The organism is Mycetohabitans sp. B3, from assembly GCF_021498065.1.
In the GTDB taxonomy this organism is placed as follows: domain Bacteria; phylum Pseudomonadota; class Gammaproteobacteria; order Burkholderiales; family Burkholderiaceae; genus Mycetohabitans.
This window is the reverse complement of sequence record NZ_JAHLKN010000026.1, coordinates 57,672-115,342: the sequence shown is the minus strand read 5'-3', so window position 1 is coordinate 115,342 and position 57,671 is coordinate 57,672. Positions and strand designations below refer to the sequence as shown.

Sequence of the window (57,671 nt, the reverse complement as noted above, 5' to 3'; positions counted from 1 at the left end):
GAGAATAGCTAAACTGCTTCAGATATTCGCTAAACTCCTCCATCGCGCCTTGCATATAACGGGAATGAAACGGAGCGCTGACTGACAACGGAATAACTGTAATTTTCAACGCCTGGAAGATCTCTTTGGCTTGGCTAAGGGCTTCAACGGGGCCGGCAAGGACAACTTGGGTCGGCGAGTTGTAGTTGGCCACATCCAGAGCATTCAAACCATGCTGAGATAGTAGCGAATTGATTTCTGTTGGAGAGGGACCGATGACCGCGGCCATGCTCCCGCCGGTGGCGCGCGCCATCAATTCGCCACGTTTCTTGACCAGTTTCAGGCCAGTTTCGAACGAGAAGGCCCCAGCGGCAAATAATGCGCAGTACTCGCCTAAGCTATGGCCGGCAAGGTAATCTGGTTGACGAGGATGTTGTTGCTGCTTGCTTAGGAACGCTAGGGCGCTGACAGTGTAAAGCGCTGGCTGCGTATATTGAGTATGGGACAGCTGGCGATCTGGGTCTTCCAAACAAAGTGTTCTTAGCGAATAGCCAAGGATTTCATCGGCCTGGGCAACGTGATCGGGAAACTGCTCGAACAGTTCCGCTCCCATGCCGACGCGTTGCGATCCCTGGCCAGGAAAGACGTAGACGCGCTTCGGGCTAGTCGCTGACCGCGTCGACGGCTGCTGTGCCACGTGGGCTGGTTGCTGAACTTGCTGCGACGCAGGCCGCGCAAATGGCTGCATTTGTTGGGGCGTTTGTGGTGCTGGTGCAGTCGCACTTGCTGGTAGCGGTTGTAGCGTGCGCCCGAGCGCCAGCGTTTCATCAAACTTTTCAAGGTCACGGCCGAACGGGCTGAGCACAGCAAAAGTCTGTGGCGCCTGACGGTCACGGATATTTTGTTTGATTAGGTTGGCTAGCGTGCCACTGGGGCCGAGATCCAAGTAGATCATTGACTCACCGCGCTCGGCGGCTTCTCGCTCGATCCGCGCCAGTGTTTGAGAAAAGTGAATCGGTTCTCGGATGGTCCGCCAAAAGTGATCGGTCGTGAGTTGATCCAAGGTCTCGGTGTTGTGGCAGGAGATCACCGGGATCTGCGTGCGCCGTAAGCGCAGTTCACTGGCTAGCGCATCGACCTCCGGTTTAAGGAAATCGATATGGCGGGAATGGAAAGCCTGTTTGACTGGCAGGCGTTGGAACACGATATCTTGACTGCTGAGGTAGCGTTCAGCGTCTGCAATCCGCGCGGATTGACCGGCGATGACGATCAGCGATTTAGCGTTATAGGCTGCAATATCGCAATGATCATGAAGTAGCGGCGTTTGATGGTAGAGCGACTCATCGCAGAGAATCGCCAGCATCGCACCTTCAGTGGCCGAAGTTTGACGACGGTGAAATAGCTGGCCCTGGCGGGTCACGAAACGAATCGCGTCGGACAATGGCAGTGCATCGGCGAGGGCGGCGGCGGCCAGTTCTCCGAGACTGGTGCCCAGTAGGTAGTCAGGCTTGATCTGCTGCTCGATCAGCGTTTTGCCAAGTGCGTACTCCACCATGAAGATGGCTGGATGGCTAATGCGAAGATCATCGAACGTCTTAGAACGTGCGTTATTAGCATCGTAAATTTCGGCAATTAGTGAATGCCCGAGCTCGACGCGAATGAGCGCATCAAGTTCGTTCATCCAGCGGTGGAACACCAAATTGTTTTGATAGAGCTCCCGTCCCATCTGGTAGAACTGGCAACCTTGGCCTGGAAACATAAAAACAACGGAAGTTTTCTGTCCTTCGCAGAGGTACGGCATATATTTGTCCTAGGATGTGGAGGGTGCAGAGAACGATATTCTAGCCAAAACTCATTTTGCGGTCCTGCACAATTTGCATGCCGTGTGTACATTCGTCGCTGCAAACCATTGCTGGCCTACACGTTGAGCTTTGTGTCTCGCCAGCTCGTGCTCGGCACTCACTTGACGCAACGCGCGATGTTTCCAAGAAAACGGCGGCCTTCTGCGATGCGCACGATTGTTGGCAACGCGTGTCACAGTGTCGCGCTATTGGCGTGTAAACCGTATTGGGGTATCTAAGAAGTATACCGATGTGGTTGTCGTGGCGATACGATCGTTCATACCGCGCGACCGTAAACGATGTTATGTAAAGCGTTAGTGTGAGCGTTGCCGAATACGATGGTGCTACATACGGGAAATCGTAGTCGGCGATGAGGAGCGAGTTCACGCACTGCTGGGAACAGGTGCTATCGCTTGACTTTGCCGACATAGTCAGTGCCGCGCATACGCAGCGCTTACGACTCGAAGTCAGGTGTGATGCGGTCGGGCTTATACACTATTTACCGTAAATGAGCAAAACTTCTATCGAAGTTCGATCAACCTTTTTCTAAACGACAATTTATTTAAGTATTGAATTATCTGGGCGTGTCAACGGCGTATCGTTGTTCTTTCAAAAAACCATTGAACCAATATGGCTTTTCGGCTATGTTTTCGCTAACAAATAAACCCTTGCTATGGAAATTTTGATGATGGTCACTTTTACCGATCATCTGTTTTTTCTTTCTATCGTTCTTAGTCTCGAAAGTCGTCGGCTGGTCTCCCGTCGTGGGATCGGCCAACCGTTTGAATTTGAACAATTTGTTCCGACGACGTCCGTCAATGTTGGCCCATTACGGGTTGCGTTTGATGGCCTCAAGGCGTTTGGCTGGCTGAGCCAGTCAAACGACGACGAGTATTTTTTTCTCAATCGGGCGTATGCTGCCCAAGCCCTGCCGGACCGGATCGATGAACTTTTTGCGTGGCTAGCGCCTGAGCGTGAACCCGTCAAAGAAGATTTATCGCAGCTGTCGTGCTGGCTGTCGCTGTCGGCGTTGGACTGGAATTTGCAGTGCCCTGCACTGATTCGCAGCCTCGACGATTTGTTGGCGTTGGCGCTATTGCGTCGGATGGCATTGAGCGACGCGATTGATCACAGCACCGGACGGGTGGCACCACAGCATATTGACAGCGGCCGAATCAGCCCAAAGTTGGTGCATCAGCTGACTGATTTCATGCTCGCCCGACAATGGATGCAAAGCGGCGGTGAGCAGGGGCTGACGCTCAACCCAACGCGGCGGCAGCGACTGTCTGAGTGGTTGAGTGAGCCGTTTCTTGCTTACTGCGCCAGCTTACCTTCGACTCTCGATGATGTCTTGTTTGGCAAGGGGGAGCGATGGGCGGCAGCATCGCGGTGGCTAAAGGAGGCGGGCGAGCGGCAAATTTGGCGCGGCGACCTGCCAGCGCTTGAACAGCTGTTGAGCACGATCTTCGATGAGCAGCCGTTGGCTACGCAACCAGACTGGATCGTTGAATTCGGCCGCCGTTCCAATCGTTCACTGGATGACGTGTGGCAATGGATTCGCCAGCATACTGCCCGAGGCAAGGTGCTGGATAGCTTGCCACTACGGTTGCTAATGCTGGATGACGCCGTGTGGGGCGATCTGGCTGCGCTTAGACGACGCCTTGAAGACGCTGGAGTCGGGGCGAGTGAGCGAGTGCTGTGGCTAGGTGTTGGCCAGCAAAATCTCGAAGAACCGGGGACTACGCCGGTGCCGCCGTCGCAACGGGTGCCACAACGCTTTTACATTCGCTCCAACGGCTTGGCGGCGGATGGCGCTAGTGTGATGGGCGGCCTGCAAGCCCAATTTGACTGTTTGGCTGCTTTAGCGAGCAGCCATTTGGTAGTCCTTAGCGAAAGCCACTGGCGCCCTGGTGGCGCCCTGGCCGATCGCTTTGCTTACCATTACGGTGTTGAAGCGGCCCACTACTTGATGGCGTTGGCTGGTGCCGGGTTGTTTGCGAATCCAGGAATGTTGCACAAGTTGCCTCGGGATCGGGCCGACTGCGATGCGACCCTGGGTTGCTACCAGACCAGAGAATATCGTATTCGTTATGCGACCGTCGATGACCTGCCTGCACTGTTGAGGCTGGAAAAGGCTTGTTGGCCGGAAGGCGCAAGGGTTGACGAGCCGATCCTGCGTCGCCGGCTGAATCAATGGTCAGCTGGACAGTTAGCGCTGGAGCTCGATGGCGAGGTCGTTGGCGTAATCTATTCACAGCGGATCACGAAAATCGATGGTCTTTTCGGCGTCAATTTCGCGACCGTTGATCAGCTTTATCATACCGAAGGCAGCATAGTCCAGATCCAAAGCCTAAACATCTTGCCAGCTCATCAGTACAGCGGGTACGGCGATCAGTTGCTGGAGTTCATGCTGCAATACTGCACTGTGCTCAACGGTGTGGATACCGTGGTGGGTGTGACCCGCTGCAAGGACTATCCGAAGCATCGGCCCATTCCTTTGGGTGACTATATTCACAGTCGTGATGAGCGAGGCGTCCTGCTCGATCCGGTACTGCGTTTTCACGAGCTTCACGGCGCACGGATCGAGCGGCTGGTGGCAGGTTATCGTCCGGCTGATCACGACAACTCGGGTTACGGCGTGCTGGTGCATTACGATCTGGCTAGCCGCCAGCGTCAAGCGCTACAGCTGACCACAGCGCCGGTGGCGTTGCCGACGGTATCCATCGATGACGCCGTGCGTCACGGCGTCAACCGGTGCTTGGGTCAACCGGAAGACAGTCGGCTGTCGCCGCGCCACAGCTTGATGGAGCTGGGACTCGACTCAGCTGATCTTCTCGCGCTGGGTGAACAACTGGGACCGATGTTTGGGCTCACGCTGGAGCCGACATTTTTCTTCCGCCATAACAGCATCGACAAGATAGTTGCGGCACTAAAAGAGCGTTTGGAAGGGCCGGCGCCGTCATCGAGTGGCAGCAACGTACTCCACCCCAAACCCACCAACACGTCACCGCAAAAAACGCCATCCACGTCAATCGAAGACCACGATGACTTTGCGATCATCGGCATCAGCGGTTGTTTCCCCGGCGGGGAACTGGAGGATTTTTGGGCGGCGGTACGCAGCGGCGTCAGTCAGATACGTGAGGCGCCGGCCGGGCGCGCCAATGCAGGCTCTCTAGGCGGCTATATCGACGATATTGATTGCTTTGATCACTCATTTTTTGGCGTGTCGGCGGCGGAAGCGGCGCTAATGGACCCCCAGCAGCGGCTGCTATTGCAACATGCTTGGCTGGCGCTTGAAGATGCCGGCATTCCAGCGGCGCAGCTAGCCCGTAGCGCCACCGGTGTATTTATTGCTGCCGCACCGAGTGAATATCGCGGCGTCGTTGAAATCCCCAAAGATAGCCCGTTCCTGCTGACGTCTTCGTCTGCGTGCATGTATGCGAACCGGGTTTCTTACCTCCTAGATCTATGCGGACCGAGCGAATATTGCAACACGGCCTGTTCATCGGCATTGGTGGCGTTACATCGAGCGATGCAGGCGATCAGGGCCGGCGAGTGTCGGCAAGCGCTGATTGGCGCAGTCAACCTATTGTTGTCGCCTGACGAAACGGTAGGGTATCGGTTGATGGATTTCCTCAGCGCGCATGGTCAAACGCGCTCATTCCAAGCGGGAGCCGATGGCTATGTGCGTTCTGAAGGCGTTGGCGTACTGTTGCTCAAGCCATTGGCAGACGCTGAGCGGGATGGCGATCACATCTATTTAAAGCTCAAGGGTAGCGGCGTTTGCCACGGCGGGAGAGGGGCTTCGCTGACCGCGCCCAATCAAGACAGCATGAAAGCGGCAATCGTTGCCGCCTATCGCAGAGCCAACGTGGAGCCGAACAGCGTCAGTTACGTGGAAGCGCACGGCGTCGGCTCGTTGCTCGGCGATGCAATAGAGATCGCCGCTATCCAGGCAGCCCGGGCGGAGTTGAGCGACGACGACCACGATGTTCCTTGGACAGTGAGTACTTTGAAGCCGGTGATCGGTCATTGTGAACTGGCTTTTGGCATGGCGGCGTTGTTCAAAGTGATCGATGCTGTGGCGCAGCGGCAGTTACCAGGGATTCCGGGATATACACAACTGAATCCCGCGATCACGCTGGATCCGCGCCAATTGCGGCTGCAGGCCGACAGCCACCCATGGCCAGCGCTAAAGGACGCGAACGGCGTGGCGTTGCCGCGGCGAGCGAGTATCAATAGTTACGGCTTCGGCGGCGTCAATGCCCACTTAGTCGTGGAGGAGTACATTGCACCGCAGCGTACGATACAGGATGACGTCGGGCCTCAGTTAATCCTGTTGTCGTCACGTGATGCGGCGCAGTTGGCCGAGCAGGCGGCGCGGCTAAGCCGCTATATTGTCCAACGGCCCAATCTGTGCTTGGCTGACATCGCTTATACATTGCAAGTGGGTCGCACCGCGATGGCATGCCGCTGGACGTGCGTGGTTGACAGCATTGCGTCGCTACAACAGCAGCTCGACGCACTCAATCGTGCGCCGATGAATGCAATCACGATGCTCGATGCGGACACGGTGGCGATCGATCCGTTGCAAGCTGGAATCGGCGACGAGGTGGACCGAGCCTTGGCCCGTTGCGATTTGCAAGTGCTGGCCGGTTACTGGCGGCAAGGCGTTGAGCTAGACTGGCTCAAGTTGTCGCGTCCCGGTGAGGTGCGGCGCATCCGTCTGCCCGGCTATGTCTTTGCCAAGGTGCGTCATTGGCTGCCGCCGCGGCAGGCTGTTGCAGCTTGTCAGAAAAGCGAAGGTGTGGCGCAACCGCAAGGCTTTCGGCAAATACTGGCTGAGCTACTCGGATGCGAGCCAGCCGCGCTTGAAGGCGGTGAATCGCGTAGCCTGGCCAGCCTTGGCCTCAACTCGCTGGCCGCAGTCGGTCTTAAAGCCAAACTGGAGCAGCAATTGCAGCTATCGGTATCGTTAGCGCAATTGAGCCCCTATCTAAGCCTTGGTGAGGTGGAAACCCATCTGGCAGCACTAGCGGGACAGGGTGACAATCATCCGGTGCCTCAGTTGCAAACGGCACCCACCGATCAGTGGCAGCCTTTTGCACTCAACGATATCCAACAATCTTTTCTGTCAGGGCGCAAGCTACTGGCCGAGACTGAGCGGGTAGGCTGCCATATCTATTTGGAATTCGACTGGCCGGATCTCGAAGTCTACAGGCTTAACCAGGCTTGGAATCGCTTGATGAGCCGACATGAAATGTTGCGAGTCAAGCTGCTCGATGATGGTCGCCAGCAAATCCGCGAATCGGCTTCTTATCGCATCAAAGCACGGGATTTGCGACGAATCGACACGGCCGGCCGCGAGTTGGCGTTGGCAGCCATTCGTGCGTCGATGTCTCACAACGTCTACCTACCGGGGCAGGAGCCGCTTTTTGAGATCCGCGTTTCGCTGCTGGATCAACAGCGCAGCCGGGTACACTTGAGTATCGACGAGTTAGTGGTGGACGCCACTTCTTTGGACTTACTGTTGCAACAGTGGTTGATGCTTTATCGGGACCCCGCTGCGCAGCTGCCAGATCACGGCTTGTCGTTCCGGGACTACCAGTTGTCGCTGGAAGCTTTCAAACAGTCTCCACGCTACCAGCGTGATTTGCAATACTGGGTTGACAAGCTGGCGCAGATGCCGCCAGGCTTGTGCTTGCCCAAGGCACAGCGGCCAGCTGGCCGTCAGCGAAGACGACTGGCCTCGACGCTGGAGCCAAGCCGCTGGCTGCGATTGAAACAGCAGAGCGATGCTTTGCAAATCTCAGGTACAGCATTGCTGCTGACCTTGTTCGGCTTAACGCTTAGGCAGGCCAATGCGGGCAAAGCATTTTCGTTGATCTCCACATTCTATAACCGGTTCCCTATACATCCAGCGGTGGATTATTTGGTTGGACCGTTCATCTCGACCCATTTTTTTGCCTTTGCCGGCGCGGCGGAAGAAACCCTGGCTGAATTGGCGCAGCGGGTTCAGCGCCAATTGCTCGAGGACATTGACCATATCAGCGTTAGCGGTGTTGCCGCGTTGCGGGAAGCCCGGCGCCGCAGTGGCAAACAGCTGCATTTTAGCGGCGGTGAAGTGGTATTTACGTCGATGCTCAACAACCCAGTGATTGGAAGCGCGGACAGTTTTGGTGACGCACAGCACTACTGTGTCACACAAACGCCGCAGATCAACCTCGATCATCAACTGCGAGAGCGTGGTGGTGCACTGAGTTTTAGCTGGGATGTCGCCATCGACTGCTATCCGGACGGCATGATTGACCAGCTGTTTTCTGACTACTGCCATTTGCTGCACAAGTTGGCAGACGACGATGTCGACTGGCAAGCTGTAAAAACGGGTGAGTTGGTGGGGCAACTAGCGGTCGCTGAGCACCTTTTACCTGTTCCTACCACCGGGCATACGGGGCCCTTTATTTTGGCGCCGGGCGAGCCGCCGAAAACGCCGTTTGCGTTGACTGATCAACAGCAGGCGTATGCGTTTAGCCGCTCGCTTTATCCCAAGCAAAGCAGCTCGCACCTCTATATGGCAGTGGCTATAGAGGATATTGAAATCAGTCGGTTGGAGCAGGCTTGGCGGCAATTGGTAGTTCACCATCCGATGCTGCGCGCCCGGATTCTGCCCAGCGGAACCCAGCAGCTCATGGAAGCGGCGCCACCACTGCAACTCGAACTGAGCGAGCAAGGCGTCGATGTGGCTCAGATCGCCGATGAGATGCTCGGTCGGGTAACAGCGCTGGGGGATTGGCCCTACGCCGAATTGCGAGTCAGCCCGCTGGACGGGCGGCGCAGCCTGGTGCATTTAGCGGTGGACCTGCTGATTGCCGACCTTCCCAGTCGGGATCTGTTGATTCGCCAGTTGCTGGACCTCTACTACGGTCGTCCGCCGGCACCGTTGTCAATTAATTTTGGTGGTTATATTAAAGCGCTTGGACAATACAGGCGTTCGCCAGCAGCGCAAAACGCCGCTGCGTATTGGCAAGAAAAATTCCGTCTGCTGCCGCAGGGGCCGGTGGTGAACGACAAGCATGCCCAGGGTCGGTATCTAGGCTACGAGCACCGCCTTGATTGCTGGCCGGCGCTACGTCACCGCATCGCGCAGGCTGGCATTTCAGCGGACGCGCTACTGATTTCTGCCTATGCATGGAGTATTGCCGAGCATAGCAGCAAGCAGGCTTTTACTTTGGTGGCGCCAGGCTGGCACAGGCCTGCGGTACACGCTGAGATCAACGCGCTGGTCGGTGACTTCACGACTTTGAGTTGGATCGACTTTAACGACGAACCGATGACTTTCATTGAGCGGGTTCGGCGTTGTGAACGGATCTTCACTGAAGATCAACGCCACGGCGCAATCAGCGGCTTGCAGGCGCTGCGTAAGGTGGCAACGGATAAGCACCGACCGCGGAAGCTGAATTTTCCGGTAGTTTTTACCCGGCTCAGTCCGCAAGGGCCATTGGAGCTACCAGCCGGAACGAGGTTGGCCAAGAGCGCGAGTCGCACGCATGGGGTGGCGTTGGACAATCTCAGCATTGAGCATCAAGACGTGTTGTTGATCCACTGGGATCTCGCGGCCGACTGCTTAGCGCCAGCAAAGGTCGAGGCGATGTTTGCTGACTACTGCCGGTTGCTCGCGGCGTTGGCCGATGACGATAGCCTGTGGACGGTACAGGAGCCTCAACTGGCGACAACGCTAGCTGCAGGTGAACAGCCAGTCATGATTTGAATCGCACCGCCACTCTACATTTAGATACGGACTCAAGTCGCAGCTGAAGTTGCCCTAGTTTGGCTGCAAGGGCGTGAAGTGACAGACACGGCTTGACGAATGACAGCTAGCAGAGCAACCAGCGGCATCGCCCGGACATGATTGCTGTGCACAATGACCAGGATAGTAATTCGTGAACAAACAAGACAGTAAGGCCCTTTCCGGTCGGAACGATACTCACAACGCATACCCACTGGACAAGTGCTTGCAGCAGTTGATCGAAGCGCAGGTCGAACGCAGTCCGGACGCGGTGGCGGTTCGTTTCGAAGGTCAGACCTTAAGCTATCGCGAGTTAAACCGGCAAGCTAATCGGCTAGCTCACTACCTGCGGGAGCTGGGAATCGGGCCAGATAGTCTGGTGGGCGTTCAGATGGAGCGCTCAGTAGAGCTGATCATTGCGCTGTTGGCGATTATGAAGGCCGGTGGCGCTTATTTGCCGCTGGACCCTGGCTATCCCGATGAGCGATTGGCGTTGATCATTGAAGACGCTGCGGTGACAGTGCTGCTGACGCAGCAGCGTTTTCGTGAACGGCTGGCGGGATATGATGGCGAAGTGCTTTGCTTGGACGAGGCTAATCAACAAGCGCTGTCTGGCAACGAGGCCAATCCTGTGCCAATCAATGGCCCCGATGATCTTGCCTATATTATCTACACGTCGGGCTCTACCGGCCGGCCTAAAGGCTGCATGCTGCCGCATAAGGCGATTTGTAATCGTTTGCTGTGGATGCAGCGCCATTATGATGTTGGTTCAGCCGATCGGATCTTACAAAAAACACCCTTTACTTTTGATGTCTCAGTCTGGGAACTGTTTTTGCCGTTGCTCAGCGGTGCTTGCTTAGTCATAGCCAAGCCGGAAGGCCACAAGGACGCGCATTACCTGGTGGAGGTCATTCAAGCGGAGCAGATTACGATCTGCCATTTTGTGCCTTCGATGCTGCGCTTTTTCCTCAAGCATCCAGCGGTCTCCGAATGCGTATCGCTGCAGAAAGTATTCGTTAGCGGCGAGGCGCTGACTCACGACTTGCTACTCCAGTTTCGCCAACTGCTGAGCGCCGAATTACATAACTTATATGGTCCGACCGAAGCGGCGGTGGACGTGACCTATTGGCGTGGTGAGCCGCGAGAAGACCAGATCGTGCCAATCGGTCGGGCTATCGATAATATCCAGATATATATTCTGGATAGCGAAGCAAAGCCAGTAGCGGCCGGTGAAACTGGCGAGCTGTGTATCGGTGGTGTCGGCCTGGCTCGAGGCTATCTCAATCGGCCTGAGTTGACGGCTGAAAAGTTTATCCGCGATCCGTTCTCTAGTGAGGCCGGCGCCAGGCTATACCGCACAGGTGACAAAGCCCGTTTCCTCAGTAATGGTGAGATCGAGCTGCTTGGCCGTTTCGATTCGCAGGTCAAGTTGCGAGGCTTTCGCATTGAGCTGGGCGAGATCGAAAGCGCACTGAAAAGCCATCCAGCGATCGATGATGCGGCGGTGCTGGTCAAGGACCCGAGTTCAGCAGATCCCAAACTAGCGGCTTTTGTGGTAGCGCAGGGGTTAGACAAGAAAGCGGTACGGGACTTCGTTAAAACTCGCTTGCCGGAGTATATGGTGCCCAATTTGGTCAGCTTTATTGACCAGATTCCCGTGACCGCCCATGGCAAAGCGGATCGCAAGGCGCTGCTCACGGGTGACGTGGAGGCGAAGGCCCAACCGCCCAGGCAAGCGATTAATCCGCAGGCGCTGACCGCCTGGCTGCAGCAGTATTTTATCGAGGCGCTCGGCGTCGACGAACTGGCGGTCGATGACGATCTTTTTGATCAAGGCGCAACCTCCTTTACGTTGGTGCAAGCAGTCCATAGCATCCAGCAGCAGCATCAGGTGACGCTGCCAGTCGATGTGTTTCTGGAGCATCCGACCATCGCTGCGGTGAGCGCTTATATTCTTGATGCTAAAGGCATAACGGCTGACGAGGTGGAGCCAGAGCCGCTGAGCGCTGCACCGGCTTGCCAATCAACGGTCAATGGTTCCATCTCGTTAGAAAAAGTCAGCTTTGATCCTCAGGCATACTGGCGACCGACTAGGGGGGCATCTGCGAATCTTGAACGGCTTGGACGCCTGCTGTCGCTGCTACGAGAGGTGCCGCTAGACGGCCACGGCAAGTACCTCTATTCGTCAGCGGGTGGCTTGAATGCGGTCCAGTGCTATCTGTATGTGGCCGAGGAGCGGATCGATGGCTTGGCTGGCGGCGTCTACTATTACCAACCGCAGCTTAATCGTCTGCTGCCTGTTAGCGTACCGGCCAAGCTGGATCCACAGGCGTTGCCAATAGGGCAACGCGCGCAGCTGGCCGAGGCTGGCTTTGCACTATTTTTGATCGCCGAAAATGACGCGATCGCGCCAATCTACAATAAAGCATCACCCTTCTTGCTGGTGCTCGAGGCGGGTTATATTGAGCAGCTATTGTTGTCCCGCCAGCGCGACTTTAACATCGCGTTGACCCCGGCTTACGGCGTAGATTTTGCGGCGATTGCCGGGTTGTTTAAGTTACGGCCGAGCCACCGGTTCCTGCATTGCCTGATTGAGGGCGTGGCGCCGGCCGCCCTGGCTGAGGAGGGGCAAGCACTGAATGATCATTGGCGTCAGTCTGGTCCTCTGTTTGCTGATTTTCTCAGTGAGAAAAATAACGGTTTTGCGTTACCCACTCGGGAGGAATTGGCTCAACTGCACGAAGAGCAGCGCCAGATCCGCCATGACTTGCCGGAGCAGGGTGACGGTGTCATCGAGCTGTGCGCTGAGCCGATCAGCGCTGACGCCCTGCGGCTGCGGGCTGCCAAGCGGCAATACTGCGATGGGCCGCTGAATTTAAGCCAGCTGAGCCGGCTGTTGAACCTGTTGCGGGCCGATCAAGACAACGGGCGGTTGTACCACACCGATGCTGGGTTAGCGCTGAAAATTTATTTGCACGTTGCTGAACAAAGCGTACAGCAAGGCTGCCAGGGACCATGTCTGCCCGCTGGAATATACCGCTATGATGGCGAAAGTCATAGCTTAGCGCGGGTTAGCGACGGCGATCTATCGGCAATCAGCAGTTGCTATACGCCGTTTAACCGTAAGCACGCTCATCAGGCACGGCTGCGCATTTTTATCGTCGCCGGTCGCGCTACCGCCTACGGTGATGAAAGCCGTTATTTTAATTTGCTTCAAGCGGGCAGAATCGGTCAGTTACTGCTGGAAAAACAAGGTGAGTTCGGCATTGGCCTGTGCCCGATCGGATCGATGTATTTCAACAAGATCCGTGATGCGTTCGATCTGAATGACGACGATGAGTTGGTGCACAGCTTTGTGGGCGGTGCGGTGACGCAATCACTGCCCGTTGGCTGGCCGCGGCTGGAAATTCACGACATCGGCGAATCCGCTCAAGTCGTTCACGCGTCGACGCATGGGAGCAACGGGCACTTGTCGACCCGAGCGGTCAATGGACGCTGCAATGGCGACGCGATGGCGATCGTCGGGATCAGCGGCCGCTATCCTGGCGCCGCGAACCCGGATGAACTATGGCAAAACTTGAGCGCTGGCCGCGCGAGCATCGCCACATTGAGTCGCGAAGCGTTAATTGACGGCAGCGACGAGGCGAGCGATTCGCCACAGTGGGCAGTGGGCGCACTGGCGGGCAAGCAGCTGTTTGATCCATTGCTGTTCAAAATTACGCCGGCTGAGGCGAAAACGCTCGATCCTCAGGAGCGTTTGTTCTTGCAAGCGGTTTGGCACTGTCTGGAAAGTAGCGGCTATACCGCTGCGAGCCTGCGGCGGCAGGCCGAGCGCATTGGCGTGTTTGTCGGCGCAATGTGGGGCGATTACGAGCATCATCGGCCGACTGAACAAGGCGAGCGGGCCACCTCGTTCCTGTCGGCGATCGCCAACCGTGTGTCTTTCTTCAACGATTTTAATGGTCCCAGCGTCGCTTTCGATACGTCATGCTCGTCGGCGATGACTGCGTTGCATTTCGCTTGCAACAGTATTCGCCAAGGCGAGTGCCACGCAGCGATTGTCGGTGGCGTCAACTTGATCAGCCATCCATCGCATCTCGAGCTGCTGACTTCACTGAAGCTGTTATCCGACGATAGCCAATCTTATCCGTTTGGCCGCCATGCCAACGGATGGGTGGCTGGCGAAGGTGTCGGCGCGCTGTTGATTAGGCCACTCGAGGACGCCACGCGGGATGGCGATTCCATTCTCGGCGTTATCCGTGCAACGGCGATCAGCCATAGCGGTAAGACTTTCCGTTACGGAGCGCCCAATGCCGATAGCCACGCTCTGTCGATGCGTCGAGTGCTACAACAGGCGGGATTGTCTGCTGACGAGATCGGTTATGTCGAAGCCGCGGCCCCCGGCGCCAGCCTGGCGGATGGGGCTGAGTTTGCGGCGATCAGCAACGTGTTCGGTGCTCGTCGTGGCGATGCGCCGCTATTGGTAGGATCGATCAAAGCCAATATCGGCCACCTCGAATCAGCGTCGGCGCTGTCGCAGATCACCAAAGTGCTGATGCAGTTGAAACACCGGCAGATCGCGCCGACGCTCGGTTGTAATCCGCTCAGTCCGATGATTTGTTTGAACGACAATCATCTTGCCATCGCCGATCAGCTGAGCGACTGGCGGGGACCGCAGCGCGCGCTAATTAATGCTTTTGGCGCTAGCGGATCGGGTGGCCATCTGATTCTCGAGGCACCGCCACAACAGGCCGCTGTGCGGCAAAGCGACGGGCCCTGGCTGTTCCCGTTTGCCGCCGCGAGTGACGAGCAGCTTGATCAATTGATTTCAGCGTTTGCTGACGATATGCAAGCTGGCCGGTTTGGCGACGCCAGCCTGGGGGATATCAGCTATACCTTATGTGTCGGCCGAGTCGCGCTTAACCATCGCCTGGCGGTCGTAGCTGATAGCCGAGACGAGTTGGTGGAGCGGCTGAAAGGTCAACATTCGGAGATGCCGCTGCGCGGCAGTCTCAAAAAAGAGCCGCAGTCTAGCCGTATTGAAAAGGATCTTCGGGGACTGGACCGCCAGGCGTTGACAGCGATTGCCGGCCAATGGGTCGCTGGACAGAGCAGCTTAGCGCAGATTGCTCGGCATCACCATCGTCGGGTGGCGTTGACGGCTTATCCGTTTGCGGCTATCGATTGCCATATCGCTGCGTCAGCAAACAGCGCTTGCGCCGAGATGTTGCGCAACGAGGCGTTGCAGCCAGGAAACGAGGCGTCGCAGCTAGAACAAGATAAGGCGCTGCGACGGGCACTGGAAAGCCATATCAAGCGCCATTTCTCACAGGTATCGGCGATTCCTGAAAGTAGCCTCGATTGTGACGACACCTTCGATCGTTACGGCTTGACGTCGCTCATGATCACCACGCTCAACCAACGCTTGGCCCAGGAGTTTGGCGAGCTATCGGCGACGCTATTCTTCGAGTACCAAAGCATCGCTGCGCTGGCGGGCTATTTTGTCGCTGAGCATCCGGTGCGCAGCAGGCAATTACTCGGGATTCAGGCGACGCAGCCCATCCTAGCCGCCAGAGCGCAACAGCAGACACGCGTAACAGCATGGCGACGCTATGATCGTAGTGAACGAAATGAGCCGATCGCCATCATTGGCTTGGCCGGTCGGTTCCCGGGCGCGGCCGATATCGACAGTTTTTGGAACAACCTCAAAAACGGTGTCGATAGTATCAGCGAGATACCCACCGAGCGTTGGGAGCACAGCAAATATTACAGCCGCGACCGCAGTTTAAAAGGCAAGATCCACACCAAGTGGGGCGGCTTTATCGACGACATCGATCGTTTTGATCCGCTCTTTTTCAATATTTCGCCGCGGGATGCCGAGCGGATGGATCCTCAAGAGCGGATCTTTCTCGAAACCGCCTGGCGCACGCTCGAAGACGCCGGCTACGATCGAGCTGGGCTGCGACGTCATTACCAGGGTGAAATGGGGGTATTTGTCGGTGTGATGCACGGCGAATACTTGCTTTATACCCGCTCGAGCGCCGCGGACTGTACCGATGATGCGGTCGATTCATCGTTTGGTTCGATCGCCAATCGCGTGTCTTACGTCTTCGACTGCAACGGTCCGAGTATGGCGGTCGACACCATCTGCTCATCGTCGTTGACTGCGCTGCATTTGGCGGTCGAGAGCCTAAGGCGCGGCGAGTGCCAATTGGCCCTGGCCGGTGGCGTCAACCTATCATTGCATCCGAACAAATATTTCATTCAGTCCCAGCTGACGATGTCGTCTTCTGACGGACGCTGTCGCAGCTTTGGCGACGGGGGTGACGGTTTTGTGCCCGGCGAGGGGGTGGGGGCGGTGTTGCTCAAGCCGCTGTCCCGAGCCGAAGCCGACGGCGACAACATCTATGCGGTGATCCGGGCGACGTCAATTAACCATAACGGTAAGACCCATGGCTACACCGTGCCCAGTCCCCATGCTCAGGGCGCCATGATCGCCGATTCGCTCGACAAGGCCGGCATGGATCCACGAGAGCTGAGTTATGTCGAGGCTCACGGCACGGGTACAGCACTGGGAGATCCGATAGAAATCACGGGCCTGCAATCGGGCTTTACCCGGCGCAGCGCCACGCTGGGTAGCGAAATGGTGCCGGCACAACACTGCGCGGTTGGCTCAGTCAAATCGAATATTGGGCACTTGGAGTCAGCCGCGGGCATTGCCGGAATCGCAAAGGTGCTATTGCAGCTTAAGCATCGCCAGTTGGCGCCCTCGTTGCATTCAAAGCGTCTGAATCCCAACATCCCCTTTGCCGATTCGCCGTTTTATGTCCCTCAACAGTTGCAGGAATGGCGGCGGCCAGTGTTGAACCTCGATGGTCGGGAGCGAGAGTATCCACGTGCGGCTTCAGTATCGTCTTTCGGATCGGGTGGTTCAAACGGACACGTGATCATTGCCGAGTATATTGCCCCGACTCGGGACGATGACGTCGGCGGGCAGACAACGATGATTCCTTTGTCCGCAAGGACACCGACTCAATTACGGCAGCAAGTCGAGCAACTGCAACAGTTCCTACATCGGACCGGTGCCGAGCATACGCGGCCGCGGCTGGCAGATCTGGCCTTTACGCTGCAGCAGGGCAGGGAGCCGATGGACTATCGTCTGGCTTTTATCGCCGAGTCGATCGACCAGTTACAGGACAGACTAGCGCAAAGCGCCGAGCTACTGGCGAACCAGCCTGAACCGTTCGGCTTCTTTGATGGCATTCATATTGGCCGGGTCAAAGATCATAAGGCGGCAATAGCGGTGCTCGCCCATGATGAGGATATGGCGGCGACCTTGACCGCCTGGGCCAATAAAGGCAAATATGACAAGCTGCTAGAGCTATGGGTTAAAGGGCTGGCGCTTGACTGGACGCTATTTGGGCAGCCGAAAGAGTCGGCTAGGCGGATCAGCCTCCCGAGCTACCCCTTTGCTCGCGAACGGATCTGGGTCTCTGGCGAATCCCACTTCTCGTCGCTAGGACAGCAAAACGGTGAGGGACGGTTGCATCCTTTGCTGCACACCAACGTATCGGATCTGTCGCAGCAGAAATTTATCTCAATATTCAACGGCAGAGAGTTCTTCCTGCGGGATCATCGGGTCCGTGACAACAAAGTTTTGCCGGGCGTCGCCTACCTTGAAATGGCGCGCGAGGCAATCCTCCGCTCGCTGGGGGAGCAGGTGCCAACTGGCGTGCTGAGCTTGCGTAATCTGGTGTGGTTGCAGCCGGTCATGCTCAGTAACCAAAGCGACGACTCAGTTGAAGTAGAGATCCGTATCGACAGTCTTGACGAACATCGACTGACCTTCGACATTCTCGAGCGCAAGCAGCAGGTGGTGTGCTGCCAAGGCGAAGCAGCTTTTGTTCAGGATGCCGATGAACCAGCAGAGTCGTTGACTTCGTTGCAAGCGGCGATCGGCGGCCATATGCTTGACGCTGATGCGTTGTACCCGCTGTTCGACAGCATGCAGATCTACTATGGCCCGTGGCACCGATCGGTGAAATCGCTGCGGATCGACGGCGGCCAAGTGCTGGCGCGAATTGAGCTACCGCAAGCGCTGGCCTCGGATCATAAGCGACTTGTTTTACATCCCAGCCTGATGGATGGCGCTTTGCAGTCGAGCGTCGGCTTGCTCGTCGCGGATCAGCTCGACCAAGGATTGACGCCGCAACTGAAGCATACCTGGGTACCTTTTGCGTTGGCGCAACTACAGTTGAGTGGCGCTGAGCTAGGTGAGCAGATTTGGGCTTGGGTGCGTCCTTGCACCGAGCCATCTGAAGCGGGACAATCGACGTTTAATATCGATATTTATAATCAACGAGGCCAACATTGCGCCGCGCTGCGTGAATTTGCGCTACGGGTCATGAAAAAGCCGTCACCGCTGGAAGTGATGCTTGAAGATCGGCCACGTAGCGACTGTTATCTGGTGGAAAAGTGGCAGCGTTTTTGCCCCCAAGACCTGATTCCGTCTAATGGCCGGCTGCTGCTGGTTGGCAATGATCCCCAGGGCCACAAACAGTTGAGCGCCCGTTATCCGCAAGCTGTTTCATGGTTGTTGGAGGGTAGTGAGTCTATTGAGCAGCTCACTGAACGGCTGCGCGAAGCCGGACCTATTGAACATCTGGTATGGCTGGCGCCGACAACGTTGGCGCAGGACGAAAGTCTCGACGGCATGATCTGCGCCCAGCAGCGTGGCGTGCTGGGCTGCTTCCGTTTGATTAAGGCGCTGCTGGCGTTGGCGCTGGATCAGCAGCCACTGACCTGGACGGTGATCACTCGAGGGGTGTTGACCTTATTCGACGAGGCTGACAGTACTCACCAAACCGTGACCGGGCCGGTGGCGCCGGCGCATGCCAGCGTGCACGGATTGATCGGCGTCATGGCCAAGGAATACAGCCACTGGCGGGTGCGGCTGGTGGACCTGCCGGCAGGCGACAGTTGGCCCACTGTGGACCCGCTATCGTTGCCCACGCATCCTCGTGGCGACGCGCTGGCCTGCCGCAACGATGTCTGGCACCGCCAATATCTTGCGCCTTATCTACCGCTGTCGGAACGGGGCACAACGGATGTAGCCGCGCAGCTAGGCGAGGTAGGCAGTCTCTATCGCGATGGGGGCGTATACCTGGTGATCGGCGGCGCCGGTGGTATCGGCCGGTTGTGGAGTGAGTATCTGATCCGCACTCGACGGGCGCAAATCATTTGGCTGGGGCGTCGCGAGCAAAATAACGACATTGATCAGGCGATCGCCGAGCTTGCCAAGCTTGGACCTGCGCCGCGCTATATCCGCGCCGATGCCAGCAATCATGCTGCACTACGACAGGCGGTAGCGCAGATCTGCACCGAGTATGGCAGGATTCATGGCGTGATCCATGCCGCCATTCAGCTTCAGGATCAAAGTCTGGCGCGAATGGATGAGCAAAGATTTACCACCGGTTTGACCGCTAAGGTGGATATCTGTGTCCGTCTGGCCGAGATGTTTGCGCATCAGCCGCTGGACTTCATGTTGTTTTTTTCGTCGTTGCAAAGCTTTACCAAGTCAGCTGGGCAGAGCAACTACGCTGCCGGTTGTACCTTCAAAAACGCCTTTGGCCATTACCTTGCGCAGCAGTGTTCCTACCCGGTCAAAGTGATCAACTGGGGTTACTGGGGGCATGTCGGCTCGGTGGCTAGCGAAGACTATCGCCGAAGGATGGCTGACGTCGGTCTCGGCTCGATCGAGGGCGAGCAGGCGATGACTGCGCTGGATATTCTGTTGGCCGGGCCATTTTCCCAGCTCACGTTCTTGCGAACCTCACAGCGGCTCAGCGATACGTTCAGCCGTCTGGCGCTGCCCACGCATCCGGCTGGGCCTTTTGGTGAGTATGGTCAGAGGCTGACGCAAGCCTACCCGTCGCTGATTGCCCGGATAAAAAAACAACTGGTTGTAGACAACCACGAGATTCGGGCGGTGACGCAGCAAATGCAGGCCCGGAAGGCGGCCATCGACGAGTTGCAAGCTCGCTTGCTGTACGCCCAGCTGCAGCAACTGGGCTGGTTTAGTGGCGAGCGCGAAATCATCGAGCAGATGAAGCAACGCAGCGGTCTGCTGCCGATGTATGGCCGCTGGATCGATAAGAGTCTTGACGAGCTGGCGCAGCGCGGCTACCTGTCCATGGAGGACGGGCATTGTCCGGCAGCCTATCGCGTGGTCCATCGTCAACCGCTGGCAGTTGAATCCCTATGGAAAGAATGGGATGCGCAAAAGCCGGATTGGCTAGAACACGCGAGTCTGAGCGCCGAAGTGAATCTTGCTGAGGCCACTCTGCGGGTGCTGCCAGCGATCCTCAGCGGACGGATCATGGCCACGGACATCATGTTCCCTGACTCATCGATGGTCATGGTTGAGGGAATATACAAGCATAATCCAGTGTCCGATTTTTTCAACGACGTGATGCTCAACGCGATGGTTGAGTTTGTCAGGGGACGGCTGGAACAGGCGCCGCAGACGCCGATCCGTATTCTGGAGATTGGCGCCGGCACCGGCGGCACCAGTGCACGGGCGTTTGAAAAACTCCGGCCTTATCAGCGGCAAATCGCGGAATACTGCTACACCGATGTATCGCAGGCATTCCTCATGCATGCGCGGCAAACGTACGGGCCGGACAATCCGTACCTTAGCTATCAGCTCTTTGATGTTGACAAGCCTTTGGCTGGGCAAGGTATCAAGATTGGCCATTACGATCTGGTCATGGCCACCAATGTCCTGCACGCGACGCAGGATCTACGGCGGACGATGAAAAACGCCAAGGCAGCGTTGAAGCACAGCGGCCTGGTGATGATCAACGAGATTTGTCGCAACGGCTTGTTTACCCACTTGACCTTCGGCTTGCTCAAGGGATGGTGGTTATTCGACGATCAGGAGTTGCGATTGCCCGGTGGACCCGCGCTCGCACCCAAACAGTGGAAGCAGCTGCTGGAGAGTGAAGGCTACAGGCAGATCTATTACCCGGCGCTGGCTGATCACGACCTTGGTCAGCAAATCGTGATCGCCGAGAGCAACGGAGTCATTTGGCAGGATCGGCACAGCGATGTGGAACCGACCAAGGTTGCGTCCAAGGGCTTGACGGTGCGGGCGGCCTCCGCTTCGCGGCCACCGCAGCGGATCGCCCAAACCGTGTCGGTGGGCGAGGTGACGCCCCAGGCGCTAAAAGATCAGACGGTGCGCTATCTCAAGCAGATGATCGGCGAACTGTTCAAAATCCGGCCGGAGCAGATCGATGCTGGGGAGCCGCTCCAGACGTATGGCATTGATTCGATCCTGGTGGTGCAGTTGACCAATCTGCTGCGCGACAAGCTGTCGGGAATTAGCAGCACGCTATTCTTTGAATACCAGACGATCGACGCGCTTGCGGATCATTTTGTGGCGTCACAAAAAGATCAGCTTAGGGCCTTGCTGGGGCTGGACAAGGCGTCGGTGGCCGAACAGCCGGGGTCGATTGATACCGCGTCGGCTCCTGCGGTTAATACGTTAGTCAAGCTAGCCGCTGGTCACCGCTTTGCCGCCAGGACGCCCGACAGCGCACCAAAAGGCCAGCGTGGCACTGAAGTCGCGATCATCGGCCTAGCGGGACGCTACGCGCATTCCGATAACGTCCAAGCGCTGTGGCAGTGTCTAAAAAATGGCGAGAACTGTATCGATGAAGTGCCGGCGGATCGCTGGGATTGGCGTCAATACTTCGATCAAACGCCGGGCAAAAAAGGTGGCATTTATACCCGCTGGGGCGGTTTCATTCGGGAAATCGACAAATTTGATCCGTTGTTTTTCCATATCTCGCCCCATGAGGCGCAGAAGATGGATCCCCAAGAGCGGCTCTTCTTGGAAGAGGCCTATCATTGCATCAGCGATGCCGGCTATACGCCGGGTCGTTTGGCTGAACGGCATCGAGTCGGCGTGTTTGTCGGTGTGATGAACGGAACCTACACCCATCAGTCCAGCTATTGGTCGGTTGCCAACCGGGTGTCTTATCAGTTCAATTTCCAAGGACCGAGTATGGCGGTGGATACCGCCTGTTCGTCGTCGATCACCGCGATCCATCTGGCGCTGGAGAGCTTGCATAGCGGCGTGAGCGACTGCGTACTGGTCGGTGGGGTCAATCTGGTGATCGATCCCGTGCACTACATGCGTCTGACCGAGATGAAAATGCTATCGTCAGGCAAGCAGTGCAAGGCGTTTGGGACGGACGCCGACGGCTTTGTCGCCGGCGAGGGTGTGGGTGCGCTGCTGCTTAAGCCGTTGGCTCAAGCTGAGGCGGACGGCGATCGAATTTACGGCGTGATCAAAGGGAGCATGATCAATGCCGGCGGCAAGACCAACGGCTATACTGTGCCTAACCCATTGGCCCAGAGCCGACTGGTGGCCGACTCGCTGGCCAGGGCCGGCGTTGATGCTAGGGCGGTAAGCTATGTTGAAGCCCACGGCACCGGCACGTCGCTGGGGGATCCGATTGAGATTGCAGGTCTGACCAGAGCATTCAATAGCGGCGCCGAGACGGCGGCTAAGCAGTACTGTGCTATTGGCTCAATTAAGTCCAATATCGGTCATTGTGAAAGTGCTGCCGGCATCGCGGGCATCACCAAAGTGCTGCTGCAGCTAAAGCACCGCCAATTGGTTCCGTCGCTGCACGCCGGTGAACTCAACCCTGAGATTGATTTTGCCAACAGTCCGTTCGTGGTGCAGCAGTCGCTGGCCGATTGGCATCGACCCGAGGTCATGATCGATGGCAACCGTCAGGAATTCAAGCGAATTGCTACGGTGTCATCCTTCGGCGCGGGTGGCGCCAACGCGCACGTAGTGATCGAAGAGTACGAAGATCATCGACCGCGGCCGGTGATTGTCGTCAACGAGCAGCAGCCGGCGATCATTCCGTTATCGGCCAAGACGCAGGCTCAGCTATTGCAGCAGGTTAGCTTGTTGCTGCACGCGCTGGAGCAGGAGGAGCTGGGCGACGCTGATTTGCCGGCACTGGCCTATACGCTGCAGGTCGGGCGGGAGGCGATGGAGTATCGGCTAGGCGTGCTGGCTCATTCAATCGCCCATTTGAAGACCCAACTGCAAAATTGTATTGATCACCCGTCTACAGCCGCTTGCTATAGCGGCCGGATCAAAGATCACGACAAGGCGCTGTCACTGCTGGCGGGTGCAGACATACAAAGCGCCATGGCTAACTGGATTGACCGAGGCCAGCATGAAAAATTGCTCCAGGCCTGGGTCAACGGTTTAACGCTGGATTGGCGCTTGATGTATCGACAGGGCACGCCGACGCCCCTCAGCTTGCCGGGTTATCCGTTTGCCCGTGAGCGTTACTGGCACAAGGATGAACCGGCACAAGCGCTAACGACGAGCGAGAAGCGACTTCACCCACTTTTGCACCGCAATGTCTCTGACTTATGCGGTTTGCGTTACCTCAGTCAGTTCAGTGGTCAAGAAAGCTTCTTGTTCGACCATCGAATCAACGGTCGCGGCGTTTTGCCGGGTGCGGCGATGATCGGAATGATCGATGCGGCGCTAACGCACGCATTGGGCGGTGAACGACCTGCCGGCGCGGCACGAATTATCCGTGATTTGTCCTGGTATCAGCCGTTCAGCGTGGACGCGGTCAACCATGGTGAGCTATTCGTTGAACTGGCGGCGCAGCCGGATGGCGACTACCCAATTGGGATTTGCTCGTATGATTCCGCCGGACAGCTGCAACTGCATTGCCGAGCGGTGGCTGGGACCGCCGTGGCGCAACCGGCGAATCTTGACTTCATTGTCGCCGACGCTCGCCCGATGGATGTCGATGCTTGCTACCAGCGTTTCACCGCTATGGGCATCGAATATGGCATAAGCCATCGCAGAATCCAGTCGCTGCTGCGCCAGGGGGACCAAGCACTGGCGTGGGTTGCACTGGAAGACGCTGCTGCGAACGAAGGTTACGCTATTCATCCTGCGCTGCTGGATGCCGCGATGCAAGCGGTCATGGCATTGTTGTTTGATGAGCTGGGAGAGCGGCCACCGTTGCTGTTGCCCGACGGACTGGCCGAATGTGTGCTATTTGCCGACTGTCCGGCAACGCTGCAAGTACAGATTCGCAGCGCTGGACGCACACCCGGTGGCTATCGTTTTGATCTGGATCTGTTTGACAAAAATGGCCGGTGCTGTGCGACCCTGCGCCAGTTGTCGTTCAAAACGTTGTCCGCTGACAACGACGTTGACAGCGAAGCGCTACTTTGCCATCGGCAATGGCGTGACGCTGAGCTTGCTTCGGCCACGGATGCGCCGGTAGTGTCCCATCTGGTGCTGACGCTGGGCCACCATCCCGCCTTTGCCAACTTGCCGGAGCAGTTGCAAGCGCATCAACACATTTCCGTCCTGGCGATGCACAGCGACGATTATCGACAGGCGGCGCTGGCGCTGGCCGAACAACTCAAACCACTGCTTCGCACTGAGCGCCGTTGCTTGGTTCAGCTGGTCATCCCGGCGAACGATCCGCAAGGTTATCGCGGCCTTGGCGGCCTGTTGTACAGTGCCAGCCGAGAGCAGCCGGCGCTGACTGGTCAGTTGATAGAAGTGTCGCCCGGGCTCAATGCGTCGCAATTGGCGTGGCAACTGGCGGTCGAAGGGACTGCGCCTGATGAGCGTCAACTGCGTTATCTGTCTGAGGCCGGCAAGTTACAGCGCCAAGCGCTAACTTGGCTCCACCAACCATTGAATCATAGCCCTGCGCCCTGGCGGTCGGACGGCGTCTATCTGATTACCGGAGGCCTGGGCGGCGTTGGCATGATCTTCGCGCGGGCGATCCTGGACGCTGCACCGGGTGCGAGCGTGGTGCTATGCGGCCGTACCGAGGCTAACGCGCCGTCGGTCACCGACAAGCTGGCGCAACTGGGTGCACGATGTCACTACCGCGCTGTGGATCTTGCAGAGGCAGGTCAGGTCGAGCGCTTGATCGCTGGAATCATGATGGAGCGCGGCGGATTACATGGCATTATCCATTGCGCTGGGCTCACTCGTGACACGCTGTTGTCACATAAAACGCAGCAGGACTTTGAAGACGTGTTCGCTGCTAAGGTGGCTGGCGTGCGCCACCTCGACCAGTGCAGCGCTGCAGTAGCACTGGACTTCTTTGTGCTTTGTTCATCCATTGCCAGCGTACTGGGCAACGCCGGGCAGAGTGATTACGCTGCAGCTAACGGCTATCTTGATGCTTTTGCTGGTTTGCGCAATCAACGGGTCGCGGCGGGACAGCGCCATGGCCGCACCGTGGCAATCAACTGGCCGCTGTGGCTTGAAGGCGGCATGCAAATGGACGATGCCGCCCGGCGCGCGCTGGCGCAACGCACTGGCATCAAGGCGATGACAGGGACAACGGGCATTCGGGCGCTATACCAGGCGCTGCAAAGCGATGAAGATCAGCTGATGGTACTGGCAGGCGACAGAGACAGGCTAGTCGCGCTGCTGAGCCGTGAGCCGGCGCCGGCTAGCCCAGCCATCACAGCGGTTGAAGGCGAAGATGTATTAACTGGATTGCGCCGGTTATTCGCTGACACGATCAAGATCGCTGAGTCGCGGCTTGACAACGACGAGCCGTTTGAAAAATACGGCATTGACTCACTGATGGTCATGGATATGACGGCGGCGCTGGAAAAACGCTTTGGGCCGCTGCCAAAGACGTTGTTCTTTGAATATCCCAGCTTGCAAAGCTTGGCGGATCATCTAGTCGCGCGACTGCCGCAAAGGCCCGCTGTCAGCCAAGTCCCGCCTGCTGCCAGCGACTCGTTAATCGCGCAACTGCGAGCAATGCTGGCGAGCACCCTGGGGATCGCGCTGGAACAGATCGATGATGCACAGTGCTTCGAGCAATATGGCCTTGACTCGCTGATGATCATGGAGATGACCAGCGTGCTCGAAAAACGTTTTGGCGCTTTGCCGCGTACGCTGTTATTTGAATACTCCAGCTTGCAGCAACTGGCGCACTATTTGGCAAACCGGCCACTCGAGCCGCAAGGTACGACGGCGGTGGTTCCGACTGGCGAACAAAAGCCGCTGACGACGCCAGAATCCGGGAGCAAAGGCAGTCCGCGCCGCCGGCTGTTCGACAGCGTGGTGAATACGACAAGCCCTCGTGTCCAGCAAAGTTTGCCAGGTAGCCAGCCAGGCCCTCAGCCCAGGGACGATATCGCTATCATCGGCGTGGCGGGGCGCTATCCCGCGGCTGACAATCTGGAGGTTTTTTGGCAGAACCTACGCGAAGGCAAAAACAGCATCAGCGAAATTCCGGCTGAGCGCTGGAACTGGCGCGACTACTACAGCGAAAATCGCAGCGAAAGCGGGGTGCACAACAGTAAGTGGGGCGGGTTTATCGATGGCGTCGATCAATTTGATCCACTGTTTTTCAATATTTCGCCGCTGGAAGCTGAACTCATCGATCCGCAGGAGCGGCTATTTCTGCAGACTGCCTGGTCGGCGATGGAAGATGCAGGTTACAGTCGCCGCATCGGTGGCGAGCAGACCGAGGATAGCGCGCAAGTTGGCGTCTACGTCGGCGTCATGTATGGCGAATACCAGCTATTCGGTGTTGAAGCCAGCTTGCGGGGCCAGCGCATGGGCTTTGCTGGCTGCACCGCCAGCATTGCCAACCGGACATCCTTCTGCCTCAATCTGCAGGGCCCGAGCATGACGGTCGACTCGATGTGCTCCAGCTCGCTGACTGCCATTCATCTAGCCTGTCAGGACTTGCGCAATGGCCGCACCTCGATGGCTATTGCCGGAGGCGTCAACCTGACGATTCACCCCAACAAATATTTGATGCTGAGCAGCGGTCAATTCATCTCGAACCAGGGCCATTGCGCTAGCTTCGGCGAAGGCGGTGATGGCTATGTGCCGGGCGAGGGCGTGGGTGCAGTCATCCTAAAACGACTGACCGATGCGCAGCGCGACGGCGATCACATTTATGGGGTGATCAAAGGCAGTTACCTTAATCACGGTGGCAAAAGCACCGGTTACAGCGTGCCCAACCCACGGGCGCAGCAGGCAGCAATCAGCGGCGCGCTACAGGACGCCGGCGTCGATCCGGCGATCGTCAACTATATTGAGGCGCATGGTACGGGCACCAAGCTGGGCGATCCGATTGAGATCGCTGGTTTGGCCAACGCGTTGGGAACACGCAAGCCTGAGCAAACTTGCTGGTTAGGTTCGGTCAAGTCGAATATCGGTCACTGTGAGGCGGCGGCTGGCATTGCTGGGTTGACCAAGGTGCTGCTGCAATTGAAACACCGGCAAATTGTGCCGTCGCTGCACTCCCAAAAACTCAATCCCTTTATTGACTTTACGGCAACGCCCTTCGAGGTCAACCAGCAACTGCGAGCGTGGCCGCAGCCGTTGCTGAATGGTCAGGCCGTACCGCGGATCGCCGGCATTTCCTCGTTTGGTGCCGGCGGCTCCAACGGCCATTTAATCGTCGCGGAGTACAGTCAAGCCAAGCCTGTGCTTGACGATAGTGGCAAGCCCGAAATGATTTTGTTGTCGGCCCGAGAGCCCGAGCAGCTGCGGCAGATCGCCAGCCGCTTGCTGGCCAGACTCGAGCGCTCGCAAGCCACGGATAGCTTGGCGGCCATTGCTTATACGCTGCAAGTGGGCCGGGAAGCAATGGAGCATCGCGCAGCGTTCATCACCAGCACAATGACAAGCTTGCTCGACGCATTACGGCGCCTGTCAGACGGCGACAGTCGCGGCTGGGTTTGCGGCGACGCGACCACGACCAGCGAGCGGGTTGAACAGTTTAAAAGCCGTTTTCAGGCGCAGTGGCGCGAGCAGCTGGTCAAGCTCTTTACGGACGGTGAACAGCAGTCGTTGCTGCAGTTGTGGAGCGAAGGCCTGCCCGTTGACTGGACAGCACTATGGGCTGCCAGCGGTGAACAACGCCAGCGAATCAGCTTGCCGAGTTATCCGTTTGCCACCCGCCGTTACTGGGCGCCCACGGAAGCTAGAGCACTATCGTCATCAACGCCTATGCAGTTGCACCCGTTAGTGCATCAAAACAGCTCACGATTTGATCAACAGCAATTTGTGACTGAATTCAGCGGTAACGAACCTTGGCTGAAAGATCACAGGGTGAGCGGGCGCAAGACCCTGCCTGGCGTGGCGTATTTGGAAATGATTCGGGTAGCGGTGACGCATTCGTTGGCCCACGGTCAAGCAAACGCGATGGTGATTGAGCAGCTGCACTGGTTAGTGCCGTTGACGGTTGAGTCCAATCCGCGCCGGATGCAGATTAACCTGGCGCGCGTGGGCGAACGGATCGGTGTCAAATTGGTCACCAACGAAGGCAGTTCCTCCGTGCTGCATGGTCAGGCCACAGCGATCACCGGCCTATCGCTTCAGGAAGATCCATTGGATTTGGCGTACTGGCAGGGCCTGAACTGGCGACTGCGGCTTGACAGCGACGAAGTTTACCGTCTCTTTAGTGAAATGGGCATCGATTACGGCGACAGCCATCGCGGGATTCGCCAGTTGATGGTGGCGCAGCGGGGCGGTCGGCGTGATGTGCTGGCGGAGTTGGAACTGAACGAGGCATTGCCCGGCACAGCCGATGACTGGTGGCTGAACCTGGGGATCACGGACAGCGCACTGCAGGCGGCAATCGGCATGTTGTTGCCGCTCGACGGCAGTGTGGCGAACTGGGCGTCGCCTTTTATGCCCTTTGCGCTGGACCGGCTGGAAATCCTCGCGCCTTGTCGTCAGCGGATGTGGGCGCTGCTTCACAGAGACGACGTAAATAACGCGGCCGGCAAAATGGATATTGATCTTTGCGACGACCAAGGGCAAATCTGCGTACGATTCTTGGGCTTAAGCTCAAGGCGCCTGCCTGCAGATTCAAGACCGCCAAACGCGGCGCTCGGGCGGGTTGATTCACTCGTCCCCCAGCAACAGCGCGAAGAGCGACATGTGCTGGCGCCGATTTGGTCGGTGGTCAACGGTGCGGTCGTTGAGCGGCGTCAACAGGAGGGCGCGACGCTGATCTTCGGCGCAACCCCGGCGCAGCGCCCGGCGTTGGCCGAGCTTTATCCCGGCGCTGTGTTGGCGCTGAACGCAGACGACTCGGAGGCCGGCTACTTGGCCGCACTGAACACCCAACCGAAACTTGTCGACGTGATTTGGTTAGCGCCGTCAAGCGACGACCACTGTGCCAGCGCGTCGGAACTGGTTGCCGCACAACAGCATGGCGTACTGGCGCTGTTCAGACTGATCAAGGTGCTGCTGAGCCTAGGTTACGGTCGCCAGCCTCTACGCTTGACGTTGGTCACCGGGCAGACGATTAACCCGCTGCCGGGCGAGGCCTGCCGGCCTGCCCATGCTGCAGTGCACGGATTGGCCGGCTCTTTAGCCAAGGAATATCCGCACTGGCGAGTGCAACTCGCAGATTTGCCGAGCGAACAGTTAACCTCGCTGGCCAATGCGCCATTCGATCACGTTGCTTCAGGTGAATTGCTGGCGCTGCGCCACGATCAGTGGTGGTTCCGCAGGCTGGCACGGGTGACGGTCGATGCGCCGCCCGCAACGCAGCAGCCCGCCTATCGCGACGGCGGCGTCTACTTGGTGATCGGCGGCGCGGGCGGGATCGGTGCAGTTTGGAGCCGCTATGTCATCAGCCGCCATCGCGCTCGGGTGATTTGGATCGGTCGTCGATCGCCGGATCAACCGCTTAAAGCCAAGCTCGATGAACTGACTGCCGTTAGTCTGCGCCATAATGCTCCGGCGCCTGTTTATTTCCAGGCCGATGCCGCAGACGAGCAGCAACTGGTCGAGGTACGGCGACACATTATCGAGCGCTTTGGTGAGATCAACGGTGTGGTGCACTCGGCAATCGTGCTTAAGGACCAAAGCCTGGCCAATATGGATGAGCAAACCTTTACCCGTGTGTTGAACGCTAAGGTCGCAACCAGTGTTGCACTGGCTCGGGCGTTCGAGCCAAGCGCCGCTTCACTGGATTTTGTCCTGTTTTTCTCGTCAATGATGTCCTTTAGCACGGCCGCTGGTCAAAGCAACTATGCTGCCGGCTGCACGTTTGCCGACGCTTTTGCCGATCGGCTCAGAGCCGATTGGCCTTGCCCGGTCAAAGTCATGAATTGGGGCTATTGGGGGAGTGTCGGCTCAGTGAGTGACGTCCGTTACCGTGACCGGATGCGCGCGCTGGGATTAGGCTCTATCGAGCCGGAGGAAGGCATGCTGGTATTGGAGCAATTGCTGGACAGCAGGATGAATCAATTGGCGTTGCTGAAAACCCTTCAAAGTGAAGAGATCGATGGCCTCGACAGCTTGGCTGGACTGCTCAGCGATGAGCAAATCAAGCTTTATCCCGATCATCACGGCAGTATGGCAGTGATGCAGAATCGGCTGGCGGACAGGCTGGCAGCGTTGACGCCGCCGTTGGATGCAAGCCAACCCATCTCCGGTGTTCCCGGCGCGCTCGAGTGCGTATGACGCCGACCTTGATATCGCAACTATGAAGAGACGGCAGACGCGTTACCACAGGATTGAAGCATGCTAACAGACGTAAATCAGACTACAGCAACGCTAGCCGGTGAACTCGAAGCGCTGGCGTGCCGCCTACTGGCGACCCAGTTGCACAGGTTGGGGCTACATCGCAGCGAGGATTTGCAACGCCTTGCGCCGCGGCACGGTAACGCCACGCCAGATTACTTTGGCCTCTGGCTAGCCGAAAGCCTAAAGTATGTGGCGGGTGTTGACGTCGGCGACCCTGACTCGTTATGGCAGCAATGGCACGAGCGGCTAGCGAATTGGCGTCAGGATAGTGACTTGGCAGCCAGGGCGCAGTTGCTTGACGCTTGTCTGAAGGATCTGCCATCTGTATTGACTGGTGAGAAGTCGGCGACTAGCGTCCTTTTTCCTGATGGCTCGATGGCGCTGGTGGAAGGGGTATACAAACACAACAGGATCTCCGATTACTTCAATCGAGTCCTGATCGAAGCGGCGTTAGCCTATATCGAAAGTCGTCCTAAAGATGCTGAGCCGTTGCGGATCCTCGAGATTGGTGCAGGCACCGGCGGTACCACGGCAGGGTTGCTGGCTGCGCTGGCGCCATGGCGGGCGCATATCGACGAATATTGCTATACCGATCTGTCCCATGCGTTCCTACAGCATGGTGCTCATGAGTTTGGCCGGGATAACCCGTTTTTACAGACCCGGCTGTTCGACGTCTCCCGTTCTTGCTTGGAGCAGGGGATCGCTACAGATCATTATCATTTGGTGGTGGCGACCAATGTGCTGCATGCCACGCCGGAGATCCGCCAGACTTTGCGCAACGCCAAGGCTGCTTTGCGCAAAGGTGGATTGTTGTTGCTCAACGAAATTAGTGAAGCGTCGTTGTTTACCCACTTGAGCTTCGGCCTGCTAGAAGGTTGGTGGCTCTACCAGGATCGCGCATTGCGTATTCCTGGGTGCCCTGGATTGTCGCCGGCTGGTTGGCAGGCGGTGCTGGAGCAGGAGGGACTTAGCCCGGTTTTGTTTCCCGCCAAACAGGCCCACGGTCTAGGCCAGCAAATCATCGTTGCCCAGAGTGACGGTATTGTGCGCCAACCTATCGCAAAGACGGCGCGACCGAGCGCGCGGCCGTCCATCGCCAGCCAGTGTGATGACGATTCCGACCCGGCGCAGGATCGCATCGCATCGGGTAGTTGGCGGCGGCGGGTGAGCGACTACCTTCGGGAATTGGTGGCGTCAACGCTGAAGATTCCGGCAGACAAAATGAGTTTGTCTCGTCCGCTGGAGGACTACGGGCTAGACTCGATTCTGGTGGTTAGGCTGACCAATGCGTTTAATGAGCAATTCGAAGCGATAGACAGTGCGTTGTTCTTTGAAATGCCGACCTTGGCGGCGCTGACTGAGTACTTTATTCAGCATCGAGAAGACGAGTTGAAAGCCTTGTTGGGGCAGTCCAGCGTTGAACCGAACAAGGGAGCCGCAGCCGTTGTACAGCTCGTGCCGCAGACCCATGCCCAGGCGGCGTTGGAGACCAATGGCACGCCAGAGAGTGATCACGCCCCGGCGACGGTCGAATTGGCCGCGCAGGACGGCAAAAACAAGATCGCTATTATCGGTCTCGATGGTCGTTATCCCGGCGCAGAGTCGATGACTGCATTTTGGCGTAACCTGGCCGGTGGCCATTGCGCGATCGACGAAATTCCGGCTGATCGTTGGGACTGGCGCCGTTATTTTGATCCGGAGAAGGGAAAGGCCGACCACATCTACACTCGCTGGGGTGGCTTCCTGAAGGGCATTGATCAGTTTGACTCGGCGTTTTTCCGAATCTCCCGCCGCGAAGCTGAGCGGATGGATCCGCAAGAACGACTTTTCCTTGAAGTGGCCTACCACAGTATCGAAGACGCAGGCTACAACCCGGCAACGTTGTACCAACAGGGTGAGGTTGGGGTGTTTGTCGGGGTCATGAACGGCAGCTATAACCCGATGAGCAACTATTGGTCGATTGCCAATCGGGTGTCCTATCAACTGAATCTACAGGGACCGAGTTTTGTCGTCGATAGCGCCTGTTCGTCATCACTGACAGCGATTCATTTGGCGCTTGAAAGCCTGGCTAACGGCAGTTGTGAGATGGCGATTGCAGGCGGTGTCAACTTGATCGTCAATCCGCACCACTACGTCAATCTGTGCGAGATGATGATGTTATCGCCAGGCGAACGATGCAGTGCCTTTGGCGGTGACGCCGACGGCTTCGTGGATAGTGAAGGGGTGGGCGCGGTGGTGCTCAAGCCGCTAGACAAGGCGATTGCCGATGGCGACCCGATCTACGGGGTGATTCGTGGCAGCGCAATTAACGCCGGTGGCAAGACCAATGGCTATACCGTGCCAAGCGCCGGCGCCCAACAGCGTGTATTAGAAAAAGCGCTGTCGCGCTCAGCAATCGACGCCAGCCGAATTAGTTATATCGAGGCCCATGGCACCGGCACCGCACTGGGCGATCCGATTGAGATCAGCGGCTTGAGTCGAGCTTTTGACAACCGCAACGGCGTGGCTAGTCAGGGGTGTGCCATTGGTTCAGTCAAGAGCAATATCGGCCATTGTGAAAGCGCAGCGGGTATCGCCGGATTAAGCAAGGTGCTGCTGCAATTCAAGCATCGCCAACTGGTGCCGTCGTTGCACGCCGAGCAGCTCAACCCCAAAATCCATTTTGAAGGTACGCCATTTCGCGTGCAGCGACAGTTGACGCCGTGGACAGCCAACGGTGACACGCGGATCGCGGCGATTTCCTCTTTTGGGGCTGGCGGTGCTAACGCGTCACTGATTGTCGAGGAATATAGTGGTGCGGTAGACCAACGACCCGCCGCAGCCGGCCCCTGGTTGATCCTGTTATCGGCTCGCGATCAACAGCGCCTAGCTGAGTCGGTGTCCCGATTACAGGCTTACCTTGACAGTGAAGACGGTCACCAGGTTCAGATAGCCGATCTGGCCTATACACTACAAGTGGGGCGAGAAGCGATGAACGTGCGGCTAGCGCTCATCGTTGATGCCCTTCCAGATCTGCAACGCCGTCTGGGACGGTGGCTCACTGGCGAGCCTATCGACGATGTGTTCCACGGCCATGTCGATCCGTTTGACGAGGCGCTCGACGCGCAGGGGTCCGACGCTGAGTCGCAAAAGCAAATCGACCGTTGGTTGGAACAACGCGAGTTGGCCGAATTGGCGGCGTTGTGGGTGCGTGGCGGTGCAATTGACTGGAATCGGCTCTATGTTGATCGCGCTTGTCGGCCGCCGATGCGGGTGAACTTACCAGGTTATCCGTTCGCCAAAAACAGTTACTGGATGCCCGCTCTGGCGCACCCCGCCCCGTGTCACGGCGGGGGCGAGGTCCAGCGGGCAGATTCATTGCCGTTGCTCGATGGTGAAGTGCTTGCCGACAGCGATTTATCCGATTGCTGTTATTTGCCGCGCTGGCAGCCGCAAGCGGCGGCCGAGCGGGCCACGTTGGCAGGCCCTGGGGCGATTGTGCTCGTGGCGGTGGAGCCACGCGGCGCGGCAACCGGGCTGCTGTTGGAGACACTGGTTGATCATTATCGCGATAGCCGCACGGTGGTGCAGATCGACTGCGGTACGGGAGCGACTGCCGAGTTAGCGGTGGGACGTTGGCGTTGTGGCTACGAGGATCCGCAAGGTTTTGCGCAGATCCTCGCGGCGGTCGGCAAGGTGGCGCAGATTATCGTGATCGGCGCACAAGCGAAGAGCGACGTCACGCCGCTGATGCTAGCCGACAGTGTGCAACACAACGAATTGCCACTGCTCAGCTTGTTTAAGGCATTGCAGCACCATATAGCCGCCGACGCGTGGGTAGATTGTTTCTTGTTGTCGCTGGACCGTTACGCTTTTGCCGGTGAGCAACGAGGGGGCAATCCGCTGGGGGCGGGCATGGCCGGATTGGGTTATGCGATGGCCCAGAGTGATCACCGGGTGCAACTTCGCAACCTGGATATTCGCTCTGTGGAACTAGACACGCGAGACAGTCGGCAGCGGTTGCTGGCGCAAATCTTGGCTGAACCCGCTTCAGAGCGGGGAGAACTGATCAAGCTCAGCCGAGGCGAGCGTTTTGTTCAACAGTTGACGCCATTGGCTCTGCCAGTGAGCGGTGACAGCCGATCAGCGCTAAAGCGTCAAGGAGTCTATGTCATCCTGGGCGGCAGCGGTGTCATCGGTCAGGTGGTGAGTCGCCAGCTGATCGAGCATTATCAGGCGCGCGTGGTCTGGCTGGGGCGCAAGGCCGCTGACAGCCGCGAGGTACAGCAAAGTGTGACGGCGGCCCCTTTCCATGGTCGGGTTGACTATATCCAGGCCGACGCGACGGATCTGTCGCAGTTGCAGCAGGCCGTGGCGCAGATCAAACAACGCTATGGGCGGATCAATGGCGCCGTGTTCTCCGGCATGGTCTTTGACTTTGAAAACAGCATCCAACAGACGTCGGAAACGCAATTTAGGCAAATTCTCGAAATTAAGAGCCGCGGCAGCATCCATTTTTATCAGGCGTTTGCCGAGCAGCCACTCGATTTCCTCTGTTATTTCTCTTCCGGCCAGGGTTTTGCGTTCTCCGGTGCGGCTAAATTGTCAGCTTATGCGTGCGGCATCACCTTTGCCGATGCCTTTGCCGACGCGATTCGCCCAGCGGCGGCTTTCCCGGTCGGCGTGATCAACTGGGGGTTCTGGCGCGCGTCGCTGAAACCGCAGGCGATCAGCCAACACATGGATGCGCTTGGCGATGACGAAGGGTTTGCCTGCTTCAGCCGCTTTGTCGCTAACTTGGCCGGCGGCTCGCTGCCCCGGTTGTTGTGTATCAAGGCTTCGACGGCAGTGCGTCAGTTGATGGCTGTGCCGCAGGGGCGGCAGTACAAGCTGAACCCACTTGCCGTGCCAGCGCAACCCGCGCAGTGCGTCGAGCTGGAGCCCGCCGAGCTTGCCAGGCTGCAGCACATCTTTGATCCTCGGACGCTTGATCAGTCGATCGCTGTATTGCTGTTGATTCAATTGCAGACGCTCGGAATTTTCACCGCATCAGGCCAGCAAAGCGCTGAAGCGTGGCGACGGCAGGCAGGGATCAGCGACAGGTATCGTCGCTGGTGGCACGAATGCTTGGCGATCTTGGTAGAGCATGGCTATCTACAGCAGCAGGGCGAGACCTTCGGCCTGGCAGTACATATTGCCCAAGAGCGCCGCGCAGCGATCTGGGCGGCTTGGCGGGAGCAGCGTGATCGCTACCTGGAAGACCGTGATCGTCGCGCTCAGGTGGCTTTGATCGACGATTGCCTGCAACAGCTACCGCACATTCTGATTGGGCAGATTCAGCCCACGGATCTGCTATTCCCCGACGGTTCGATGGCCAAGGTCGAAGGAATCTACAAACAAAATACGCTGTCAGATTTTTTCAACGATCAACTAGCGGCGGCGGTGACTGATGATGTGCGCCGCCGGATCGAGGCGGATCCCCAGCGGCCGGTGCGTATCCTTGAAATCGGCGCTGGCACGGGGGGCTCCACTGCAAAGCTGCTGCCCGCGCTGCAGCCGTTGGCTGGGCACATCGGTGAGTATTGCTATACCGATATTTCCCGCGCGTTCTTGCAGCATGGCGAGCGCTGTTTCGCGGCTGACCATCCTTACTTCACGACCCGAATTCTGGATATCAGCCAAGCTGTTGACGATAGCAACCCTGCCTCTGTCGGTTACGATATCGTCATTGCCACTAATGTGCTGCATGCGACAGCCAATATGCGCCGCACGCTAGCCCACGCCAAGGCGATGCTACGCGGTGGTGGTCTGCTGGCGTTAAACGAGCTGAACCGCAAAACCACAGCAGCGACTGTGACCTTCGGCCTTCTCGACGGCTGGTGGCTGTACGAAGATGAACCACTGCGGATCCCCGGCTCGCCGTTATTGGCCGATGACAGCTGGACTGAGCTGCTGTGCAGCGAGGGCTTCACGCAGGTCAGTCTGCGGATCAACCACGGGGTCACGCTAGGCCAACAAATCATCACCGCCCATAGTGACGGATTAGTCCTGCAAGACATTGGACAACCCGCCCCAGCCACGTCGGCGCGCCAACCGGAAAACAACGACTCCATGTTAAACGAGCACCATGCAAGCCAGGCCGGACAATGCGAAGATATAGCCGGTAAACTGCAGCAATTGATCATCGATGCTTTGGCCAATACGCTTAAGGCTGACGCACAGAGCATCGCGCTACGCACGCCGTTTTCCGACTATGGCGTGGATTCGATCCTTGGGGTGGGCTTTGTCAAGCATTTGAGTCATCAACTGGGAATCAAGCTCAATAGTGCGGTCTTGTTTGAACAGTCCACGGTGGCTAAGCTGCGGGACTATTTGTTAAACACGTATGGCGAGCCAATCAAACGGACGCTGGCTGAACCGATTGAGGCTCATTCTGCCGTGGCCGTAGCCAACGGCACCTCGAAGATACAGCCGCCGGCAGTCGCTGCCGCGGCAGCGACGATGAGCCCAGTCATGGCCGTTGCGCTAGGCGGCGCGGATCGGCCAACGACTATCGACGCAGCCCCGAGCGTCCATTCGTCGGCGAGCACGGCCGCTAGTGGACGGATTGCGGTGATCGGCATGTCCGGACAGTTTCCTGGCGCGGATCATGTCGATGAGCTGTGGGATAACTTGCTGGCCGGGCACAATAGCGTGCAAGAGCTGCCGGCGCATTATCTTGATCCCCGTGCCTACAGTGCCGATAAGCAGCCAGGCAAGAGTTACTGCAAATGGGCAGGGATACTGAAAAACCGTGACTGCTTCGATCCCCTGTTTTTCAACCTCACGCCTCACGAAGCGGAGTCGATGACGCCGCACCAGCGGTTGGTGATGCAGGAAAGCTGGAAGGCGCTCGAAGACGCGGGTTATAACCCGATGACGCTGGCGGGTCGTGCAATTAGCGTCTACGTTGGCGCGGAGCCCGGCGGTTACCACCACGACTCCTTTACCGGTGGCTCCGAGGCGATTGTAGCTTCCCGACTGTCTTATTTCCTCGACCTGAAAGGGCCGGCGATGGTCGTCAACACCGGTTGCTCTTCGTCTGCCGTGGCGATCCACCAGGCTTGCGAAAGCTTGCGTCACGCAGAAAGCAATATGGCGCTAGCCGGCGGGGTGTACGCGCTGCTGGATCAGCGGGGATTGATTAGCCTGTCGGCGATTGACATGCTCAGTCCCAGCGGCCAATGTCACGCATTCGACGCGGCAGCCGACGGCACGGTGATCTCCGAGGGTGTCGGCATGGTGGTGTTAAAAAGGCTGGAGGATGCCGAGGCCGACGGCGATCCCATCTATGGTGTCATTGAAGCGTCGGCGGTGAACCAGGACGGGGCCAGCAACGGTATTACCGCGCCAAACGGTGACGCCCAGGAGCAGTTGATCCGCGACACCTATCGTAAGTTCGCGATCGACCCATCGCAGATCAGCTATGTTGAGGCCCATGGCACCGGCACCCGGCTCGGTGATCCGGTCGAAGCCAACGCATTGATCCGCGCGTTCCGTCAGTTCACCGCTGCCCAACAATATTGTGTGTTGGGCAGCGCCAAAGCTAACCTCGGCCACGCGGCTGCGGGTGCCGGGGTAATCGGCTTAATCAAGATTCTACTGTCGATGCGGCATCGCAAGCTGCCGGCGATGCCCGGCTTCGAACGGCTCAACCCGTTGATTGAACTGGAGGGCTCGCCGTTTTATATCAACCGCCAAGCGATCGACTGGCAGCCAATGGGCGGCGAACGGCTGCTGTCGGCGCTGAATGCTTTTGGCCATAGTGGCACCAACGCCCACCTGGTCATCGGTGACTACCCACCGAGGCAAGCCGTTGACCGGTGTCCGGCGCCACCGACAGTGAGCCGGATTTTTCCATTGTCAGCCAAAACCGCTGAAAGCTTGCAAGACAATGCCCGGGCGCTGGCGCGTTGGCTGGACAAAAGCGCATCGTCGCAGCAAGGGCTGTTGGTCAATATGGCCTTTACCTTACAGACTGCTAGAGAGCCTATGCGAGTGCGGGCGGCGGCGGTGGCCGACAATGTTCCGCAGCTGCAAGCCCAACTGGCACGGCTGGCCAACGGCGATTTGCTAGTAGCGTTGGCTGACGAAGCTGGGCAACTAGCCACCGAATGGGTCGGCGGAGCCGAGATCGACTGGGCAACGCGGTGGCCGGCCGGATCGGCAATGCGTCTGAACCTGCCGAGTTACCAGTTTGCTAAGGAGCGTTACTGGGTCGATCAAACTGCGCGGTCGGTCATCGCTGCGCAGAGCGTTATTGAAGCGCCGAATGCAATGAGTGAATCAACGGGTGAGGACCTGCCGCAGTCTGCTACGGGTTTGTTCGTTGCACGGCCTGTTTGGCAAGAGCCGGTCGGCGAAAACGTTGATGATGGGGCTGTCCAGGGCTTGCTGTTTTTGGTCGGGTTCAGCAGTGAACAGGTGGCGCAATGGCAATCCTTGTCTACCGCTGCAGCAAGTGCGCTCAGCTGTGAAGTCCTGGCTTCTACCAAGAGCACGCCGGCAGCGCGTTACCAGGAGCTGGCGATTGCGCTGTTACTGCGTCTACAAAAGCTGAGTGGCCGGGTGCACATTGAACTGGCTATTGCCGAGCACGCGCCGGACAGTTTGCTTTACGCGGGCCTCGATGGCTTACTGAAAACGGCTTGCTTGGAACAGCCCACACTCAGCGCGCGTTGCCTGTTGGTCGAGGTTGAAGCGGACAAGCCATTGCCAGCATCACAGATCAGTGAGCTCACGGCGATGCTCTCTGAAACGCACCGTAGCGGCAGTTCGGTACTGCAACGAAGCAGTGCTGACGGTGGCCGTCTGGAGCTGCAATGGCAGGAGCTAGCTGATGATGTTGCGGCGGGCCAACCGATAAACAGGCATGGCGCGACGGCAGGCTGGAAAGATCGGGGCGTCTACCTGATTACCGGCGGCGCGGGTGGTCTGGGGCTGATCTTCGCTAACGCGATCGCTTCGCAGTGCCGCGAGACGACTTTGATCTTGATCGGCCGCTCGACTCTCGACCACCAGCAGCAGGCGCGTCTGCAGCAAGTGCGCGACGCCGGTGCCCAAGTCAGCTACTATCGGGTCGATCTGACCGATGCCGAAGCGCTTGAGCAGTTGATCAATGAAATCTGTGCCAAACATGGCGGCTTGAACGGCGTGCTGCATAGCGCAGGTGTCAATAGGGATCGGCTACTCGCACGCAAGTCTCCCCAGGACATTGCCGAGGTGTTTGCCGCCAAGGTCATCGGCACCGAACTGCTGGATCGAGCTTGCCGTCGGCTTTACCTGGACTTTTTTGTCTTGTTTTCTTCGTGCTCGGCTGTGCTGGGCAGTGTGGGGCAGGCTGACTACGCCGCGGCCAATGCGTTCATGGACCACTTTGCCAGCTTGCGCAACAGATGGGTGGAGCAGGGGCAGCGATTTGGCCATACGATGTCAATCAATTACCCGCTGTGGCGGGATGGTGGCATGCAGATTAGCGCGGCCGATCGGGCAGACATTCGCCGCAAGACCGGGATGGCACCGATGCAGTCTGTCCATGGCGTCAACGCACTACAGCTGGGACTCAATGCCGCACTGGAACGGCTATTAATCATCGAAGGCGATCTGTCGCAGATCCGCGGTCATTTCACCGCTGCGTCAGGCGCTGAAGAGTTGGCCGCGGTGCTGGCTGCGGCTGGCAGCGGCGCGCAAGACTCGGTGACATTGGCCGATGCTACTGTGGATCGTGAGCGGCTGGCCGCCGCTACGCTTGAGCGACTTAAGGCCGTGTTTTGTGAAGTCACCAAGCTGCCGCCCGCGCGTGTCGAGTCTGATGCGCCGCTGGAACAGTACGGTATCGACTCGATTATGATCACCCGGCTCAACAAGGCGCTGGAAGATGCGTTCTCCCGGATGACGTCGCTGCAGCCGGCGGAACGTCAACTGTCGAAAACGCTGTTTTTTGAATACCACAGTCTGGACAAGTTGACCGGCTACCTGGTGGAGCGGCATCATCGCGCTTGCCTGTTGTGGAGCGGCTTGGTCGAAGAGCCAAGCGGCGGGCAAGTTCAGCGTCAAGCTTCGAGCCCATGCGAACCAGCGACCGCCAAGCCGGAAACAACGGTGGTGGAACGGAGGGTAACGACTGCGGAGCTGCGGGTGGCTGCTGCGGTTGAGCCCATCGCGGTGATCGGCATGAGTGGTCGCTATCCGCAAGCCGCTGACCTCGACGAGTATTGGCGCAACCTCAAGGAAGGACGCGACTGCATCAGCGAAATTCCAGCCAATCGTTGGTCGCTGCAAGATTTTTATGTTGACTCAGTGCAGCAAGCGCTGAAGCAAGGCCGTAGTTACAGTAAGTGGGGCGGCTTTGTTGATGGCTTTGCCGATTTTGATCCGCTGTTTTTCAATATCTCGCCTCGTGAAGCGGTCAACATGGACCCGCAAGAACGGTTGTTCTTGCAATCCTGCTGGCACGCGCTGGAAGACGCTGGCATCACCAAGGCGGATCTGGTCGAACATTACCAAGGCAATGTCGGTGTCTTCGCTGGGATCACCAAAACTGGATACGGCCTCTATGGGCCGGTGTTGCGCGAACAAGGTCATCTAATATTCCCGCGCACCTCGTTTAGCTCGACGGCCAACCGAGTCTCCTATATCCTGGGCTTAAACGGGCCGAGCGAACCGGTGGATACCATGTGTTCATCGTCTTTAACTGCGCTGCACCGCGCCTGCGAAAGCCTGCGTCGCGGTGAGTGTCGAATGGCGTTCGTCGGCGGCGTCAACCTTTATTTGCACCCGTCCAACTATGTCGAGTTATGTGCCGGCCAAATGCTGTCGAAAGACGGTCGCTGTCGCAGCTTTGGAGCAGACGGTAACGGTTTCGTACCCGGCGAGGGTGTCGGCGCTCTGTTGTTGAAGCCCCTGTCGCAGGCGTTAGCGGATAGAGACAACATCCATGCTGTCATCCGTGCCACGGCGGTCAACCATGGTGGTAAGACCAACGGTTACACCGTGCCCAATCCCCAAGCGCAAGCCAAAGTGATTCGCCTGGCGATCGAGCAAGCTGGGCTGCACGCAAGCCAGATTAGCTATATCGAGGCCCATGGCACTGGCACGGAGCTAGGCGACCCGATCGAGGTGAGCGGGCTGAGCCAAGCTTTTGCGATGGACGGCGTCGATCTGGGCCGTTGCGCGCTGGGCTCGGTGAAATCGAATATTGGTCATTTAGAAGGCGCGGCTGGCATCGCCGGCGTCAGCAAGGTGATTCTTCAGCTCAAGCACAAGCAGATTGCGCCGAGCCTGCATGCCGCCAAACTGAATCCCAACTTGACATTGGACGCCACGCCGTTTTATTTGCAACAGGCGTTGGGCGACTGGCAGCCCGCAGCGGAAGGACCGCGCATCGCCGGCGTCTCGTCCTTTGGCGCTGGCGGCGCGAATGCGCATGTGTTGCTGCAGGAGCACAACGAATACCGTGAGCTGCCAAACCATCGTGGCGCTGAGGTGATTCTATTGTCGGCCCGGGACAGCGAGCGTCTGCGCGACTATGCCAAGGCGCTGCTGGCTTATGTTGAAGCCCGGCCGTCTATGTCGGGTGCTGACTTGACCAACTTGGCCTATACGCTGCAAACCGGCCGGGAGAAGATGGCGACGCGGCTTGGCCTGGTGGCTGAGACGCCCGTCGCGCTAGCGATGAAGCTGCGGCAGTTTATCGACAGCGGCGGCCAGGCGGGTGACGGCATCTATGTGGGCGACGTTAAGCGCGAACGGATGGCTACTCAAGCCGATGAGGATTGGGCACCGGTTATCCGTCACTGGGCGGCTAGCGGTAAGTTCGATAAACTGCTGCAATTATGGGTGGACGGCGAGGCGATCGACTGGTCGCTGCTGCATGCTGAACGCCCGGGCCCGCAGCCATACCGGATTAGCTTGCCGGTCTACCCGTTTGCCCGCGAGACCTTCTGGTTGCCCAACAGTGAGTCTCCTGCCCGTGCGCGTTTCGCCAGTGACGAGCGCGAAGTGGCCGAGATAACCCAAGTCCCGGCCCAGACCGCAAACACGATGGAGACGGCGGCTGCGTCGGTGGCGTCAACCGTCTGTGATCGACTGAGCTATGTATCGCGCTGGCAGGCCGATGGGCGACACGATCAGCCACTGATCAGCGAGCACCGTTGCGTCTTGATTGTCGCCTGTGCGTCGGCCGCGGTCGCTGCCGAAGCGATCGCGAGCCAGTACCTCGCCAACGCGGATTTCGTTGACGGCGGCGGCAGGGTCATCCGAGTGGAGCCGGGACAGCTCACCCGTTTGGTGGCCACTGATCACTGGTTGTTGGATGTGGCGGATCCGCAAGCACTGGATTGTTGTCTCGGTGGCTATCCAGCGATCGATTGTTTTTATTTTATCGGTGGCTCAGGCGAGCCAACCGATTGGCAAACGCTGCTCGACAGCCCGCGCTATAACGAGGTCTTGTTGCTCCGGTTGATCAAGTGGCTCAAGCAGCATGGCGGTCGCCAAGCGATTGACAGCTATATCATTAGCCAGAACAACTTTGACGTTGCCGGTGAGCCCGTCAACGCCTTTGGCGGCGGTCTGACTGGCATGGCTTATGCCATTGCTCAGGGCGAGCATCGATTCCGGGTGCGTCATATCGATGTTGACCATCGTGAGCTGGCCGATAGCCGGTGTCTGTCGCAATGGGTGCGTCAGTTGCAAAGTGAGCGCGGGCTGGCGCGTGGTGACGCGTTGTGCCTGCGCGCAGGCCAGCGCTATCGCCGCCGCATCTTCAGCTTGGCCTGGCAGGCCCAGCAGCCAATGCGAGCCAACACAGAGTTTGTCACCCCGGCGCTCAAGCGCGGTGGCGTTTACGTGATCCTCGGCGGTAGCGGTACAGTGGGCGGGATCATCAGTCGCTACCTGCTTGCCGACTACCAAGCCAATGTCATTTGGCTGGGGCGCAGTGGGGCGGATGATCCCAAAGTGCGACGGCGACTGGATCGCTGCTTGAGCCGTGTCGGTCGTGCGGTCGATCCAGCGCAGTTGGCGTACCTCCAGGCTGACGCCAACGATCTGGCATCGTTGCAGCGCGCTGTAGCGCAGATCAAGCAGCGCCACAGCGTAATCAACGGAGCCATTTTCTCTGGTGTGGTCTTCAATCATGAAGATGCCCTTACCCGGATGCCAGAGGCGCAGTTCCACGAGATCTTGGACGTGAAAAGCCGTGGTGGCATTGAGTTCTATCGGGCGTTTGCCAATGAGCCATTAGATTTCATGTGCTACTTCTCGTCGGGGCAGAGCTTTGCCTTCTCCGGTGCAGCTAAATTGGGCGCTTATGCTGCCGGGATCACGTTCTGCGACAGCCTAGTACGCAGCCTGCGGCACCATGCTGCTTTTCCGGTAGGTGCAATCAACTGGGGATTTTGGCTTTCGTCGCTCACGGAGCAACAGGCGGTTGACCCGTCGGCGCAACCGATGAGCCGCCATGCCGGCGCATTGGAAGATCGCGACGGCTTTGAATGTTTCGCCCGCTTTGTTCAGGCACTGAGTCGGGGCCAGCTCGATCACGTTATCTGCATGGCGGCTTCCGCACCTGTGCAGCAATTAATGCAGTTGCAACCGGAGCCCATCGTGCTCGCAGACGGCGGTGATCACGGGCCGCTTGATGGCTTTGAGCGCTACCGCGTTGCCGCTGCACCGTTGCTAGCTGCCCATGACCCCATGCCTTTCGACGAGGCGATGGCCGGCATGACGTTCGTTCAGCTGTGCCGTATGGGACTGTTTGGACAGCCGGGATGCTTCGAAGATAGTGAAGTGATGCGCCGTCAGGCTGGCATTGGCGACAACTATAGTCGCTGGTGGTCAACCTGTATCGATCTGCTGCAACAGCATGGTCTGGTGTTGCGCCGTGGCGCGCAGATTTGCGCCAATGACAGCGCGTTTTCTCAGCAACAACAACTGGCTGAACGCTGGCGTCAACTCAGCGGCGAGTTGAGGGCTTCTGCTCAGCGCAAGGCGCAGGTTGAGCTGGTTGACGCCTGCTTGCAACAGCTTCCGGCGATACTCAGTGGCCGAGTCCAGGCAACCGATGTCATTTTCCCCAAGTCATCGATGGAGAAGGTCGAAGGGGTCTATCGCAACAATGCGTTGTCTGACTACTTCAATCAGGTGGTGGCTGGCGTGGTTCAACAGCACATCGAAGCGCTACTGGCCAAGGATCCCCAATGCCGAATTCGCATCCTTGAGATTGGCGCTGGCACCGGGGGCACCACGTCAATCGTGTTACCGGCGCTACAGCCCTGGCGCGAGCATATCGCCGAATACTGCTACACCGATATGTCCAAGGCATTTTTGATGTATGCCAAAAAAACGTATGGTCCGGCCCATCCTTTCCTCACTTACCAACTGTGGAATGTCGAGCAGTCGCCGGAAGGTCAGGGACTGACGCCAGGTCACTACGATATTGTGATCGCGGCCAACGTGTTGCATGCCACTGGCAGAATTCGCCGTACCCTAAGTCACGCCAACGCGGTATTGCGCCGCGGCGGGATCCTAGTGATGAACGAGATCAGCGACATATCGCTGTTCTCTCATCTCACTTTTGGTTTGCTCAAGGGCTGGTGGCTGTACGAAGACCCTGAGTTGAGAATTCCTGGCACGCCGGCGCTTTATCCAAAAAGCTGGGCCAGCGTGCTGGGCGAAACCGGGTTCTGCGACGTTGCTTTTCCGGCGCAGTGCGCCCATTGCCTCGGCCAGCAAATTATCGTCGCTCAAAGCGATGGTCACGCGTGTGCGGCCTCAGCGAATCGCCCAGCGCAGGAGCACAGCAGTCCTGAACTTCAGACTCGCTCCGGTCAGCAGCGCAGCGTCGGCGGGGCCGGAAACGGCAACAGCCGTGAGGCACTGACCGTAGTGGCGCTTAATGGCTTGGCCAAGACGCTGCAGCTAGAGCCAGAGCGGATCATGGCCGATCAACCGTTTGCCGATTATGGCATCGACTCCATTCTTGGCGTCAGCTTTGTCGGCGATTTAGGTGAAGCGCTAGGGATAGAGCTCAATACCGCATTGCTCTTCGATTACCCGACGCTGGACACTCTGGTTGACTACCTGCTTGGCCAATACCCAGCGGAAAGCGCCCGACTGGCCGGCGGGCAGCGTGGCGATGTTGAGTCTGCGAATGGCCTGGGGTCAGCGCACACGCTTGATCCGGTGGTGACTACTCAGGTAAATGGTGCCTCCCAAGAAGCCGTCGCCGCGCTGGTGGTACAAGGGCTGGCTAGTGCGTTGCAACTCGACGCGGCGCAGATCGATAGCGAGCAGCCGTTTTCTGATTACGGCCTTGACTCAATTCTCGGCGCGAGCTTGGTTGACCAGCTGAACGAAGCCCTTGGCGTCGAGCTGAGCGCGGCGATACTGTTCGACTATCCCACTGTGGCGACGTTATCCACGTACCTTGTTGAAAATCATCGCGCAGAGGTGGTCACTTGGCTAAACGGCATCAATCGAGCCGGCTCGGCAGCGAATGGTGCTCCCCAGCACCGTCAGTTTGAGCCACCGCATCCGTTCCCCAGTGAACTCGAAGAGCAATTTCTATCCGGTGAATTATCCATCGATTCTTTGCTTAGTTTAGTAAGTATTGGTACCGTAGAACGTGACGCTGTTGCAAACCGTTGTACAGCGTAGGGACTTGCCGGGAAACGACATAATGAGCAGCCAAGAATTCCAATCCATCATTGCCGGACTTCAAAATCGCCAGATCACCGTGGCCGAGGCCAAACAGCGGCTGCAACGACTGCAAGCTGCGCCCACTACACTAGGGACAGAGCGGACCGGAGCAGCGGATAAACCGGTGCCCGGCATTGAGCGGGCGCAGGCGCCTATCGAAATCGCAGTCATCGGCATGGCGGGACAGTTTCCCGCGGCTGACAACGTTGAGCGCTTCTGGCGTAACCTCAGCACTGGCGTTGATGGCATCGTTGAATTGGGCGAGCGCTATCTGGACGCCCGGCGCAGCTACTCACCGCAGCGCCAGCCCGGCAAGACCTATTGCAAATGGGGGGGCGTGCTCGAGCAGCGGGATGACTTTGATCCGCTGTTCTTCAATATTTCGCCCCGTGACGCGGAATCGATGAATCCGCATCAAAGGCTGATCCTGCAGGAAAGCTGGAAGGCGTTGGAAGATGCAGGCTACAACCCCAAAAGTTTCCGGAACCAGCCGGTGGGAATCTTTGTCGGCGCCGAGCCGACGGGTTACTTCCACGAAACGTTTATCGGCGCCTCCGATGCGATTATCGCGTCACGACTGTCCTATTTTCTCGACTTCAAAGGACCGGCGCTGGTCGTCAATACGGGTTGCTCATCATCGGCTGTGGCCATCCATCTGGCCTGTGAAAGCCTGCGCAACCGTGAGACGGATCTGGCATTGGCCGGCGGGGTTTTTGCTACGCTCGGCGAGCCAAGCCTGGTTAGCTTGTCGCAGATGGATATGCTGTCGCCCACTGGGCGCTGCCACACCTTCGATAGTCGTAGTGATGGCATCGTATTGTCGGAAGCGGTCGGCATGGTGACCCTCAAACGCTTACCGGAAGCGATAGCTGACGGTGACCCGATCTATGGGGTGATCTGTGCTTCGGGCATGAACCAGGACGGTGCCAGTAACGGCATTACTGCACCAAGCGGCCAGGCTCAGGAGCGGCTGATCAGCGAACTGTATCGACGTTTTGGCATTGATCCGCGGCAGATTAGTTATGTCGAGGCCCATGGCACCGGCACGCCGCTTGGCGATCCGGTGGAGGTCAATGCACTGGCCCGGGCCTTTCGGCGGTTCACCGCGGATACCGGCTACTGTGCGTTGGGCAGCGCCAAGGCCCATATCGGCCACACTTCAGCGGCCGCTGGTGTGGTCAGCTTAATCAAAATCCTACTGTCAATGAAATACCGGCAGTTGCCAGGCTTATTGAACTTTGAGCAACTGAACCCCCGGATAGCATTGGCGGACTCGGCGTTTAATATCCATCGCGAGCTGAAAGACTGGCCGGTCGGTGACACGGGGCTGCGAATGGCGGCGCTCAATTCCTTTGGTCACAGCGGGACCAATGTGCATATCGTGGTTCGCGAGGCAGTCGAAGTGGCCGCTGCGACCTGCGCCGAGGTGTCACGGCCGCGGCTCTTGCCGCTATCGGCACGCACTGCCGATAGCCTCAAGCACTATGCTCGCCGAGTGCGCGAAGCGTTGGCCGATCCGGCGATTCGGCTTGCGGATCTCGCCTATACGCTGCAAACGGGCCGGCTGGCGCAGGATCATCGGTTAATGTTTCTGTGCATCGACAAAGCCCAACTGACACAGCAGCTCGATGATTGGCTGGACGGCCGTGCATCTGAGCACGCCTGGCACGGGCAAATCGGCACAGGCGAGCATTCGGCTGTCGAACTGCCGTCTACCGACGATCACGCTGACTTACAACGCCTGGCCAAAGCCTGGGTGGCGGGCGGTCATGTCGATTGGAACGCGTTTAACCGTCGCTATGATGCCGATGCCCGACGTATTCACGCTCCGGTTTATCCTTTTGCTCGGCAGGATTTCTGGATACCGCCTGCACGTCGGGGTACGGCGGGAGGCGATGTTGGCGCGGCACCTAGTCTTAGCGTGGGCCGTCTGCATCCGTTCCTGACGCGAAATACTTCAGATCTGCTAAGCCAGCGCTTTACCACCGTGTTTGAGGGCGAAGAATTTTTCCTCAAGCAGCATGTGGTGGGTGGAAGGCAGATCTTCCCCGGCGTCGGTCATTTAGAAATGGCCAGAGCCGCGGTGGCGATGGCTGCCAACGGCTTGGCGGGGACAGCACGGCAGCCGGTATTGAGCGATATCGTCTGGTTGCGGCCGTTAATCATCGACGGCCAAGCGCGGCAAATTGACATTGAGTTAACGCTGGAAGAGGACAATCAGATCCGCTTCGAGATCACTAGCCGTGATTATGATCCGCTGTCAGGCCTTGGGTTGGGTGAACCCGTGTTGCACAGCCAAGGCTTGGCAAGTTTTCCTGAGCCTTCTGCGCAGCGCCAAGTTGATCTGACGGCTTTGAAGGCTAGGATGGAAGGTGGCCGGTTGAGCGCTGAACAATGCTACCAAGCCTATCGGGAGATGACATTTGAGCATGGCCCGGCTTACCAAGGCTTGCAGTCGATTGCGCTGGGGCGCTCAGAGGTATTGGCGGAACTTGCGTTGCCGTCCTGCCAACAGGACAGTCTGAATGACTATCTGCTGCATCCGTCACTGATGGATTCGGCGCTCCAAGCAGCGATCGCGCTGAGTCTCGGCGCCGACGTCGTGCTTCCCGAAGGCGATAGAGGCAATTTGCCGCCGGCGACGCGGCCGGCGCTGCCCTTTGCGCTTGAACGCTTGCAGATATGGGACCGCTGCAGCGAGCGGATGTGGGCCAGGGTGGCCTATGCCGAGCGGCGCGATGATCAGCAGCCCGACACCAGCTTGCAACGACTCAATATCGAGCTCTTTGATCAGCAGGGCAAGCTTTGCGTGCTGATGCAAGGGTTTACCTCCCGGGTGCTCGGTGACCACAGTGATCAGGCCGCGACCGATCAACCGCTGACAGAAACGCTGCTGTTCCAGCCGCAGTGGATCGACGAGGCGGCCAGTCACCGTAAAACGGTCGACTTTAACGAGCAATTTGTGTTGCTCAGCGGCTTTGATGAGCAATGTATTGCCGACGTGCAACGCCAGTTAGTCACGCAGGGTACTGATTGCCGCTGCGAGTTACTGGCCGTGCCGCAGCAGGATCCAGCCGATGATTACCAACAGGCAGCGCTGGCGCTGTTGCAGCAGATTCGGACGTTACTCGGTCGGGGCACCAGTGGACGTTCACTGATTCAGCTGGCGCTCTACAACCCCAAAGGCGATCGGATGATCGGCGGCCTAGCGGCCATGCTGCGCAGCCTGCAACTCGAAGCGCCGAACTTGGCTGGTCAATTGATTGAGTTGGACGAGCCGCAATCGTTGGCGCAGCGGCTCAAGGAAAATGCTGCCACCGGCGACGTCGAAATCCGTTACCAGGCAGGGCAGCGCCAAGTGCAACGCTGGCACCTTTGTCCGACGATGGATTTAGCGGTCGGCACGCCATGGAAAGATCACGGCGTCTATTTGATTACCGGCGGTCTTGGTGGCCTCGGACAGATTTTTGCCCGCGCGATGGCGGCTAACGTCAGCGATGCCACATTGATTTTGACAGGCCGCTCTGCGGTAGACCCGCAGCGCGTGGCTGAGATCGACGCGGGCCGAAACACGATTGCATACCGGCAGCTGGATGTCAGCGACCGCGACGCGGTGCAGCGATTGGTTGCATGGATTGGTGACAAATATGGCCGCCTTAATGGCGTGTTGCATAGCGCCGGCGTGATCCGAGACAGCCTGCTGATCAATAAGCGGGATGATGAACTGAAACAAGTGATGGCAGCCAAGGTGGCCGGCGCTCGCAACCTGGATTTAGCCACTGCCGAGCTGCCATTGGATTTCATGATCTTCTTTTCGTCGGGTACCGGCGTGATCGGCAATACCGGCCAGGCCGACTATGCGGCAGCGAACGCCTTTGTCGACCGTTACGCTGCGTACCGCAGCCGGCTGGTCGAGCAGGGACGGCGAAGCGGCCGTAGCCTGTCGATCAATTGGCCGCTGTGGAAAGAAGGCGGCATGAAGGTAGACGAGACGATTGCGCAGCAAATGGCAGAAAGCACCGGCATGGTGGCGATGCCCACTAATGCCGGAATTCATGCGCTGTGCCAATGCTTTGCATGGGATAAGCCGCAATTGCTGGTGATGAACGGTCGACGTGAGCAGATGAGCGCACTGGTGACCGGCCGCGACGATGCCGATATGGCGCTCGCGCACGACAACGAGCCGCAACACCAAGACGTAGCGCCGCCGTCGTCAACCGACGCTGGGGTGTCATGGGCAGAGCCACTGCGCCGCGCGCTGATCGACCTCGTGTCCCAGCAGATGAAAATTCCTGCCGCAGAGATTCGTATCGATGCCGAGTTCAGCCAATACGGCTTCGACTCCATCAGCCTCACCGCGCTGGCGAGCACTTTGAAGCAGCAATGGCGACTGAACCTGGTGCCGACAATCTTTTTTGAACATGCCACGATTGACCGTTTTGCTGCTTACCTGGAACGCGAGCACGGTAGCGTGCTCGCGGCCAAGCTATCGCCGCAATCCACAGCGCCACAACAGCAGTTCAAGCCATCGCCTTCAACGCCGCAGCAGCATAGTGCCCCGGCGCCAAGATCGGTGCTCAAGCGGCGCCCACTGACAGTCGCGCAATCTTCCGTTCATACGGCTGCCTCTTCTGTTCCGAGCAAACCTGCAGAGGAGGATGAGATTGCTGTGATCGGCGTCAGCGGCCGCTTCCCAATGGCCGACGATGTTGAGCAGTTCTTGCGCAATCTGACGGACGGCCGGGACTGTATCAGCGAGATTCCCGCCGATCGCTGGGACTGGCGTGAATATTATGGTGATCCGCATCAGCAGGCCAACAAGACCAACGTCAAATGGGGTGGCTTTATCCACGGCGTGGACCACTTTGATCCGTTGTTCTTCGGTATTTCGCCGCGGGAAGCTCAGCTGATGGATCCCCAGCAACGCCTGCTGATGACGTATGTCTGGCTGGCGATTGAAGACGCGGGCTATGCCACTGCTGATTTGGCGGGCAGCAGTACCGGGATTTTTGTGGGCACTGGAATGACGGGCTACAGCAGCCTGATCGCTAAAACCGGCGTGCCGATTGAGGGTTACAGTGCCACGGCGATGGTACCGTCGGTCGGCCCCAATCGAATGAGCTTTCTGCTTGACCTGCATGGTCCCAGCGAGCCAGTCGAAACGGCCTGCTCTTCGTCGTTGGTGGCGATCCACCGTGCGGTTCAGGCGATGCGCAACGGAGATTGCCAAATGGCGATCGTCGGCGGCGTGAATACCCTCATTGCGCCCGAAGCACAAATCAGCTTCAATAAAGCGGGCATGCTGGCGCTGGATGGGCGCAGTAAAACCTTCTCGGCTCAGGCTAACGGCTACGCCCGGGGCGAAGGGGTCGGGATGATTGTGCTGAAGAAGCGTTCGCAGGCTGAGGCCGACGGCGATCACATCTACGCGCTGATCCGTAGCACCGCGGAAAACCATGGCGGCAAGGCGAATTCGTTGACTGCGCCAAACCCGCGAGCCCAAGCGGAGCTGCTAAAAGCGGCTTATCGCCAAGCCGGTGTCGATCCACGCAGCATCGGCTATATTGAAGCGCATGGCACCGGTACCGAACTGGGTGATCCGATCGAAATCAACGGCCTGAAAATGGCGTTTCGCGAGCTGAGTGAAGAGTTGGGCATTGGCCCACTGCAGCCAGGCTATTGCGGCGTGGGTTCCGTGAAATCGAACGTCGGGCACCTTGAATTGGCGGCCGGTATTGCCGGGGTGATCAAGGTATTGCTGCAATTGAAGCACAAGGTGCTGTTTAAGAGCCTGCATTGCGAAGCGCTCAATCCCTATATCGAACTGGACAACAGTCCGTTTTATATCGTGCAGCAAAGCCGGCCCTGGCTGGCTGCCAAGGACAGTAACGGCCATGCGTTGCCGCGGCGGGCGGGGGTGAGCTCCTTCGGCTTTGGCGGTGCTAACGCGCATATCCTGCTGGAGGAATACCAACCGCCGCAGCGCCCTCGGCACGATGTGACGTCCGGTGCGCGACCAATTCTGCTCTCGGCCAAAACGCCAGAGCAATTGCGTGAATATGCACGTCGCCTCGCCGAGTTTATTGCCGCGGAGCCTGCTGAGGCGAAGCTCAACCCAGAGCATTACCTCGATGATCTGGCTTACACGCTGCAGGTTGGCCGTGATCCGATGCCAGAGCGGCTGGCGCTGCTGAGTGACTCTTTGACTGATCTACAGCGCCAGCTTGCCGATTTCGCTGCCAGCGGCAAGGCGGTCTATCGCGGTCGTAGTGATGGTGATAACCAGGCGCTGGCGCTGTTTCGTCAGGATGAGGACATGGCTGCGGCGCTTGCGGCATGGATTGACAAGCGCAAGTATCACAAATTACTGGAATTGTGGACGCAGGGGCTGGCGATCGACTGGCGACAGTTCTATCGCGATGAACGCTCGATGCAACGTCTCAGCCTGCCAGGCTATCCGTTTGCCCAAGAGCGTTACTGGGTGACGGATTTGGCGACCGTACCCGTCACTGATCCCGTGCCAGGCGACGGCTGGTTGCACCCGATGCTCGAACGTAATACATCGGATTTTTACCGCCAGCGATTCAGTAGCCGCTGGCGAGGCCAAGAGTGTTGGTTTGCCGACCATCAAGTCAATGGCCATCCAACGATGCCAGGCGTTGGCTATCTGGAAATGGCTCGGGCGGCGATCGCCCAATCATGGGATCCGCAGCCATTGGCCGACGGTTGGCTGCAATTCAAAAACATTGTCTGGTTGGCTCCGTATACGCTGGCGTCGCAGCACAACGAGTTGCATATTGAGCTGGCGCTAGAGCAGCAAAAAATCAATTTCAGGATCTACTCACAGGCCCAGGGCGATGCAGTCGAGCATTGCAAAGGCAGCGCACAAGTCATCCCTGCCGGGGCCGTGGAGCCACTGGATCTTGAAGCCCTCGCAGCGGGCCCGTGGCAGCGTAGCGTTGATGCTGCGCAGCTGTACTCGCTGTTTGACCCAATTAATATTGTCTATGGCCCCAGCCACCGCGGTGTCAAGCAGCTGTGGCTCGGCGACGGCAGACTGCTGGCTAGGCTTGAGCTGGATCCGCAATGGCTGGGCAGCGACTGGGTGATGTATCCCGGTATGCTGGACTCAGCGGTGCAGGCATCGATCGGACTATTGCTGCAACAAACGGAGGGCCCAAACGAGACTCTGCTGCCTTTCGCGTTGGAACAATTGAATGTCTATGATCGTTGCCGACCCGTCATGTGGGCGTTGATCAGCGTTGACCGTCGTGGTCAAAGCAGCGCAGTGCAGCGGATCGATATCGAGCTGTGTGATGAGCGAGGGCACATCGCCGCCAGTTTCCGCGGTTTCAGTTCCCGGCCATTGAACGGCACGCGCGCCCGCGTGACGCCGCTCACCGCTGACAGTAGATTGCCCGCAGGGCTGAGCCTGCTGGCGCCACAATGGCGTGTTGCCGACAAGGCATCCACAACCCGGCAAGTGTTGCCCACTTTGGCGATTGGCGCGGTTGGGGAACGGTGCAACTGGCTGGCCGGGCAACATCCGCAGATCGAATTCTTACCGTCGCTGGCGACAACGATTGATGGGATTGCCGCTCAGTTGGCTGCTTGCACGCCGTTTCAACGGTTGATTTGGCTGGCGCCGCAACCGTCGACCGATTTTGCGAATCAGCGGTTGATCGACAGCCACGAACCAAGCGTGCTGGCGTTGTTCAGGTTGATCAAGGCCCTGCTGCAACTAGGTTATCAGCAGCGAGCGTTGGAACTGCAATTGATCTTGACAGCCAGCGTCGCGGTGCGTACCGGTGAGCCGTTGGCGCCGCAGCAGGCGGCCTGCCATGGCTTGGCGGGGTCACTAGCAAAGGAATATGAACATTGGCGGGTTGAACTGATCGATCTGCCGGCTGACGCTCAGGGGTTGCCGGTCGCAACGCCTGCGCAGAGGCTGCCCGGCGAATGCTTGGCCTGGCGTGATGGTGAATGGTTTTGCCAACGGCTATTGCCGCTGGCGCAGCGGGCTCAAACAGATGACGGCGTGAGCTACCGCGAAGGCGGCGTCTACGTCGTGATAGGGGGGGCCGGCGGCATTGGTGAAGTGTGGACGCGTCACGTGATCCGTCATTACCGTGCCAGAGTGATTTGGCTGGGTCGCCGCACTGCTGATGATGAAATCAATCGCAAGCTGGCGGCGCTGACGCAAATGAGTCAAGCATGCAACGCTCCGGCGCCGTTGTATATCCAGGCTGACGCGGCTGATGTTGAGCAGTTGGCGCAGGCCAGGCGGCAGGTGGTCGAATCGTTTGGCGCGATCCATGGCGTGGTGCACTCAGCGCTAGTGCTGGATGACGCTCGCTTGGAGCAGATGGACGAAGCGCAGTTTACTGCCTGTCTCGACGCCAAGATGGCGACCAGTGTACGGATGGCCCAGGTCTTTACGCCAGCCGACAATCCGACGTTGGATTTTGTGTTGTTTTTCTCGTCGATGATTGCCTTTAGCAGGGCTGCTGGTCAGAGCAATTACGCCGCCGGCTGCACGTTCGCTGACGCTTTTGCCGCTCAGCTCAATCAACACTGGCGTTGCCCAGTCAAAGTAATCAACTGGGGCTATTGGGGCAGCGTTGGCGTGGTAGCCAATGCCGGCTATCGAGCACGGATGGCTGAACAGGGGCTCGGCTCCATCGAGCCGGACGAAGGCATGGCGGCACTTGATCAGTTGCTAGCGGGTGCGCTGCCACAGTTGGGCTTAATCAAACTGCTTGAGCCGATGACCATTGCCGGTATCGACAGTGGCACACAGCTGCATTGTTATCCGTTGGAGAAGCCTCCAGCGTCTTATGTGTGGACAAACGTGGCGCAAAGGCTAGGCCCGCCGCCGCAACATCACCGCGCGGCGGCTGAGATGGACCGACTGTTGCTGGCCCTGACCTTCGCCTGCATTGGCGAGCTAGCCGGCGACGGCCCGCTGACTGAACAACAGATTGCCGCCCATCCGGCGGTGGCGGCGAACCTTGACGCCTATCCTTTTTATCGTCGGTGGCTGCGGGAAAGCCTGCGGTTGTTGACGCAAACAGGCGCTATTGACGATCAAGGACGGTTATTGACGGCCATCCCTGCCGCCGCATCACTGTGGTCGCAGTGGCGTCAGGCTAGCGATGAATGGCGCCGGGATGGTGATTTGCATGCTCAGTTGCAGCTAGTGGAAGCGTGTTCTCGGGCGTTGCCGGCTATCTTGCGCGGTGAGAAGCAAGCCACCGAGGTGATCTTCCCTGGCGGCTCCATGTCGTTGGTAGAGGGTATCTATAAAAACAACAAGATTTCCGATTATTTCAACGAGGCGCTTGGTGAGGTCGTGGTGGATATCGCCCGACGGTATGCTGAGGACAACCGGCCGCTGCGGATTTTGGAGATCGGCGCGGGCACCGGCGGCACAACCGCTGGACTGATCAGCAAACTGCGGCCGTGGCGGCATCAGATCGCTGAATATTGCTACACAGATTTGTCGCAGGCTTTCCTGCGCCACGCCGAACAGCATTTTGCGCCCGAGGCGCCTTACTTGCGCACCGCCATTTTTGACGTCAGCAAAGCCTGCTTTGAGCAGGGCATTAACACGAATCACTACGATTTGGTGATTGCCACCAATGTGTTGCACGCTACGCCAGACTTGCGTTGTACGCTGCAAAATGCCAAAGCTACGTTGTGCCATGGCGGTTTGTTGCTGCTGAACGAAATCAGTGAGCGTTCGATGTTTACTCACCTGACCTTCGGTCTACTCGAAGGCTGGTGGCTCTATGATGACGAGGCGCTGAGAATCGATGGCTGTCCCGGTCTGTCTCCCGAGAGCTGGCAACGGTTGCTGCAGTCGCAGGGCTTTAGCGACATTGCCTTCCCGGTCGCGGGCAGTCATTGCCTGGGCCAACAGATTATCGTTGCCGTGAGTGATGGCGTGGTGCGTCTGCCGGCGCAGCAACAGGTCATGCCTGCCGCCGACGTCACCGACGTGGCGATGGATGCGCCCGTCGAAGTCATCGCACCCGTGGTGACGCAGAGGATAGCTACGGGCGAGGTCGACGAAGCCGTCTTAGCCAAGCAGTGCCGCCAGCTGATTACTGACGTGTTGTCGAAGCTGGTCAATATTGCGCCTGAGCGGCTGCAGCGGGATGTCGCCTTCGATCGCTACGGCGTCGATTCAATTTTGCAGATCAGCCTGATTCAGGCGTTGGAAAAGGCGACCGGTGAGCTATCGCGCACGATACTGTTTGAATACAACACGATCAATCAGCTAACGGACTACCTTCTGAGTGAGCATCGCGCTGCGCTGACCCAGCATTTTGCGGCTTCCCAGGAGGGCCAGCGCCCGGTTGCGACGCAGCCAGTGACCGCGGTGGCGGTCAGTCACGAGCGTGCGCCGCGTCATGCTCCCCGTCATGTCCAGCCAATCGACAACCAGGCCAATAGCGCTCGGCTTATGTCGACGACCAAGCAGCCAAGCGTTGTCGAGCAGCCCACGATGGTCGCCGAACAGTCCGCGACGGTCGCTGAACAGCCCGCGACGTGTCGAGATATTGCGATTATTGGTGTCAGTGGTCGTTATCCTATGGCCGCTGATTTGGCGTGTTTCTGGGATAATCTACGCAATGGACGTAACTGTGTGAGTGAGGCACCGAGTTCGCGTTGGGCCCAGTCTCTGACCGGAACGCAGTCGTGGGCGACTGGACGGTACTATGGCGGTTTCCTTGAACAAGTCGAGGATTTTGATCACAAGTTGTTCGGCGTTCCTCACGATGAGGTAAGCAACCTGTCGCCAGAGTTGCGACAGATGCTTGAAGTGACTTGGCGTACCTTTGAGGACGCGGGTTACAACAGCGATGCTATTGCGCGGATCCAGCAGCGCGACGCGGCAGGAGTCGGGGTCTTCATAGGCTCGATGTATCACCAATCGCCGTGGACCGAGAGCAGCCTGGAGCGGGCAGCGATCAAGTCAAATGTCACTGACTGGCAGATACCCAACCGGATTTCCCATTATTTTGATTTGAAGGGCCCAAGCCTAGCGGTGAATTCGGCGTGCTCCAGCTCGATGACCGCCATCCACTTGGCCTGCCAGAGCCTATTGCAGAATGACTGTGCAATGGCGATCGCCGGCGGCGTCAATCTGATCCTTGATCCGTCCAAGTACCAGACGCTCAAACTGGCTCATTACCTGGGGAGTAGCGATCTTAGCCGAGGCTTCGGTCAAGGTGATGGGATGATCCCAGGCGAGGGTGCCGGCGCCGTGCTGCTCAAACCTTTGGCCGCAGCCATGGCCGACGGCGACCGAATCTACGGGGTGATCAAAAGCTCCAGCGTCAATCATGGCGGTGGCAGGCTGATGTATTCGGCTCCGGATACTCAACAGCAATCCCGACTCATTGCGCAGACCATCCAGCGGGCCGGCCTGGAACCGGCGCAGATCAACTACGTCGAAGCGGCGGCCAATGGCTCCGAGTTGGGCGATCCAATCGAGGTGGCAGCGCTTAAAAAAGTGTTTGGTGATACGCAGCCCGCCAGTTGCGCGCTTGGCACAGTCAAGTCAAATATCGGCCACCTCGAGGCGGCGTCGGGCATCTCCCAGCTCACCAAGGTGTTACTGCAGTTACAGCACGGGCAATTGGCGCCGTCGATCAATGCCGACCCGCCTAACCCTCATATACGACTCGATGGCAGCGCTTTTTATCTGCAACAGCAGGTGTCGCCGTGGCCGGCA

The 57,671-nt window shown here is 58.2% G+C and carries 5 protein-coding genes (2 of these 5 cut by a window edge); 4 read left to right on the top strand and 1 reads right to left on the bottom strand.

Going from position 1 to position 57,671, the window contains the following annotated elements:
* Positions 1-1,780 carry the 5' portion of an ACP S-malonyltransferase gene (gene fabD, locus KQH55_RS07150; RefSeq protein WP_235090494.1) on the bottom strand. 218 nt of this gene lie to the left of the window's left edge, so only the first 1,780 of its 1,998 coding nucleotides appear in the window; it begins with the start codon at positions 1,778-1,780; its stop codon lies off the left edge, out of view.
* A gap of 725 nt (positions 1,781-2,505) precedes the next feature.
* Between fabD and KQH55_RS07145 the strand changes: the two genes are divergently transcribed.
* The 4 genes from KQH55_RS07145 to KQH55_RS07130 all read left to right on the top strand — a co-directional run.
* Complete coding sequence (locus tag KQH55_RS07145; RefSeq protein WP_235090493.1) at positions 2,506-9,588, top strand: beta-ketoacyl synthase N-terminal-like domain-containing protein; 7,083 nt, start codon at positions 2,506-2,508, stop codon at positions 9,586-9,588.
* Positions 9,589-9,760: 172 nt separating this feature from the next.
* Entirely contained in the window at positions 9,761-30,148 is a 20,388-nt protein-coding gene (locus tag KQH55_RS07140) for an amino acid adenylation domain-containing protein (RefSeq protein WP_235090492.1), read from the top strand.
* Between the two features lie 60 nt (positions 30,149-30,208).
* The gene (locus KQH55_RS07135) at positions 30,209-45,886 is read left to right on the top strand and encodes an SDR family NAD(P)-dependent oxidoreductase (protein ID WP_235090491.1); all 15,678 of its coding nucleotides are present in this window, start codon (positions 30,209-30,211) and stop codon (positions 45,884-45,886) included.
* Between the two features lie 22 nt (positions 45,887-45,908).
* Positions 45,909-57,671, top strand: partial view of an SDR family NAD(P)-dependent oxidoreductase gene (locus KQH55_RS07130; RefSeq protein ID WP_235090490.1) — the 5' portion only. The gene runs 663 nt beyond the window's last position; only the first 11,763 of its 12,426 coding nucleotides appear in the window; its start codon is at positions 45,909-45,911; its stop codon lies off the right edge, out of view.

What these genes read in the sequence shown, in the direction of transcription:
- KQH55_RS07145 (WP_235090493.1), top strand. Translation starts at nt 2,506, where the DNA reads ATGATGGTCACTTTTACCGATCATCTGTTTTTTCTTTCTATCGTTCTT.
- KQH55_RS07135 (WP_235090491.1), top strand. Translation starts at nt 30,209, where the DNA reads ATGCTAACAGACGTAAATCAGACTACAGCAACGCTAGCCGGTGAACTC.